This window comes from Nostocoides sp. F2B08 (genome assembly GCF_009184895.1).
In the GTDB taxonomy this organism is placed as follows: Bacteria; Actinomycetota; Actinomycetes; order Actinomycetales; family Dermatophilaceae; genus F2B08.
In genome coordinates, this window is sequence record NZ_WESE01000001.1 from 683845 (window position 1) to 738709 (window position 54865).

The 54865-nt window shown below is 70.8% G+C and carries 59 protein-coding genes, 1 tRNA gene and 1 riboswitch (2 of these 61 running past the window's edge); of the genes, 22 read left to right on the plus strand and 38 right to left on the minus strand.

Annotation, left to right across the window (positions count from 1 at the left end; genetic code table 11):
* Positions 1-104, plus strand: partial view of an arginine deiminase gene (locus GA707_RS03155; RefSeq protein WP_152176919.1) — the 3' end only. It extends 1240 nt beyond the left edge of the window; only the last 104 of its 1344 coding nucleotides appear in the window; its start codon lies beyond the left edge, outside the window; its stop codon occupies positions 102-104.
* 145 nt (positions 105-249) lie between these two features.
* On the opposite strand, the gene GA707_RS03160 is transcribed toward GA707_RS03155, so the two are convergent.
* The 11 genes from GA707_RS03160 to GA707_RS03210 all read right to left on the minus strand — a co-directional run bounded on the left by GA707_RS03160 (position 250) and on the right by GA707_RS03210 (position 12241).
* The gene (locus GA707_RS03160; RefSeq protein ID WP_152176920.1) at positions 250-564 is read right to left on the minus strand and encodes a multidrug efflux SMR transporter; all 315 of its coding nucleotides are present in this window, start codon (positions 562-564) and stop codon (positions 250-252) included.
* A gap of 11 nt (positions 565-575) precedes the next feature.
* Positions 576-641, minus strand: a riboswitch (guanidine-III (ykkC-III) riboswitch).
* A gap of 77 nt (positions 642-718) precedes the next feature.
* Positions 719-795, minus strand: a tRNA-Thr gene (locus GA707_RS03165).
* A 54-nt stretch (positions 796-849) separates the two neighbouring features.
* Positions 850-2445, minus strand: a complete 1596-nt coding sequence (locus tag GA707_RS03170) for an alpha/beta hydrolase (protein WP_152176921.1) — start codon at positions 2443-2445, stop codon at positions 850-852.
* 16 nt (positions 2446-2461) lie between these two features.
* Positions 2462-3601 carry a DNA polymerase III subunit delta' gene (locus GA707_RS03175; RefSeq protein ID WP_152176922.1) on the minus strand — a complete coding sequence of 380 codons (1140 nt, stop codon included), beginning with the start codon at positions 3599-3601 and terminating at the stop codon, positions 2462-2464.
* On the minus strand, positions 3598-4227 hold the full coding sequence (gene tmk / locus GA707_RS03180; RefSeq protein ID WP_152176923.1) for a dTMP kinase: 630 nt from the start codon (positions 4225-4227) through the stop codon (positions 3598-3600). Before tmk ends, GA707_RS03175 begins: the two co-directional genes overlap by 4 nt.
* Positions 4228-4369: 142 nt before the next feature.
* On the minus strand, positions 4370-5164 hold the full coding sequence (locus tag GA707_RS03185; RefSeq protein ID WP_152177071.1) for a MerR family transcriptional regulator: 795 nt from the start codon (positions 5162-5164) through the stop codon (positions 4370-4372).
* Positions 5164-5778, minus strand: a complete 615-nt coding sequence (locus GA707_RS03190) for a HEAT repeat domain-containing protein (protein WP_152176924.1) — start codon at positions 5776-5778, stop codon at positions 5164-5166. The genes GA707_RS03185 and GA707_RS03190 overlap by 1 nt, the downstream gene beginning before the upstream one ends.
* Positions 5779-5872: 94 nt before the next feature.
* A complete protein-coding gene (locus GA707_RS03195) occupies positions 5873-7444 on the minus strand; it encodes an AMP-binding protein (RefSeq protein ID WP_152176925.1) in 1572 nt (523 codons plus the stop codon).
* Entirely contained in the window at positions 7444-10260 is a 2817-nt protein-coding gene (topA, locus tag GA707_RS03200; protein WP_152176926.1) for a type I DNA topoisomerase, read from the minus strand. Before topA ends, GA707_RS03195 begins: the two co-directional genes overlap by 1 nt.
* Positions 10261-10514: 254 nt before the next feature.
* On the minus strand, positions 10515-11327 hold the full coding sequence (locus tag GA707_RS20690) for an ABC transporter permease (RefSeq protein ID WP_193315133.1): 813 nt from the start codon (positions 11325-11327) through the stop codon (positions 10515-10517).
* Positions 11324-12241 carry an ABC transporter ATP-binding protein gene (locus GA707_RS03210; protein WP_152176927.1) on the minus strand — a complete coding sequence of 306 codons (918 nt, stop codon included), beginning with the start codon at positions 12239-12241 and terminating at the stop codon, positions 11324-11326. Before GA707_RS03210 ends, GA707_RS20690 begins: the two co-directional genes overlap by 4 nt.
* Positions 12242-12380: 139 nt before the next feature.
* On the opposite strand from GA707_RS03210, the gene GA707_RS03215 reads away from it, so the two are divergent.
* Genes GA707_RS03215 through GA707_RS03225 form a run of 3 tightly spaced genes read left to right on the plus strand, consistent with a single transcriptional unit; the run spans position 12381 to position 15181 of the window.
* Positions 12381-13613 carry a sensor histidine kinase gene (locus GA707_RS03215; protein WP_152176928.1) on the plus strand — a complete coding sequence of 411 codons (1233 nt, stop codon included), beginning with the start codon at positions 12381-12383 and terminating at the stop codon, positions 13611-13613.
* Positions 13610-14326, plus strand: coding sequence for a response regulator transcription factor (locus tag GA707_RS03220; protein ID WP_152176929.1), 717 nt, complete (start codon positions 13610-13612; stop codon positions 14324-14326). The genes GA707_RS03215 and GA707_RS03220 overlap by 4 nt, the downstream gene beginning before the upstream one ends.
* Positions 14327-14383: 57 nt before the next feature.
* The gene (locus GA707_RS03225; RefSeq protein ID WP_152176930.1) at positions 14384-15181 is read left to right on the plus strand and encodes a dioxygenase; all 798 of its coding nucleotides are present in this window, start codon (positions 14384-14386) and stop codon (positions 15179-15181) included.
* Here the strand turns inward: GA707_RS03225 and GA707_RS03230 are convergent.
* From GA707_RS03230 to GA707_RS03240, 3 genes are all read right to left on the minus strand, one after another.
* A complete protein-coding gene (locus GA707_RS03230; RefSeq protein WP_152176931.1) occupies positions 15174-16676 on the minus strand; it encodes a methyltransferase in 1503 nt (500 codons plus the stop codon). The genes GA707_RS03225 and GA707_RS03230 overlap by 8 nt on opposite strands.
* Before the next feature lie 161 nt (positions 16677-16837).
* The gene (locus GA707_RS03235; RefSeq protein WP_152176932.1) at positions 16838-19195 is read right to left on the minus strand and encodes a sodium-translocating pyrophosphatase; all 2358 of its coding nucleotides are present in this window, start codon (positions 19193-19195) and stop codon (positions 16838-16840) included.
* A 156-nt stretch (positions 19196-19351) separates the two neighbouring features.
* Positions 19352-19696 (minus strand): STAS domain-containing protein, encoded by a 345-nt coding sequence (locus GA707_RS03240; RefSeq protein WP_152176933.1) that lies wholly within the window; start codon positions 19694-19696, stop codon positions 19352-19354.
* Between the two features lie 116 nt (positions 19697-19812).
* Here GA707_RS03240 and GA707_RS03245 point away from each other — a divergent pair, with 116 nt between their 5' ends.
* The 3 genes from GA707_RS03245 to GA707_RS03255 all read left to right on the plus strand — a co-directional run bounded on the left by GA707_RS03245 (position 19813) and on the right by GA707_RS03255 (position 23616).
* A complete protein-coding gene (locus GA707_RS03245) occupies positions 19813-20565 on the plus strand; it encodes an SDR family oxidoreductase (RefSeq protein WP_152176934.1) in 753 nt (250 codons plus the stop codon).
* Positions 20502-22904 carry a DEAD/DEAH box helicase gene (locus GA707_RS03250; protein WP_370459979.1) on the plus strand — a complete coding sequence of 801 codons (2403 nt, stop codon included), beginning with the start codon at positions 20502-20504 and terminating at the stop codon, positions 22902-22904. The genes GA707_RS03245 and GA707_RS03250 overlap by 64 nt, the downstream gene beginning before the upstream one ends.
* A 184-nt stretch (positions 22905-23088) precedes the next feature.
* The gene (locus GA707_RS03255) at positions 23089-23616 is read left to right on the plus strand and encodes a stage II sporulation protein M (protein ID WP_152176935.1); all 528 of its coding nucleotides are present in this window, start codon (positions 23089-23091) and stop codon (positions 23614-23616) included.
* Positions 23617-23712: 96 nt separating this feature from the next.
* On the opposite strand, the gene GA707_RS03260 is transcribed toward GA707_RS03255, so the two are convergent.
* On the minus strand, positions 23713-24204 hold the full coding sequence (locus tag GA707_RS03260) for a hypothetical protein (RefSeq protein WP_152176936.1): 492 nt from the start codon (positions 24202-24204) through the stop codon (positions 23713-23715).
* Between the two features lie 51 nt (positions 24205-24255).
* Here GA707_RS03260 and GA707_RS03265 point away from each other — a divergent pair, with 51 nt between their 5' ends.
* Both GA707_RS03265 and GA707_RS03270 read left to right on the plus strand, forming a co-directional pair.
* Complete coding sequence (locus GA707_RS03265; protein ID WP_152176937.1) at positions 24256-24558, plus strand: hypothetical protein; 303 nt, start codon at positions 24256-24258, stop codon at positions 24556-24558.
* Positions 24555-25085, plus strand: coding sequence for a hypothetical protein (locus GA707_RS03270; protein WP_193315134.1), 531 nt, complete (start codon positions 24555-24557; stop codon positions 25083-25085). Before GA707_RS03265 ends, GA707_RS03270 begins: the two co-directional genes overlap by 4 nt.
* Before the next feature lie 89 nt (positions 25086-25174).
* On the opposite strand, the gene GA707_RS03275 is transcribed toward GA707_RS03270, so the two are convergent.
* The 9 genes from GA707_RS03275 to GA707_RS03315 all read right to left on the minus strand — a co-directional run bounded on the left by GA707_RS03275 (position 25175) and on the right by GA707_RS03315 (position 31441).
* Positions 25175-25672, minus strand: a complete 498-nt coding sequence (locus GA707_RS03275; RefSeq protein ID WP_152176939.1) for an Rv3654c family TadE-like protein — start codon at positions 25670-25672, stop codon at positions 25175-25177.
* Positions 25669-26070: a hypothetical protein gene (locus GA707_RS03280; RefSeq protein ID WP_152176940.1), complete on the minus strand. Its 402-nt coding sequence runs from the start codon at positions 26068-26070 to the stop codon at positions 25669-25671. Before GA707_RS03280 ends, GA707_RS03275 begins: the two co-directional genes overlap by 4 nt.
* Complete coding sequence (locus GA707_RS03285) at positions 26067-26357, minus strand: DUF4244 domain-containing protein (protein ID WP_370459980.1); 291 nt, start codon at positions 26355-26357, stop codon at positions 26067-26069. The genes GA707_RS03280 and GA707_RS03285 overlap by 4 nt, the downstream gene beginning before the upstream one ends.
* 89 nt (positions 26358-26446) lie before the next feature.
* Positions 26447-27022, minus strand: coding sequence for a type II secretion system F family protein (locus GA707_RS03290; protein WP_193315135.1), 576 nt, complete (start codon positions 27020-27022; stop codon positions 26447-26449).
* Complete coding sequence (locus GA707_RS03295) at positions 27019-27639, minus strand: type II secretion system F family protein (RefSeq protein ID WP_152176943.1); 621 nt, start codon at positions 27637-27639, stop codon at positions 27019-27021. Before GA707_RS03295 ends, GA707_RS03290 begins: the two co-directional genes overlap by 4 nt.
* The gene (locus GA707_RS03300) at positions 27636-28571 is read right to left on the minus strand and encodes a TadA family conjugal transfer-associated ATPase (protein WP_152176944.1); all 936 of its coding nucleotides are present in this window, start codon (positions 28569-28571) and stop codon (positions 27636-27638) included. Before GA707_RS03300 ends, GA707_RS03295 begins: the two co-directional genes overlap by 4 nt.
* On the minus strand, positions 28571-29323 hold the full coding sequence (locus tag GA707_RS03305; RefSeq protein WP_152176945.1) for a hypothetical protein: 753 nt from the start codon (positions 29321-29323) through the stop codon (positions 28571-28573). Before GA707_RS03305 ends, GA707_RS03300 begins: the two co-directional genes overlap by 1 nt.
* 598 nt (positions 29324-29921) lie before the next feature.
* Positions 29922-30800, minus strand: coding sequence for a hypothetical protein (locus GA707_RS03310; protein WP_226963491.1), 879 nt, complete (start codon positions 30798-30800; stop codon positions 29922-29924).
* A 104-nt stretch (positions 30801-30904) separates the two neighbouring features.
* Complete coding sequence (locus GA707_RS03315) at positions 30905-31441, minus strand: HdeD family acid-resistance protein (protein ID WP_152176946.1); 537 nt, start codon at positions 31439-31441, stop codon at positions 30905-30907.
* Positions 31442-31636: 195 nt separating this feature from the next.
* Here GA707_RS03315 and GA707_RS03320 point away from each other — a divergent pair, with 195 nt between their 5' ends.
* Genes GA707_RS03320 through GA707_RS03335 form a run of 4 tightly spaced genes read left to right on the plus strand, consistent with a single transcriptional unit; the run spans position 31637 to position 35596 of the window.
* Complete coding sequence (locus GA707_RS03320; protein WP_193315155.1) at positions 31637-32857, plus strand: histidine kinase; 1221 nt, start codon at positions 31637-31639, stop codon at positions 32855-32857.
* Between the two features lie 5 nt (positions 32858-32862).
* Entirely contained in the window at positions 32863-33633 is a 771-nt protein-coding gene (locus GA707_RS03325; protein ID WP_152176947.1) for a LytTR family DNA-binding domain-containing protein, read from the plus strand.
* A 17-nt stretch (positions 33634-33650) separates the two neighbouring features.
* On the plus strand, positions 33651-34043 hold the full coding sequence (locus GA707_RS03330; RefSeq protein ID WP_152176948.1) for a hypothetical protein: 393 nt from the start codon (positions 33651-33653) through the stop codon (positions 34041-34043).
* Complete coding sequence (locus tag GA707_RS03335) at positions 34040-35596, plus strand: cation acetate symporter (protein WP_152176949.1); 1557 nt, start codon at positions 34040-34042, stop codon at positions 35594-35596. The genes GA707_RS03330 and GA707_RS03335 overlap by 4 nt, the downstream gene beginning before the upstream one ends.
* Positions 35597-35618: 22 nt before the next feature.
* On the opposite strand, the gene GA707_RS03340 is transcribed toward GA707_RS03335, so the two are convergent.
* The gene (locus GA707_RS03340) at positions 35619-36020 is read right to left on the minus strand and encodes a universal stress protein (RefSeq protein WP_152176950.1); all 402 of its coding nucleotides are present in this window, start codon (positions 36018-36020) and stop codon (positions 35619-35621) included.
* Between the two features lie 56 nt (positions 36021-36076).
* Positions 36077-36934: a thioesterase family protein gene (locus tag GA707_RS03345; RefSeq protein ID WP_193315136.1), complete on the minus strand. Its 858-nt coding sequence runs from the start codon at positions 36932-36934 to the stop codon at positions 36077-36079.
* Positions 36935-37101: 167 nt separating this feature from the next.
* Here GA707_RS03345 and GA707_RS03350 point away from each other — a divergent pair, with 167 nt between their 5' ends.
* The 4 genes from GA707_RS03350 (at position 37102) to acs (ending at position 41872) form a co-directional block, all read left to right on the plus strand.
* On the plus strand, positions 37102-37443 hold the full coding sequence (locus GA707_RS03350) for a hypothetical protein (protein ID WP_152176952.1): 342 nt from the start codon (positions 37102-37104) through the stop codon (positions 37441-37443).
* Positions 37444-37483: 40 nt separating this feature from the next.
* The gene (locus GA707_RS03355) at positions 37484-39097 is read left to right on the plus strand and encodes a cell wall metabolism sensor histidine kinase WalK (RefSeq protein WP_152176953.1); all 1614 of its coding nucleotides are present in this window, start codon (positions 37484-37486) and stop codon (positions 39095-39097) included.
* A gap of 3 nt (positions 39098-39100) precedes the next feature.
* Positions 39101-39778, plus strand: a complete 678-nt coding sequence (locus tag GA707_RS03360) for a response regulator transcription factor (protein ID WP_152176954.1) — start codon at positions 39101-39103, stop codon at positions 39776-39778.
* Positions 39779-39922: 144 nt separating this feature from the next.
* A complete protein-coding gene (acs, locus tag GA707_RS03365; RefSeq protein WP_152176955.1) occupies positions 39923-41872 on the plus strand; it encodes an acetate--CoA ligase in 1950 nt (649 codons plus the stop codon).
* Between the two features lie 138 nt (positions 41873-42010).
* Here the strand turns inward: acs and GA707_RS03370 are convergent, their stop codons facing one another.
* Genes GA707_RS03370 through GA707_RS03395 form a run of 6 tightly spaced genes read right to left on the minus strand, consistent with a single transcriptional unit; the run spans position 42011 to position 47686 of the window.
* Positions 42011-42361 carry a monovalent cation/H(+) antiporter subunit G gene (locus tag GA707_RS03370; protein WP_152176956.1) on the minus strand — a complete coding sequence of 117 codons (351 nt, stop codon included), beginning with the start codon at positions 42359-42361 and terminating at the stop codon, positions 42011-42013.
* A gap of 1 nt (position 42362) precedes the next feature.
* Entirely contained in the window at positions 42363-42623 is a 261-nt protein-coding gene (locus GA707_RS03375) for a transporter (protein ID WP_152176957.1), read from the minus strand.
* On the minus strand, positions 42620-42976 hold the full coding sequence (locus tag GA707_RS03380) for a Na+/H+ antiporter subunit E (protein ID WP_152176958.1): 357 nt from the start codon (positions 42974-42976) through the stop codon (positions 42620-42622). Before GA707_RS03380 ends, GA707_RS03375 begins: the two co-directional genes overlap by 4 nt.
* On the minus strand, positions 42973-44499 hold the full coding sequence (locus tag GA707_RS03385; protein ID WP_152176959.1) for a proton-conducting transporter membrane subunit: 1527 nt from the start codon (positions 44497-44499) through the stop codon (positions 42973-42975). The genes GA707_RS03380 and GA707_RS03385 overlap by 4 nt, the downstream gene beginning before the upstream one ends.
* Positions 44496-44828, minus strand: coding sequence for a sodium:proton antiporter (locus tag GA707_RS03390; RefSeq protein ID WP_152176960.1), 333 nt, complete (start codon positions 44826-44828; stop codon positions 44496-44498). The genes GA707_RS03385 and GA707_RS03390 overlap by 4 nt, the downstream gene beginning before the upstream one ends.
* Positions 44825-47686: a DUF4040 family protein gene (locus tag GA707_RS03395; protein ID WP_152176961.1), complete on the minus strand. Its 2862-nt coding sequence runs from the start codon at positions 47684-47686 to the stop codon at positions 44825-44827. Before GA707_RS03395 ends, GA707_RS03390 begins: the two co-directional genes overlap by 4 nt.
* Before the next feature lie 110 nt (positions 47687-47796).
* Between GA707_RS03395 and GA707_RS20695 the strand changes: the two genes are divergently transcribed.
* From GA707_RS20695 to GA707_RS03405, 3 genes are read left to right on the plus strand one after another with little or no spacing between them, the layout of a single operon-like run.
* A complete protein-coding gene (locus GA707_RS20695) occupies positions 47797-47946 on the plus strand; it encodes a hypothetical protein (RefSeq protein WP_193315137.1) in 150 nt (49 codons plus the stop codon).
* A gap of 17 nt (positions 47947-47963) precedes the next feature.
* Entirely contained in the window at positions 47964-48371 is a 408-nt protein-coding gene (locus GA707_RS03400) for a phage holin family protein (RefSeq protein WP_152176962.1), read from the plus strand.
* Positions 48368-49315, plus strand: a complete 948-nt coding sequence (locus GA707_RS03405) for an alpha/beta fold hydrolase (RefSeq protein ID WP_226963492.1) — start codon at positions 48368-48370, stop codon at positions 49313-49315. The genes GA707_RS03400 and GA707_RS03405 overlap by 4 nt, the downstream gene beginning before the upstream one ends.
* Before the next feature lie 19 nt (positions 49316-49334).
* Here the strand turns inward: GA707_RS03405 and GA707_RS03410 are convergent, their stop codons facing one another.
* Both GA707_RS03410 and nth read right to left on the minus strand, forming a co-directional pair.
* Complete coding sequence (locus GA707_RS03410) at positions 49335-50012, minus strand: CoA pyrophosphatase (RefSeq protein WP_370459982.1); 678 nt, start codon at positions 50010-50012, stop codon at positions 49335-49337.
* Positions 50005-50682, minus strand: coding sequence for an endonuclease III (gene nth, locus GA707_RS03415; RefSeq protein WP_193315156.1), 678 nt, complete (start codon positions 50680-50682; stop codon positions 50005-50007). Before nth ends, GA707_RS03410 begins: the two co-directional genes overlap by 8 nt.
* A 133-nt stretch (positions 50683-50815) precedes the next feature.
* Between nth and GA707_RS03420 the strand changes: the two genes are divergently transcribed.
* Positions 50816-51493, plus strand: a complete 678-nt coding sequence (locus GA707_RS03420; protein WP_152176964.1) for a Crp/Fnr family transcriptional regulator — start codon at positions 50816-50818, stop codon at positions 51491-51493.
* A 24-nt stretch (positions 51494-51517) separates the two neighbouring features.
* On the opposite strand, the gene GA707_RS03425 is transcribed toward GA707_RS03420, so the two are convergent.
* Genes GA707_RS03425 through GA707_RS03440 form a run of 4 tightly spaced genes read right to left on the minus strand, consistent with a single transcriptional unit; the run spans position 51518 to position 53853 of the window.
* Positions 51518-52330, minus strand: coding sequence for an MBL fold metallo-hydrolase (locus tag GA707_RS03425; protein ID WP_193315138.1), 813 nt, complete (start codon positions 52328-52330; stop codon positions 51518-51520).
* Positions 52327-53208 (minus strand): NUDIX hydrolase, encoded by an 882-nt coding sequence (locus GA707_RS03430; protein ID WP_152176965.1) that lies wholly within the window; start codon positions 53206-53208, stop codon positions 52327-52329. Before GA707_RS03430 ends, GA707_RS03425 begins: the two co-directional genes overlap by 4 nt.
* A gap of 13 nt (positions 53209-53221) precedes the next feature.
* The gene (locus tag GA707_RS03435) at positions 53222-53692 is read right to left on the minus strand and encodes a RidA family protein (RefSeq protein WP_152176966.1); all 471 of its coding nucleotides are present in this window, start codon (positions 53690-53692) and stop codon (positions 53222-53224) included.
* Positions 53689-53853: a DUF4177 domain-containing protein gene (locus tag GA707_RS03440; RefSeq protein ID WP_152176967.1), complete on the minus strand. Its 165-nt coding sequence runs from the start codon at positions 53851-53853 to the stop codon at positions 53689-53691. Before GA707_RS03440 ends, GA707_RS03435 begins: the two co-directional genes overlap by 4 nt.
* A gap of 123 nt (positions 53854-53976) precedes the next feature.
* On the opposite strand from GA707_RS03440, the gene GA707_RS03445 reads away from it, so the two are divergent.
* Positions 53977-54865: the 5' portion of an ArsA-related P-loop ATPase gene (locus GA707_RS03445; protein WP_152176968.1), read on the plus strand. Its footprint extends 134 nt past the window's final position; 889 of the gene's 1023 nt are visible here — the first part of the coding sequence; the start codon lies at positions 53977-53979; its stop codon lies off the right edge, out of view.

Genomic DNA, 54865 nt, shown 5'->3' on the forward strand with positions numbered 1-54865 from the left:
CGGGGATCGACGTCATCGAGATCTCGGCCTCCGAGCTCGGCCGCGGCCGTGGCGGCGGGCGTTGCATGACATGTCCGATCTCGAGGGACGCGCTGTACGACTGACGGCCCTTCGCGCGCACGGCAGAACCTCGCCGGCGAGACGAACCTTCCTCTGCGAGACGGTTCTTCCGTGGATCACGCGCAACTGCGAGCGCGCTCAGGAAGGACCGGCGCACGGCGGATCATCGGTCGCGGGACCCGGCAACGATCAGCTGACGAGCTTGAGCCCGACGATGCCCGAGATGATGAGCAGCAGGAACACGACCCGCGCGAGGGTGACGGGTTCGGTGCCGGAGACCATGGCATACACGACGGTCAGCGACGCCCCGATGCCGACCCAGACCGCATAGGCGGTACCCGTCGGCAACGTGCGCATCGCGTAGGCGAGTCCGCCCATGCTCAGCACGAGCGCCACACTGAACACGATCGTCGGCCCCGGGCGGCTGAACCCCTCGGAGCGCCCGAGCGCGGTGGCCCAGACGGCCTCCAGCACACCGGAGATGACGAGAACGATCCATGCCATGACGGCCCTCCTACGGGCCGTCTTGTCGCTGTCCGGGTACGGCGCCCCTCGTCCGGGGATCGCTGCGGCGATCCTCACCCAAGGGTAGCAACGGCTTCCTCGGCAACGAGACACAGCGATCGTGCCCCCGACGCGAGGCGTCGGGGGCACGTGGTGGAGCCGCCTGTGGGAATCGAACCCACGACCTATTCATTACGAGTGAATCGCTCTGGCCGACTGAGCTAAGGCGGCGCGCCGGACTACTATACGAGGTCCGGTGGAGCAGGACCAATCAGCTTCAGCGGGTCAGCAGCGCAGGCCGTCCTCGGGCACGGTGCCGTCGATGAAGAAGGCGTCCACCGCGTCGTCGACGCACGCGTTGCTCCGGGTGTATGCGGTGTGCCCGTCCCCGTCGAAGCTCACCAGGACCCCGTTCTCGAGCTGATCGGCGAGCCGCTCGGACCACTCGAACGGTGTCGCAGGATCGCGCGTGGTGCCGACCACGACGATCGGCTCGCTGCCGGCTGCAGTGATCTCACGAGGCCCGCCGCCGACGGGTTCGTGCGGCCAGAAGCCGCACGTCATCGTGGACCAGGTGAGGAATCTCCCCCACGTGGGAGCGAGCTCCTCGGCCTGCGCCTCAGCGGACTCGAAGTCGGCGATGTCGTCGGACTCGGGCCGGTCGAGGCAGTTGACGGCATAGATGACCTCGAGGATGTTGCTCGTGTACGCCCCGCTCGGAGTCCGGAACGCGTAGGCGTTGGCCAGCGCCATCAGCTCGGTCGCGTCGTCACGCTCGACGACGTCGCGCAGCGCGTCCGTGAGGAAGGACCACATCCCCTGGTCGTACATCGCCTGGGCGATGCCCACCACGGCCCAGCCCTCGCTCATCGTGTCCAGTCGGGCGTCGCCGGTGATCGGCACGGGGTCGGTGTCGAAGCGCTCCATGAGGTCGCGCATGCCCTCCATGACCTCGTCGACGGTGTCGCCGAGCGGGCAGTCCCCCTCGTCGATGCAGTCCTGGGCCCACGCGGCCGAGGCGCGGTCGAAGCCCTCGGCCTGCCCACGGTTGACCTCCTGCAGGGTGAGGTCGGGCGCGAGCGCACCGTCGAGGACGAAACGTCCGACCCGGTCGGTGAACTGCTCGGCATAGACCGTGCCGAGGTAGGTGCCGTAGGACTTGCCGAGGTAGGTGAGGCGCTCCTCCCCCAATGCGGCTCGAAGGATGTCCATGTCCTTGGCGGCGTCGACGGTGGAGACGTTGGCCAGCAGCGCGCCGGCTGCGGCGTCGCACGCTTGGGCGAAGCCGTCCGACTTCGTGGCGAAGTCCTCGCGCTCGCCGGCGTCGTCGGGCGTCGGGTCCATGCCCAGGAAGTCGTCGAGCTCGGGGTCGGACACGCAGTCGACCGGTGCCGAGCGACCGACACCGCGCGGGTCGAAGCCGACGATGTCGAAGCGCTCGCGCACCTCGGGCCCGACGATGACGTCCGCGGCTGCGGCGTAGTCGACCCCCGACCCACCGGGCCCGCCGGGGTTGACCACGAGCGAGCCGATCCTGTTGCGGCTGCTGCCGGCCGGAACCTTGAGCACGCTGATCTCGATCGTCTCGCCCTCGGGATCGGCATAGCTGAGCGGGACGGTCAGCTCCGCGCACTCCCCGGGTCCGCAGTCCACCCAGTCGAGCTGCTGCTCGTAGAAGGCCGCGAGGTCGTCCTGACCGTCGGGCACTGCGGTCGTCGAGGCGTCGGCGGTCCGGGTCTCCTCCGCCGACTGGCCGGGGAGCCGGTCGGTGATCTCGGTGCACCCGGCGACGAGGGTCGCCGCGAGAGCGGCCGAGATGGTGAGTGCAGCGCGGCGGCGACCGGATCGCGGCCGTCTGCCGGGGTGGGTATGCGCGGGCATGGCCGACAACGCTAGCTCACCTCGGGAGGCGGAGAGAGACCGCCATCGCCTCGAGGGCGAGCAGCGGGGGGACGTTGGCGTCGATGCGCTCGCGGGCCTGGCCGATCGCGTCCATGGCGTGCAGGATCTCCTCTGGGCTGAGAGTCGAACGGAGCTGGTCGACGACGCCGCGGTGGTCGGCGTTGACGAGCTCGACGGGGGCGTGGGCAGCCGAGACGAGCGCGTCGCGGTAGATCGAGAGCAGGTCGATGAGGGCGCGGTCGACCATGTCCCGGGCGAAGCGCTTGGCGCGGACCTTCTGGTCGTCCTCCAGCGCTTTGAGCTGGGAGCGGATGTGCGGCGGCTGGGTGCGGGCGCCGGGGTCGGCCCCGAGCGTCTCGAGCAGTCGGGCCCGTTCGGCCGCGTCGCGCTCCGCGGAGCTGGACTCTCCCTCCTCGTCGGCGATCGAGGCGATCAGAGCCGCCGCGGCGACGGCGTCGCCGACCGTGCGGATGCGACTCGCGAGGGTGAGGATCTCGTGACGCCTCGTTCGGGCCCCGTCATCGCGGGCGAGCCTGCGGGCCAGGCCGATGTGGGACTGGGCGGCCCGGGCGGCATAGAGCGCCATGGAGAGGTCGATACCGTCGCGGCGGTGCAGCAGCGCGGCGACGTCGGCCGCAGCAGGAGTCCGGAGTCGAACGGCCCTGGTCCGCGAGCGGACGGTGACGAGGACGTCCTCCGGGGAGGGCGTGCAGAGCATCCACACCGTGCGAGGAGTCGGCTCCTCCAACGCCTTGAGCAGGGCGTCGGCGGCCTGTTCGGTGAGCCGGTCGGCGTCCTCGATGATGACGACCCGCCACCGACCCAGGGAGGGGCGGCGAGCGGCCTCCTGGACGAGCTCACGCGCCTCCTTGACCTTGATCGACAGGCCCTCGGTAGCCACGATGGTCACGTCGGCGTGGGTGCCGTCCATGGCGGTGCGGCACTCGCGGCATGTGCCGCAGCCGGCCGATGCGCACTGCAGGGCGGCGGCGAAGGCCCGGGCCGCGTTGGACCGACCCGAGCCGGGGGGGCCGGTGAAGAGCCACGCATGGGTCATCGACTCGGGCTCCCGAACGGCTCGGTCGAGCACAGCGACCGCCTGCTCCTGTCCGACGACGTCGTCCCAGACGCTCACGATGCGGCCCCGTCGAGCAGCAGGCGGACCCGCGCCCACACGTCGTCGGCCACCCCGTCCGGGTCGCCCGTGCCGTTCACGACGAGATAGCGGTCGGGAGCGGTTGCTGCGAGGGCGTGGAAGTGGGAGCGGACCGCCTCGTGGAAGCCGTCCGCCTCGGATTCGAGCCGGTCGTGCACCTCGCCACGGCGTCGCCGACCCTCCTCGGCGGTGATGTCGACGATGACGGTCAGGTCGGGCACGAGCCCGTCGACCGCCCACATCTGCAGGCGGTGGACCTCGTCGGCGCCCAGCTCGCGGCCGGCGCCCTGATACGCGACCGAGGAGTCGGTGTAGCGGTCGCTGATGACGACCCGGCCCGCCGTCAGCGCCGGACGCACGACCTCGTCGACGTGCTGGGCCTTGTCGGCGGCGAAGATCAGCGCCTCGGCCCGCGGACTCATCGGGTCGCCGTGCAGGACGAGGTCGCGCAACCGCCGCCCGAGCACCGTGCCGCCCGGCTGGCGCGTCAGCACCGGATCGTGCCCGGAGCCGCGAAGGCGGTCGGCGAGCAGCCGCACTTGGGTCGACTTGCCGGCACCGTCACCGCCCTCGAAGGCGATGAACACCCCGCGATCTCCACTCACCCACCGAAGCCTAGGCGACCGTCCCGACACCGGTGCCGGGACGGTCGCCGAGGGCTGGGGCCGCGTGTCGAAGCCAGCTCAGCCAGCCTGCTGTTCCTGGCGGTCGGCGTTGGCGTGCCCCCGAGCCGACAGGTACGGCGAGTCAGCGGCCGCGAGTTTCCTGGCGGTCGGCGTTGGAATGGATCGCGTCGCGGACGTACTGCGCCATGCCCGGACGGATCTTCTCGTAGCTCGCCGTGAACCGCGGGTCGGCGAGGTACATGTCGCCGAGGTTGCGGTGGAACTGCGGCGAGCAGGCGTAGAACCGCTCGTCGATCTGCCGCCGCGCGGCCTCGGCGGCGTTCATCGCCGCCTCGGACGTAGCCGGCTCACCGGACTCCATGGCGGCGACGAAGGCGGCGTTGATCGCGTCCGTCTCGTCCTTGACCGCCTGCCAGTCGGCCTTCGTGTATGCGCTGGTCCGGGTCTGCGACTGGGCCCACGCGTCACTGTCGCCCCAGCGCTCCTCGGCCTCACGCGCATACGCATCGTCGAATCCCTCGCCGAAGAGCTCTCGCAGCTCGGCGGGGGTCGCTGCCCGCTCACTCATCTCTGCCTCCATCATCGTGTCGATCGCGGCGACGAGACCGGTCATCTCGTCGATCCGCGCGAGCACCGCCGCCCGTTGGCGGCGGAGGTGGTCGACGACCGGCGCACCTCCGTCCAGCAGCTCCCCGATCTCGTCGAGGCCGAGGTCGAGCCGCCGGTACACGACGATCGCGGCGAGGCGCTCGAGGTCCGCCTGCGTGTAGAGGCGGTAGCCGGCGTGGGTGCGCTCGCTCGGCCGGAGCAGCCCGATCTCGTCGTAGTGGTGCAGCGTGCGCACCGTGACGCCGTACTCACGGGCCACCTGCCCGACGGTGAGCGCTGCGTCGATCTCGGCGCGGTCGGTCGTCATCACACCTCCGATGGTGGGGGCTGACGTCGCGTGAGGGTCAAGTCGTTCTCCCGGATGACCTCGAGCACCCATCGCGCGTGATCGCCCACCGCGGGGTCCGGGTGCTCGAGCAGCGGCAGCAGGTGCGGTACCGCATGCGGACCGAAGGATGCGAGATCGCGCGTCAGTTCCGTCCGGCGGTCGTCGCCGCCGCGGCCGAGGTATGCAGTGAGCGCCGGGATCGCCGACGGGTCGCCTAGGCGGGTGAGGACGAAGCGGGCCTTTGCGGCGACGTCGTCGTCTGCGTCGGCGGTGAGCCCGACGACGGCACCCACAGCGGACGGGTCGCCGATCTTGCCGACGAGGTGTGCGGCCGTGTGCCGCACCCGGGGGCGCGGGTCCTCGAGGGCGGCCACCGCATACGGCAGGGCGGCGTCGGGCACCCGGGCGAGCACCCACGTGAGCGTCTCGCGGACGAAGTGGTCCGGCTCCTCCCAGAGGCGGGCGGCGACGCGGCCCGCGACCTCCGGCCGGACCAGAGAGCCGAGCGCGAGCGCCGCGCGCTGACGCACGCTCTCGTGCGGGTGTTTCAGCCCGAGGAGCACCTCGGCGAGTGCCTCACGCTGCGCGGCCAACTGTCATCCTTTTCGTCCTCGGGAAGAAACCGTCAACATCGGGAGACAAGAGATCCTTCCCGAAGCGTCGGTTTCCTTCCCACGGAAGTAAAGCTCACCCATCCAGCAGGTCACGCAGCTCGCGCGCCACGATCTTGCCCGTCGCGTTCCGGGGCAGCTCGTCGACGAAGTGCACCTCGCGCGGGACGGCGTGCCGCGACACGCGCGACCGGCAGTGGTCGAGCACGGCGTCCGTGTCCAGGTCGGAGCCTGCGCGGCGCACGACGAACGCAGCCAGCCGCTGCCCGAAGCGCTCGTCAGAAACCCCGACGACCGCTGACTCGCGCACTCCTTCGAGCCGGTCGAGCACGTGCGCGACCTCGTCGGGATAGACGTTCTCCCCGCCGCTGATGATCATGTCGTCCTCGCGGCCCTCGAGGAAGAGCAGCCCGTCACGGACGTAGCCGAGGTCGCCGGTCGAGATGAGCCCGTCGACGAACTCCTTGGTCTGTCCGGAGGTGTACCCCTCGAAGACGAGCTCGTTGGCGCAGAAGACCCGCCCCACGGCCCCTTCCGGCACCTCGCGGCCGCCGTCGTCGAGGATGCGCACGGTCGTGCCCCGGGGCGGCCGGCCGGCGCTGTCCGGGGCGAGCCGCAGGTCCTGGGGCGTGGCGATGGAGACCCAGGAGGCCTCGGTCGAGCCGTAGAGGTTGTGCAGGACGTCGCCGTACTCGTCCATGTATGCGGTGGCCAGGCCGCCCGGAAGCGCCGAGCCGCTGACGGCCGTGATCCGCAGGGGTCGCCTCGTCCGCGCCGCGGGGTCGCTCGGCAGCTCGAGCATCCGGTGCAGCATCACGGGCACCGCGACGTGCGCGTGCACCTGGAACTCCTCCAGGGCCTCGCGGGCCTCCGCGGGGTCGAACCTGCGCTGGAGCACCACGGTGGCGCGGATTCCGAGCGCGAGCTGGAGCGCCGCATACCCCCACGCGTGGAAGATCGGCGCCGAGATCAGCACCCGCTCGCCGGCGTTGAAGGGGATCCGGTCCAGGATCGTCGCGAGCGGGCCGATGCCCGGGGGCGTGCGCCGGGTCGCGCCCTTCGGCGACCCCGTCGTGCCGGAGGTGAGGACGATCGTCCGCCCACCTCGGGCGGGGCGCACGACGAGCGGCCGGCGGGTATGCGCGACGGCCTCCTCGAGATCGCTCTCACTGATTCGGGTCAGGTCGAGCTCGGCCACCGTGGCTGCGAACTCGTCGTCATGGACGATCATGCTCAGGTCCTGGTCGATCGCCACCTGCGCGAGCTGGTTGGCCGTCAGCCCGGTGTTGAGCAGGACCAGGTCGGCGCCGAGCGCATCGACCGCGGCCATGGCGGCGACCGCCCCGACGTGGTTCCGGGCTAGCAGCCCGACCCGGTCCCGGCCGCGCAGCCCGAAGCCGCGCAGCACCTCGCTCGTGCGCTCGACGCGGGCGAGGAGCTCGTCGTAGGTCAGCTCGCCGGACTCGGCGTCGATGACCGCGAAGCGGTTCGGCGAATGCTTGGCCGCCTGACGCAGCTCCCCGAACAGACCCACGCCATAGGTGAGGAGCGACCCGACCTGACCCGCGGTCCGGTGCGGCAGAGCGGGCGCGATGACCCCCCGCCGGACGAGCGTGAGGACGTCGCCGAGCAGGCCGGGTCCGAGCATCAGGATGCGGCCTTCCTCGCCGTCTTCTTGGCTGCGGTCGTCTTATGGGTCGTCGCCTTCTTGGCGGTCGTCTTCTTCGCGGTGGACTTCTTCGCCGTCGACTTCCGAGTCGCCCGCTTGCGGGTCGTCGGGCCCTTGGCGCGCTTCTCCGCGAGCAGCTCGGCGGCCCGCTCGGCCGTGATGGTCTCCGGCTCATCGCCCTTGCGCAGGGTCGCGTTGACCTCACCGTCGGTGACGTAGGGACCGAAGCGCCCGTCCTTGACCACCATGGGCTTGCCCGTCGCCGGGTCGGCGCCGAGCTCCTTGAGCGGCGCCGCGGCGGCTCGCCCCCGGGTCTTCGGCTGGGCGTAGATCGCGAGCGCCTCCTCGAGCGTGATGTCGAAGAGCTGGGCCTCGGTGGCGAGCGAGCGGGAGTCGGTGCCCTTCTTCAGGTAGGGACCGTAGCGGCCGTTCTGTGCGGTGATCTCGACCTCGACCTGCTTCTCGGCGCCGTCCTCGCCGGTGGCCGTCTCGGTCACGGTGCCGACCACCCGCGGCAGGGACAGCAGTCGCAGGGCGGTGGCCAGGTCGATGGTCGCCAGGTCCATGTCCGTGAACAGGGAGGCGGTGCGGGGCCTGACCTTCGCCTTGCCCTTGGTGGCGCCCTCCTCCGCGTCGGGGAGCACCTCGGTGACGTAGGGGCCGTAACGACCGGCCTTGGCGACGATGTCGCGACCGGTCTCGGGGTCCTGCCCGAGAACACGTCCGTCGTCGGCCGCGGCCGCGAGCACCTCGCGGGCCTTGGCCGGCGTCAGCTCGTCCGGAGCGATGTCGTCGGCGATGGTCCCCCGGCGCGGGCTCGTCTCGGTGGCGGCACCGTCGGTCATCTCGCCGGTGGCGGGGTCCACGCCTCGCGGTGCCACCTCCTCGACGTAGGGGCCGTAGCGGCCGACACGGACGACGATGCCGTCGCCGATGTCGATCGTGCTGATCGCGCGGGCGTCGATGTCACCGAGGTCGTCGACGAGCTCGCGCAGTCCCTCTCCGGTGGTCGCCTCGTCGCCGAAGTAGAAGCGGCGCAGCCACTCGACGCGGTCCTCCTGGCCGGCGGCGATCTCGTCGAGCGCGTCCTCCATCGTCGCGGTGAAGTCGTAGTCGACGAGGTGCTCGAAGTGCACCTCGAGCAGGCGGGTGACGGCGAAGGCCAGCCAGGTCGGCACCAGGGCGTTGCCGCGGGTGCGGACATAGCCGCGGTCCTGGATCGTGCCGATCGTCGAGGCGTACGTCGAGGGCCGGCCGATGCGGCGTTCCTCCATCGCCTTGACGAGGGTCGCCTCGGTGTAGCGCGGCGGCGGGCTCGTCTCGTGGCCGTCCGCCTCGGCGCGCAGCACGGTCAGGGCCACGCCCTCGCTCAGCTTCGGCAGGCGGCGCTCCTGCTCCGCCTCGTCCCTCTTGCGCAGCGTGCGCTTCTCGTCGCGGCCCTCCTCGTAGGCGGCGAGGAAGCCGCGGAAGGTGATCACGGTGCCGCTCGCGGAGTACTCCACGGTATGCGCGGGAGCCTCAGCGTCGAGCGTCGCGCCGAGCTTGACCGTGGCGGTCGACCCGACGGCGTCGGCCATCTGCGAGGCCACGGTGCGCTTCCAGATCAGCTCGTACAGGGCGAACTCGTCGCCGCGGAGCTCACCGGCGACCTGGGCGGGGGTGCGGAAGCTGTCCCCGGCGGGTCGGATCGCCTCGTGCGCCTCCTGGGCGCCCTTGTTCTTCGTGGCGTACCGGCGGGGGGCGTCCGGCACGTAGTCGGCACCGTAGAGGTCGCGGGCCTGCTGACGGGCCGCGGTCAGGGCAGACTCCGACAGCGTCGTGCTGTCGGTCCGCATGTACGTGATGAAGCCGTTCTCGTAGAGCCGCTGGGCCACCCGCATCGCGTTCTTGCTCGACAGGCGCAGCTTGCGGCTGGCCTCCTGCTGCAGCGTCGACGTCGTGAACGGCGCGGCGGGGCTGCGTCGGTACGGCTTCTCCGAGACCGAGGTGACGGAGACGTCGGCGGCGCGCGTCGCATACGCGATCTGCTCGGCGGCCGACCGGTCCAGGTGGGCGACGTCGGCGGTCTTCAGGGTGCCGTCGTCGGCGAAGTCCCGACCGGTGGCGACCTTGCGTCCGTCGACCTGGGTGAGCCGTGCGGTGAAGCGGTTGGACTCGGCGTCGGGGGTGACGTCGGCCGTGACGTCCCAGTAGGACGCCGCGCGGAACGCCATCCGCTCCCGCTCGCGCTCGACGACCAGCCGGGTGGCCACCGACTGGACCCGGCCGGCGGACAGGCCGGCCTTGACCTTGCGCCATAGCACCGGCGAGATCTCGTAGCCGTAGAGCCGGTCGAGGATCCGGCGGGTCTCCTGGGCGTCGACGAGCGCCGTGTCGATGTCACGCGTGGCGCGCACGGCCCGGTTGATGGCCTCCTTGGTCACCTCGTTGAAGACCATCCGCTTGACCGGCACCTTCGGCTGCAGGGTCTCCAGCAGGTGCCATGCGATGGCCTCGCCCTCGCGGTCCTCATCCGTGGCGAGATAGAGCTCGTCGGAGTCCTTGAGCAGCCGCTTGAGCTCGGTGACCTTCTTCTTCTTGTCGGCGTCGACCACGTAGTACGGCTCGAAGTCGGCATCGACGTTCACGCCGAACTTGCCGAACGGGCCCTTCTTGATCTCCGCCGGCATCTCGCTCGGCGTCGGGATGTCCCGGATGTGGCCTACAGAGGCCTCGACGGTGTAGTCCGAGCCCAGGAAGCCGGCGATCTTCTTCGCCTTGGCGGGGGACTCGACGATGACGAGCTTGCGACTCAACGGGGGTACCTCGACTGCATTCTTCGCTCCCCCGTGCAGCGGATTCGTCGCTGTCGGCGGCGAGGGGGCGTCGGACAGAACCTAGCGGACGGTGTCAAGTCCGCCGAAACCCGCTGGTCCGGGAGGTGGGACGCCTCACCTTTCTCTCCCCATGCGGGAAACGGCTCCTTCACCACGGAACATTTCCATAGTGAAGGAGCCCTTTCTCTCCCATGCGGGAAAGGTGACCCGGGCCTTAGAGCCACCCGACCCGGCTACTTGACCTCGCTGCGCAGCACCCGCCACGTGCCGATGGCCAGCGGCAGCCCGATCCACAGCAGCGAGGACGTGGCCAGCTGCCCGGCGGTCGTCCACGTGAGCGTGCCCTCGAGCAGCGGCGCACCGCTGCGGGACAGGTCGACCCACGGGGCGACCTCCGCCATCCGCTCGCTGAACTGCGTCGCCACGGCGATCACGGAGGGCAGGGCGAGAACGGCGACGATCGCCACGGGGGTGTTGAGGAAGAGGAAACCGAAGGCCACGCCCTGGAGCACCGACAGCGCCATGACGACGACGAACCCCGCGAGCTGGGCGGCGCTCATGTCGTAGCCGCTCGGCCGGCCCAGGAGCCCGGTCGCCGCGGTCACGAGGTAGGCCAGGGCGACCGAGACGACGACGACGGCGACCCCCAGGACGAGGCCGGCGACGACCCGGGCCAGCACGATCCGGCCACGGCGTGGTTCGAGGGCGAACGTCACGAGGCCGGCGCGCTGGCTCCACTCGGCGGTGGCGGCCATGATGCCGAGGACGGGCAGCAGGATGCCGAGCGGTCCCCCGGCCGCTCCGAGCGAGGTGCCCACGGTCACCTCAGGAGCCTCGCCGAAGATCGCGAACGCGACCATGAGGACCAGCGCGAGAGCGAGCGTCACGATGACGAGCCAGCGGCCCGCGAGGGTGTCGACCATCTTGCGCACCTCGAGGCCGACCAGCCGGGTGAGCGGGACCGGACCCGGAGGAGGCAGGAACGAGCCGACCTGCGGCCCTCGCGACGCGGTCGGGGATGCGGACGGGGCGGAGATGGTGGTCATGCTGCGGCTCCTGTCGGACGGGCGACCGGACCGGCACGGTCCTGGTCGGTGGTGAGCGTGAGGAACAGCTCCTCGAGGCCGGCCCGCTCGCCGTGGCTCAGGCGGAGCAGGACGATGCCGTGCGCGAGCGCAAGGCGCCCGACGGTCTCCGCGTCCGCCGTGACCGACAGCCCCGCGGGCGTGGTCGTGACCTCGGCGCCGGTCTCGACGAGGGCCGCGGCCAGGGTGCGGTCGTCCAGGGAGCGGACGAACGTCGTCGTCGGCGCCAGCAGGTCGTCCAAGGACCCCTCGGCGATGATCCGCCCGCGACCGATGACGATGAGCTCGTCGGCGATCGCCTCGATCTCGTGGAGCAGGTGGGACGAGAGCAGGACGGTTCCGCCGCGCTCGGCGAAGTCACGCAGCAGCCCCCGCATCCAATGGATGCCCTGCGGGTCCAGGCCGTTGGCGGGCTCGTCGAGGATGAGGACCTGCGGGTCGCCCATGAAGGCCGCCGCGAGCCCCAGCCGCTGCCGCATCCCGAGGGAGTAGCCGCGCACGCGCCGGCTCGCCTCGTCCGCCGTCAGGCCGACGAGCTCGAGCATCTCCTCGACCCGGGACCGCGGCACGCCGAGGTGGATCGCGACGAGCCGGAGCGTCTCGAGCCCGGTCCGGCCCGGATGCTGGGCCGAGGCGTCGAGCATGACCCCGACCAGGCGGCCGGGGTTGGTCAGCTCGGCATACGGACGGCCTGCGATCAGGGCCCGGCCGCTGGTCGGCGGAGTCAGTCCGGTCATCATCCGCATCGCGGTCGACTTGCCGGCGCCGTTCGGCCCGAGGAACCCGACGACCCGGCCGGGCTCGACGGCGAAGGACACGTCGTCGACGGCAGTGACGGGTCCGTAGGTCTTGGTGAGTCGCTCGGTGGTGATCATGTCCCCACCGTCCCGCGCGGCGCATACCCCGCACATCGACCACCGGTCCCGACCGGGTCATCCTTCGGTATCCGCCCTGTGCGGTGAACCGGTCCCCCGGACGGATCCACCCCTCCTTCCGCTCACCTAGATTGCTGGTATGCGGTGGTCCGGTCTGCCTCGAGCGGCGCGCTCCGGGTGGGAGCGGGTCCGCGAGGACCTCGACGCCGGGCCCAAGGCCCCGCCGCTGAACCAGTGGCAGAACACCTGGCGGCTCGTCCTCGTGGTCTTCGTCGGCTACACGTCCTGGGCGGCGACCGGACTGCAGAACGCCTCCACCCACTCGACCGGGCGCTGGGTGCTGCTCGCCGTCGACGCGCTCGTCGGGCTCGTCGCCATCCCCATCGTCCAGCGCCGGCGTGAGCACCCCGTCGCCGTCGCGGTCGTCCTGGCCCTGCTGGGTGGCGTGTTCCTCTCCGTCACCGGCGCAGTGCTGCTCGCGCTCGCCTCCCTCGCCGCACGACGCAACCTGCGCGGCCTGGCCATCGTCATTCCCCTCGTCGTCGCGATGTCGCTCGTGTCGGAGCTGATCTGGCCGCCGGACGATCCGCTGCGGGCCTGGCAGACCGGAGCCGGGTCGGCACTGGCCACCGTCACCTTCGCAGCGGTCGCCTACGCGATCGGCGCCAACCGCGCCCTGGTGCAGTCGCTGCGGGAACGAGCCACCGCCACCGAACGCGAGAAGGCCGCCCGCGAGGCCCAGGGTCGCGCGGCCGAGCGCACCCGCATCGCCCGCGAGATGCACGACGTCCTCGCCCATCGGATCTCACTCGTGGCGATGCACGCCGGGGCGCTGACCTACCGTGAGGACCTCTCCCGGGAGGAGCAGCGGACCGCGGCCGCGACGATCGAGCGCAACGCACGGGAGGCGCTCACCGAGCTCCGCGAGATCCTCGGAGTGCTCCGACAGAACGACGACGACGAGGTCGCCCGTCCAGCACCGGAGGCTCCGCAGCCGACCCTGCGCGACGTGCCCGCTCTCGTGGCGGAGGCGCGCACCCTGGGTGCCACCGTGACGGTGACCGACGACGCCGGCGAGGTTCCCGAACGGGTGGCGCGCACCGCATACCGGATCATCCAGGAGGGGCTGACGAATGCCCGCAAGCATGCCCCGGACATGCCGGTGTCCGTCCGGCTCTCCGGCGGTGGCGAGGACGACCTGGCGATCACCGTCGCCCAGCCGCTGCGTCCGGGGGCGCCAGCGACACCCGGCGCGGGGCTCGGCCTGCTCGGTCTGCGGGAGCGGGTCGTCCTGCACGGAGGGACGTTGGAGAGCGGACCCGGGTCCGACGGCAACTGGGTGCTCAGGGCGCGGATACCGTTGCAGGTATGAGCACCGGGGCGCCGATCCGGGTCGTGGTCGTCGACGACGACCCGATGGTGCGGACGGCGTTGCGGATGTTCCTCGGCGGCGACTCGGGTATCACCGTCGTCGGTGAGGCCGAGGACGGGGAGGCCGGCGTGCGGCTCGTGCGGCGGGAGCGTCCCGACGTGGTGCTCATGGATATCCGGATGCCGGTGCGCGACGGCCTGAGCGCGACCGAGCAGATCCGACGCCTCCAGCCACCGCCCCAGGTCATCGTGCTCACGACCTTCGACGCCGACGAGTACGTCCTGCGCGCTCTGCGCAGCGGCGCCGCCGGGTTCCTCCTCAAGGACACCCCGCCGGCCCGGCTGGTCGAGGCCGTGCGCACGGTCGCGGCGGGCTCGCCGATGCTCTCCCCGAGCGTGACGGCCCAGCTCATCGCCGCTGTCGCCGCCCCACCCGAGCCGGAGGACCCCGAGGTGGCTCGCGCCCGGGCCGCCGTGCAGTCGCTCACCGAGCGCGAGCTCGACGTCGCCCGGGCGGTCGCCCGCGGACTGTCGAACGCGGAGATCGCCGCGGAGCTGTATCTCGGGATCCCTACCGTCAAGACCTACGTCGGCCGGCTCTTTGACAAGCTCGACGTGGAGAACCGAGTGCAGATCGCCCTCCTCGTCCACGACGCCACCCGGGACTCCCCGGACGAGCCGGACAACGCCGGGCCGGACGAACGCAATAGTTGATGCGTCAACCTTTTCTGCTACCGTGGAACGCGACACCACGACCGTCAGGAGTGCCCGATGGCGACCATGCCGATCCTCTATCTCAGCCACGGCGCACCGCCGCTCGCCGATGACGCCCGCTGGACCCGGGAGCTGCGCGGCTGGTCGGCCGCGCTGACGGGGACCCACGGCACGCCCCGCAATGTGCTGATGATCTCCGCGCACTGGGAGGACGAGCCGGTCTCGGTGTCCGCCACCAGGGGCGGGGTGCCCCTCGTCTACGACTTCTGGGGCTTCCCGCAGAAGTACTACGAGGTCACGTACGACGCCCCCGGCGCTCCCGAACTGGCGTCCTCGGTAGAGCGGCTGCTCGGCGCGACCGGCGAGACGGTCCGCCGGGACGAGAGCCGCGGCCTCGACCACGGCGCCTACGTGCCCCTCGTCGAGATGTTCCCGGAGGCCGACGTCCCCGTCCTCCAGCTCTCGCTTCCGACGCTGGATCCGCAGCGGCTCGTTGACCTCGGCCGCCGCCTGGCGCCCCTGCGGGATGAAGGCACCCTCATCGTCGGCTCCGGCTTCACGACCCACAACCTGCGGTGGTTCGACCCGCGGGCCGGTGCCGACGCACCGCCGCCCTCGGCGAGCTCGGAGTTCGACCATTGGGCTGCCGAGACCATGTCGGCGGGCGACCTGGACAGCCTCGTGAACTTCGAGGAGCGGGCGCCGGCCGCCCACGTCGCCCACCCACGCACCGAGCACTGGGCGCCGCTCTATGTCGCCGTCGGCGCGGCCGACGCCGCCGGCTCGATCGAGGCGACGACGACCGTCGAGGGATTCTGGTTCGGCCTCTCGAAGCGGTCGTGGCAGCTCAGCTGACGAGCAGTCCGTTCGCGACGAGGTAGCGGATCGTCGGCACTGTCGCCGAGATGACCTCGGCCGGGTCCTCCTCGATGAGGGAGGCGACCGCGACGAGCGCCTGCCGGGGCGTGAGAGACCCGTCGGCGACCCCGAGGTAGGCCGCTGCTCCGGTGCCGAGGGGCACCCTCAGCCGCAGGCCACCGCCCTGCACGACCGTCACGGCCCGCGGTTCGGAGGACCCCGGCACGAGGTGGTGCTCCAGGGTGACGTCGGGCGCGGCGACCCAGGTCTCGTCGAGCACATCGTCATCACTCATCCCGGCCAGTCGCTCGCGGGCGGCCAGCCCCACCGCGACGGTCGTCCCCATCGCCTCCCCCACCGGACCCCGCACATCCATGAGGTCGACGAACGGCTCCCGGTCCTCGGCAGGTCGGTGCAGCGTGATGATCCCGAACCCGACGGACTCGACGTCGCGCGAGGCGAAGTCGGCCAGCCAGGCGTTGTACATCGACTGGTACTCCGCGGTCCCCGGTCGGTGCCCGCTGTCGTGGGCCCACGTCTCGGCGTACTGCGCGGGGTCCTGGACCTCGCGTTGGACCACCAACGCGTCCAGGCCGCTGTCCGCGACCCAGGCACCCACCCGGTCCCGCCAGTCCGTCCCCCGCCGAATCTCCCAGTTGCCGAGCAGCTGGGCGACACCGCCGGGCGCGAGGTGCTCCCCGAGGCCGCGCACGAGGTCGGCGACCACGGCGTCACCGGCGGCACCGGCGTCCCGGTACTCGAACAGCGGCATCGACCCGTCGCGGGGGGTGATGACGAAGGGCGGGTTGCTGACGATGAGGTCGAAGGTCTCGCCCCGGACCGGCTCGAGCATCGAGCCGCGCCGGATGTCCCAGGTCACCCCGTTGAGAGCTGCGTTGAAGGCGGCGTATGCGAGGGCCCGCTCGGACAGGTCCGTCACCACGACTTCGTCGGCGTCCTGCGACAGATGCAGAGCCTGCACCCCGGACCCGGTCCCGACGTCGAGGGCCCGCCGGACGCGTGTTCTCGGCGTCCACGTCGCCAGCGTCGTGGACGCGCCGCCGATGCCGAGGACGTGGTCCGGTGTCAGGGGGGCGCCGGTCGCGAGCTCGGAACGGTCGGAGGCGACCCACCAGGCGCTGTCGTCCGCCGCATACGGACGCAGGTCGCAGGTGGCGACGAGGCCGTCGCCCTCCTGACGGACCAGGCAAAGAGCGGCGACCCCGTCGATGCCCACGCTGGGGAGCGCCGCCTGGACGTCACGCAGGTCGACGGGAGCGCCCAGGGCGAACAGCCGGATGAGGGCTGCGCAGGGATCGGTCGAGGTCGCGGTCACCTGCTCGGCCGCCAACGGATGTTCCCGGGCCAGGGCCGCGCCCGCCATCGGGCCGAGCACCTCGGCCACGCCGGGGACGGTGTAACGGGCGGCGACGAGGTCCGCCCGCAGCAGGGCGAGGAGGTCGGCGTCGACGACCGGCAGCTGGGTCCGCATAATGCCACGAGCCTAGTGGGTCGTCCCACGGCTCCTTCGCTCTCCGACGCCCGCCCAGGCACGCCCGCCTGCCGACGCCGGACGCACCGCGGCCCGGGAGAGATCGTCTCTCCCGGGCCGCGGTGGGGCGTGCCGGCATCGGCACGCGGATCCGCCTGGCGTCAGTGGATCTGCTCGGGGTGATGCGCCATCCCTATCGCGGCGTCGGGGTCGGCGTCGGTTCCGATGGCCAGGTCCTTACTTTTGGAATAGGCGACGGCCGCCACGATGATGACGAAGGCGACCGCCGCGATGCCGTAGCGGAATGGAGCGCTCTCGTTGGCACCGATCGAGAGTCCCACAATGGCCGGGGCGATGAGCACCGAGACGAGGTTCATGACCTTCAGGAGAGGGTTGATCGCCGGGCCGGCGGTGTCCTTGAACGGGTCGCCGACGGTGTCGCCGATGACCGCGGCCGCATGCGCCTCCGAGCCCTTGCCGCCGTGGTGTCCGTCCTCGACGATCTTCTTCGCGTTGTCCCACGACCCACCGGAGTTGGCCAGGAACACCGCCATCAGGGCTCCGGCGCCGATCGCACCGGCGAGGAAGCCGGCGAGCGGGCCGATGCCGAGGCCGAAGCCGACCGCGATGGGCGAGAGCACCGCGAGCAGACCGGGGGTGGCGAGCTCGCGCAGTGAGTCCTTGGTGCAGATGTCGACGACCTTGGCGTAGTCCGGCTTCTCCGAGTAGTCCATGATCCCGGGGTGCTCCCGGAACTGGCGCCGGACCTCGAACACGATCGCTCCGGCAGCCCGGGTGACCGCGTTGATGGCCAGACCGGAGAACAGGAACACGACCGCCGCTCCCAGGAGCAGGCCGACGAGGATGTTCGGGGTGGTGATGACGCCGAGCGCATCGGAGATGAAAGCCTGGCCCTGCTCCTGCGTCACCCCGCTGGTGTCCGTGTCCCGCACCGCGGACTGCCACGCATCGGTGTACGAGCCGAACAGCGCTGTGGCGGCCAGCACCGCCGTGGCGATGGCGATGCCCTTGGTGATGGCCTTGGTGGTGTTGCCCACCGCGTCGAGGTCGGTGAGGATCTGGGCGCCGTCTCCGTCGACGTCCCCGGACATCTCGGCGATGCCCTGGGCGTTGTCGGAGACGGGGCCGAAGGTGTCCATCGCCACGATGACGCCGACCGTCGTGAGCAGACCGCAGCCGGCGAGCGCCACGAGGAAGAGCGCGAGCGCCGTCGAGCCACCCCCCAGGAGGAAGGCGAGGTAGACGGCGCCACCGATGATCGCGGCGGTGTACACGGCCGACTCGAGGCCGACACCGATGCCGGACAGCACGACCGTGGCCGGGCCGGTGAGCGTGGTGCGGGCGACGTCGAGCGTCGGGCGCTTGTCCGTGCCGGTGAAGTAGCCGGTCAACCAGAGGATGATGCCGGCGAGCACGATGCCGATGACGACCGCCGCGAGCGCGATCAGTCGCGGGTCACCGTCCAGGGCCGACACGGTCTCGTTGGTCGCGCCGAGCTCGGCGAAGGTGGCCGGGAGGTATGTGTAGGCCGCGATGGCGGAGAGCACCGCGGAGATGAGCGCCGAGATGTAGAAGCCCCGGTTGATCGCCTTCAGGGCGTTCTCTCCCGGACGGGTCCTGGTGATGTAGACACCGATCAGGGCCGTGACGGCGCCGATCGCGGGGACGATCAGAGGGAAGACCAGGCCGTAGGTGCCGAAGGCGACCGACCCCAGGATGAGTGCCGCAACGAGCATGACCGCGTAGGACTCGAACAGGTCCGCGGCCATCCCCGCGCAGTCGCCGACGTTGTCCCCCACGTTGTCCGCGATGGTGGCCGCGTTGCGCGGGTCGTCCTCGGGGATCCCCGCCTCGACCTTGCCCACGAGGTCGGCTCCGACGTCGGCAGCCTTGGTGAAGATGCCGCCGCCCACCCGCATGAACATCGCGAGGAGCGCCGCGCCGAATCCGAAGCCTTCGAGCACCTTGGGGGCGTCGCCCTGGTACAGGAGCACGACGATCGAGGCACCGAGCAGACCGAGGCCGACCGTCGCCATCCCGACGACGCCGCCGGTGCGGAACGCGATCCGCATGCCGGCCTCCTGGTCCCCGACGCGCGCGGCGGCGGCGACCCGGACGTTGGCCTTGACCGCGAGGCTCATGCCGAGGTAGCCGATCGACGCCGAGAACAGGGCCCCGACGACGAAGAAGACCGACCGGCCCCACAGCACCCCCGCGCCGTCGGCCGGGAGGGCGAGCAGCAGGAAGAAGACGAGCACGACGAAGCCGCCGAGGGTCTTGAACTGGCGGGCCAGGTACGCCTGCGCGCCCTCCTCCACCGCTCCGGCGATCTCGCGCATGTTGTCGGTCCCCGAGTCGGCGGACAGCACCTGTTGCCGGAAGACGAAGCCCATCACGAGCGCGATGAGCGAAATGGCGCCGACGACGACGACCAGCGTGTAGTTGAGACCGCTCAGCGTGAGATTCGCATCGACGGCCGGCAGCGCGAGGCTGACCATTCCATCCTCCTTGACGGGTACGAGAGAGGGCGACCGCAGCCAGTGTGTGCCGCACGTCGCCGCGAGCGACCCTACCTGTGCCGCCGGTCACACGTCCTGTCGTCGGCCTGTGAAGGCCATCACGTGGACGGGAGAAGGCCCGATCGATCGACCCGATCAGTCGATGAGGGCGGCCACCGCGTCGTCGACTGACTCGTGGATCGGGAACACCTCGTCGAGGCTGGTGATCGCGAGCACCCGCGCGATCCGCGCCGAGCTGCACACCAGGTGCATGTCACCCCCGAGGTCACGCACGGCCTTGAGCCTGCCGACCATCACGCCGAGTCCGGTGGAGTCGAGGAAACGCACCTCACCCAGGTCGAGCACGATGCGGTGGTGTCCGGCAGCGATCACCCGGTCGAGCGCATCGCGCACCGTCACCGCGCTCGCGACGTCGATGTCGCCACCGAGGCCGAGGATGAAGACTCCGTCGTGCTGGGACGTCGTGACCGTGACCTGCACGCGCTCGCTCCTAGGGAAGGGTTCGTCTGCTCGAACGCTTACGGTATCGAGGGAAGCCCCTCCACCCAAAGACGCGGCCCGACGACGGCCGCCGACACCACCGCCCAGGAGCAGCCATGACGACGACCCTCATCACCGGAGCCAGTTCCGGTCTCGGCTCCGAGATGGCCCGCCAGCTCGCCGCACGGGGCGAGGACCTTGGATTGTGCGCGCGCCGGACCGAGCGTCTGGAGGAGCTGCGGACGGAGATCACCACCGCATACCCGGAGCGCACGGTCTCGATCGCCGCCCTCGACGTGACCGACGACGAGGCCGTCTTCCGCGTCTTCCGCGCGTTCCGGGACGAGTTCGGCACGATCGACCGGGTAGTGGTCAACGCCGGACTGGGGAAGGGTGCGCCCATCGGCAAGGGCCGCTACGACGCCAACAAGGCGACGGCGATGACGAACTTCGTCGCCGCCCTCGCGCAGTGCGAGGCCGCGATGGAGATCTTCCGCGAGCAGCGCTACGGCCACCTCGTGATGATCTCGTCGATGTCCGCCTTCCGCGGGATGCCGGGGGCGATGACGACCTACGCGGCGACCAAGGCGGGCGTTGCGGCCCTCACGGAGGGGATCCGTCACGAGATGGTGGGCAAGCCGGACCTCGACATCGACGTCTCGGTCCTCTACCCCGGCTACATTCGCTCCGAGATGAACGAACACGTGAAGAACACGCCGTTCATGGTCGACACGGAGACGGGTGTCGCGGCGATGGTCGCGGCGATCGAGAAGCGCACGGCCCATGCCCGGGTCCCGTCTTGGCCGTGGAAGCCGATGGGCACCGCGATGCGGCACCTGCCCCTCCCTCTCGTCCGGCGGCTGACCTGAACGCGTCTCCCGACCTGAGCGCTGGGCTCGACCTGAGTGCGGGACATGACCCGCAGGCGTGGCTGCGTCTGCTGACCGACCGGCACGGCCCGGAGCGCGTCACCCACGTCGAGCAGCTCCCGGAGCGTCCCGGATCCCTCGCCGAGTGGCCCGAGTGGGTCGCGCCGGAGGTGTATGCGGCGCTCGCCGGAGCGGGACTGCGCACTCTGTGGTCGCACCAGCGGGAGGGGATGGACCTGGCCCACTCGGGGCACGACGTCGTCGTCTCGACCGGCACGGCCTCGGGGAAGAGTCTGGTCTACCTCGTCCCGACCCTCTCGGCCGTGGTCGAGGGGTTCGCGAGCCCGACGGGGCGGGGTGCGACAGCGCTCTACCTCTCCCCGACCAAGGCTCTGGCGGCCGACCAGCTGACACGCCTGACGACCCTTGCGGTGCCGGGGGTCCGGGCCGCGACCTACGACGGCGACACCCCGACGGAGGAGCGGCGGTGGGCCAGGGACCACGCCCACCTCATCCTCTCCAACCCCGACCTGGTCCACCACTCGATGCTGCCGCGCCATCGGCAGTGGTCCCGGTTCCTGCGGGCCCTGCGCTTCGTCGTCGTCGACGAGTGCCACGTCTATCGCGGGGTGTTCGGCTCGCACGTGTCCGCCGTGCTGCGTCGGCTGCGCCGGGTGTGCGCACGCTACGGGGTCGACCCAACCTTCGTGCTGGCGTCGGCGACGGTCGCCGACCCGGCAGAGCACGGTGAGGCTCTCATCGGCCGGCCGATGACGGCCGTGACGACCGACGGCTCGCCCCGGGCGGCCATGACCGCGGTGCTGTGGGAGCCGAAGACCGACGACGAGTCCGGCGCCCGCGTCTCGGCGACGACCGAGGCGGCCGCGCTGATGGCCGACCTCGTCGAGACCGGTGCGCAGACGGTCTCCTTCGCCCGGTCCCGGGCGGGGGTCGAGGCACTGGCCACCTCGACCCGGCGGCGGCTGGCCGGGCGACAGGTCCTGTCTCCCGACGGCACCCCGCCGCCGGTTGCGGCGTACCGCGGTGGTTACCTGCCGCAGGAGCGTCGCGAGCTCGAGCGTGAGGTCCGTTCCGGCCAGATCCGCGGCCTGGCGGCCACCAACGCCCTCGAGCTGGGCGTCGACGTCGCCGGCCTGGACGCGGTGGTCGTCGCCGGTTGGCCCGGTCGGCGGGCCTCGTTGTGGCAGCAGTGGGGTCGCGCGGGCCGTGCAGCGCGGCCCGCCCTCGGGGTGTTCGTGGCCGCCGACGACCCGCTCGACGCCTACCTGATCCGGCACCCCCGCGCGGTGTTCGGGGAGCCCGTCGAGCACACCGTCATGGATCCGGGCAACCCGCGGGTGCTCGCGCCGCACCTCGCTGCGGCCGCTGCCGAGGTCCCGCTGACCGACCCCGACTTCGATCTCTTCGGACCGCATGCACGCGATGTGGTCGACCGGCTGACCCGCGCCGGGATCCTCCGCCGGCGGCCGACCGGCTGGTACTGGGCCCGCGAGGACCGGGCGACCGACCACGTCTCACTGCGCGGCGTGGCCGCCGTCGTCTCGATCGTCGAGCGAGGCACCGGGCGGGTTGTCGGGACGATCGACGAGGCGAGTGCGCATCAGCAGGTCCACACGGGCGCGGTGCACGTCCACCAGGGCGACAGCTATGTCGTGACCGAGCTCGACCTCGACGCCGGCGTGGCGACGGTCGTGCGGGGCGACCCCGGGTGGTCGACGACGGCGCAGGCGCGCAGCGAGTTCCGGATCGTGCGCCGCGACAGGACGATCCGGTATGCCGGGGCCGAGGTGTCGTACGGAGCAGTCCGGGTCACGGGACAGGTGACGTCGTTCGTGCGCCGGTTGCCCAGCGGTGAGGTGATCGGGCAGCACGGCCTGGATCTGCCCGAGCGGGCCCTGGAGACGATGGCGGTCTGGTGGACCCAGAGCGAGGAATCGCTCGCCGCCGTGGGTGTGGTCGCCGAGCACATCCCCGGTGCGGCACACGCGGCCGAACACGCGGCGATCGGCATGCTGCCCCTCATGGCGACCTGCGACCGGTGGGACATCGGCGGCGTCTCGACCGACCTCCACCCCGACACCGGCGCCCCGACGATCATGATCTACGACGGTTACCCGGGTGGCGCCGGGTTCAGCGAGCAGGCCTTCGGGCAGTGGCGGGCATGGCTGACAGCGACGGCGACCCGCGTGCAGGAATGCGCATGCGAGCGAGGCTGTCCCTCGTGCGTTCAGTCGCCCAAGTGCGGCAACGGAAACGAGCCGCTCGACAAGGTCCGCGCGTGTGCCCTGCTGCGGTCCGCCCTCGCCGACGGAGTGTGAGTGGTTCTGCCGGGACGTAGGCAGCCAGGTGGGCCGAGAGCGACACCTGGCGGACCGACGCGGCATGTTCGTGTTGTCCGGCGTGGACTCCACATCGCGGTTAGATTGGGAGGGACCACGCCCTCCGCAACGTCCGTTGACGCTCCGGACGGCTCCGCTCAACCGTCAGGGGGAAGCACCGGCCATGATCATCCTGGGTCTGATCTTGATCGTGCTCGCGCTCGCGGGTGCGTTGTTCCTGTTCGTCGGAACCTCGGCCCTCGATCCGATCCAGCTCGAAGTGCTCAACCAGTCGTACTCGATGTCACCGCTCGCGCTCGTCATCGCCGGCGCGGTCGCGATGACGCTCCTGTGGTGGGGATGGGCCTTGGTCCGGATCGGGACGAGGCGGCGGGTGCGCAAGAGCCGGGAGGCCAAGGAGGCCGCCCGACAGGCCGAGCTCGACCGGGCCGCGCGCGAGAAGGAGAACCAGGCGAAGTGGGAGCGCGAGCTGCGCGAGCGCGAGCGTCAGGTTCGGGAGACCGAGGCCCGGCTCGCCGAGCAGCGGATCTCGACGAGCGAGGCGCGCAAACGAGCGGAGGTCGCCGAGCACAAGGTGGACGAGGGTTCCGCCCCTTCCTCGGCGCCGGGCGCGCCGACCCAGCCGGTCACGTCCCGCCCGGCAGAGTCCGCCCCCCGGCCCACCGACGGTACGGAGCCGCCTCCCCGGTGACCGAGGCCGTCTACCGCACACCTTCGGATGAGACGTCTTCCTTCGCGACACCTTGCGACTCGCGGCTCGCGGCTCGCGAGAGACGACGAGGCACAGTCACGGTCGGACTGTCTCGGTGTACTCGCCTTCGTTGACGTCGACCGTCACCGGCAGGTCTGACGGACCGAGCGGGACCACGAACTGACGAGGGTCGAGGACCTGGGTGCAGGACTGCCCAGCCGACTGCGAGGTAATGGTGACGTCGATCCTCGCATCCTCCTTCTCCACCGCGTAGGCGACCGAATGGCACGGGGTCGGGGTGCTCCCGGCGACGTCCAGGAACAGCTGGACCGGGAAGGACTCGGCCACTCGGACACTGACGCTCTCGAGGTAGAACGGCGCGTCTCCCGTGGTGTCCGACAGAATCGGTGGGGAGGACGGCGAGCTCGACGACCCGTCACCCGCACCGCACCCTGATGCGGTGAGGGCGGCGATCATCACGGTGAGGATCGTCGCGCCGATGGTCATGGTCCGCACGTGGATTAGGACGCCGGCGACCTCCACGAAGTTCCGGGCACCGGAGCGGTGACGCACCGTGGCGGGGTGCACAAACATTAGATTCTCCGCCACTGGCATTCACCACGCCTTCGGGAGACGCCCATGGACCCCATCTTCATCGTCATCGTGGCCAGCCTGTCCATCGCCATCGTGGCGGGGATGTTCGCCAACCGGTTCGTGCGACCGTTCGCCACGACCGAGGTCCAAGGTGTCAAGCTCGAGGCGCTCGTCGGGCCGCTGGTCTCGCTCACCGTGCTCCTGCTGGCCTTCACCCTCGTGACGATCTTCGGGTCGTTCCAGCGCGCCCAGTTCAGCGCCAGCGAGGAGGCGCGCAAGGTCGACCACCAGTTCGAGATGGCCCAGCTCGCGTCAGAGCCCCAACGTCAGCAGCTGATGGCGCCATGACGTGCTACGCGCTCGCCGTGAGCTCGTACGAGTGGGACACGATGGCCGACTCGAGGACGGCGCCGGAGGTGTCGCCGTGGACGGCGAGCATCAGGGGCGGCGTCAGCGACCTGGTCGCCGCCGAGACCGTCCCGACACCTGTCCTGTCCGCCATCCTCACGGCGGACCGCGACCGCGGAGAAGCGCGCTCGAAACGGCTCACGGAGGCCAATCCCGCCATTCCGACGCCCCTGAAGATCCTGCTCGTCGTGACTGCCTCAGCAGGGCTGTTCGCACTCGCCACCTTCACCCTCCCCAACGTCCGCCGGCGCGTCCAGCTCGGAGTGCTGATCACCCTGGGGAGCGTCTTCACTCTGTTCCTCGCCGTCATGGCGGACATGGACCGGCCCTACGACGGCGCGATCGCCCTGCCACCACGAGATATCACCCGCGTATCCGGGGACCTGCTCGAGGATTATCGCGCTGAGTACCCGACGGTTCCGCTGCCGTGCGACGACACCGGGCGCAGCCTCGAAACAGAGTCCTGACACCCTCCCCGAGGAAGGACGCCGACGTGCCCTGCCCCCTCGGTCCGTATGAGCGGCAGACCCGCGACCTCGATCGCCGACTCGACATCTCACTCCGCTCCAGTCTCCCGGCCGGCGACCGCCGCACCGGGCCCATGTCGGTCGTGCGCGCCGCTCGCAGGCTGGGGACCGGCTCGGGCCCGGGCCACGGCCCGACCCGGCCCGGGCGACCAGGACGCCCCGATGGTGGGGATCACGGTCACCTCGACCGTGAGGTTGACGGCCCGGTCGATCTCGCAGCCGGTCAGGGCGCCTCCGTTGTGCTGGGCGACGGCGGCTGCGGCACCGCACGCGCCTTCAGAGCCGACCCTGGGGCGGCCCTCCTCGAGCGCAGCGACCATCGCGCCGGCTCCGGCAACGGCGCTCAGATCCGCCGCGACCTGCGCCCGAGAGGATGCGACGGCAGCGCTGACGGCCAGACTGCCGGCGCACCCGAGAACGATGACGACGAGGCACGCTGCGAGGATCATCGGGGTGGCCGATCCACGCTCCGCTCTCCGCGCCGAGGACAGCGCCCACCATGCCGACATCGCTCGGAGGAGGGTCATGATCGCTCGTCCCGAGCCACTGCCTCGACGGTCACGCGATCCGGCAGGACGTGCCCTGCCAGACCGGCGCGAACCGGAACGCTGACCCGCACGACGACCAGCCCAGACGCGTCCCCGACGCTCATCGATGATCCCGCGGGCAGTCGCGGCTGCACGTCGGCCCAGAGCCGTTCCGCGCCCGCCGCGCCGCTGTGGGCAGCCTCTCTGGCCACCAGCCCTGCGACCGAGGTCGCCCCGGCGCGGTCCATGCCCGCGCGGAGCCCGGCCAGGACGACGGCGAGGACGAGCAGGAGTGAGACGAGGCCGACAGCCAGCTCGGCCGTGGCCATGCCTGTCTCGAGGCGCCGACCACCAGCCTGCGAGGACGACTCCTGGTCCCGCCCGTCCTCGCGAGTCACGACGCCGCCGACAGCGCGGTCGTGATGATCCCGGTGAGCGCCGACGTGACCGCGTCCGAGCGGACGACTCCGAGCAGCGCCACCGCGAAAGCCACCGCCGCCATGGTCCCGACGGCGTACTCCGCCGTCGTCATTCCCACCTCGCCTGCCGAAGCCGGCGCCCCGTCGGGCCTGTTCCGATCGGGCTCGTGGAGGGGTATCCGCCGGCCCCGTCTCAGATGTTTCGTCATGTCCGTCCTTCCGTCGACGACGGGTGCTCCACCCGATGTGGACCGCCGTAGGACCATGCTGCGACCGGTGGCCGGTGGCCGGGAGGTGCGCAGAACGGCGCTGTGGGCGACACCCCCGAGGGACGGGGTCGATGTGCATCCACGGGTCAGCCGGTGAGCTGTCGTCGGGTCATGACCAGAACGAGAGGAAGGACCGTCGTGCACATGAAGGCCGGAAGTAGCACCAGCCCCAGGGGAAGGACGAGGCGGACGCTCACGCGCCCGATGGCCGCCTCGTGCGCCTCACCCTCACGCCGCAGCATGTCTCGTGCCGCCGTTGCCAACAGCGGCCCCGGATGCACGCCGGCCTGCGCCGCGACGGTGAGGGCAGTGCACACCGGTCGCCAGATATCCGGTGCCGAGGCCCACGCGAGCGCCGGCTCATCCGGATTGTGGCCGTAACCTCGCAGGACGCGGTGCAGGTCGGCTGCTACCTGCGGGCCCGAGTGCTCCGCCACTCGTTCGAGGGCGGCCACGACCGGGAGTCCGGTCCGGAGTGCGACGACGAGGAGCTGAGCGGCCAGGGCGACGTCGGTCGCGGCCCCATCACCCTGTCGATGCCGTCGCCAGCTCCGGTGCGAACCCTCCCAGGTCATCCGACCCGCCCTCGGGGCTCGTGCGCCCCCCGGCCATAGGGCGGTGCCGGCAACGAGGAGCATCAGACCGAGGACGAGTCTCGTCATCGCTGACCCGCGTGAGCGGGGTACGGCCGCGGCCGCGTGGCCCGGTCGACCATCGCGCGAGTCCACCACCATCCGGCCAGGGTCAGGACCATCCCGGTCAGGACCGACGCCGCTCCCGGGATCGAGGAGGCGTACATCTCCTGCGGATCGGCGCCGATGACGACGGCAAGGACGGGCCCGGCGAGGGGAAGCGCAGTGAGCAGCCGCCGGGACGTGCGAGGGCCCGCCGCGAGACCCTCGAGCCGCCCCCGCAGGCGGGCCTCCTCCCGCAAGTGCGCGGCGATGCCGTCGACGGCATCGGCCAGCGGCCCGCCGGTGCGCAGGGCGAGGTCCCAGAGCCCGCCGACGGCGCGGTAGGACTCGGCCGCGGCACCGCGATCCTCCGGACGGCACCACGCCTCAACCGTCGGTCTACCAGCGCGCATGCGGTCATGGACTGCGTCGACACGGTCGCCTTCGCCCGCTCCCCACGCTGTGGCGTGCGCCATGAGGTCGAGGGCCCCGCTGGGCGACAGACCTGCGCGCAGCGCCGACCCCACGACCTCCAAGGCGTCGGCGAGCGCCTCACCGGGGTCCTGGGCCGGTGCAAGTCGCCACGACGAGCGAGCGATGCTCATGACCTCCTACCCGGCTCAGTGGGCCCGGCGCGGTCACGGTGCTTGGTCCGCGTCCCGAGCGGCCAGGCCACGATCTCGGACACGCGACGACGTCCGTCGGTCCGCTCGAGGTGGACGACCACGTCGATGGCGGCCACAGCCTGGGTGCGGACGGCTGCGGGCGACAAGCCTGCGAGCGTTCCGAGGGCCTCGAGCCTGGCCATGACGTCAGCGGCCGAGTTGGCATGGACCGTCGCGAACCCGCCCTCGTGCCCGGTGTTCAAGGCGCGGAACAGGTCGATCACCTCGGCCCCCCTGACCTCCCCGACGACGATGCGATCCGGCCGCATGCGCATCGCCTGGCGGACGAGATCGGCCATGGTCACCTCTCCTGCCCCCTCGACGTTGCGGTGACGCGACTGGAGCCGAACCACATGCGGATGCGCCGGAACGAGCTCGGCGACGTCCTCGACGAGCACGATCCGCTCGCGCGGCGCGACACTGTCCAGCAGTGCGCCGAGGAGGGTCGTCTTGCCCGATCCCGTGCCTCCGGTCACGAGGATCGTCCGACGCGATACGACGAGGGACCGCAGACGCGCAGCGTCGGCGCCGGTGATCGAGCCCGCTGCCTCCAGGTCGGCCAGGGTGAACGGTCGTCGACGGGCGACTCGCAGAGAGATGTGCGCACCGTCGCAGGCCACGGGTGCGAGCACCGCGTGCAGCCGGAGGCCGCCGGGCAACTGACCGTCCGCGTAGGGGAGGGAGTCGTCGAGCCGGCGGTCCGCAGCGGCTGCCAGACGCACGGCGAGCCGGCGGACGGCGTCGGGATCGGGCAGACTCTGCGGGGCGCGTTCCAGCCGGGCTCCCCGGTCGACCCAGATCGTGCCGTCGCCGTTGATCAGGACGTCCGTGACGGATGCATCCGCCGTCAGCTCCCGGAGCATGCGGTCCATCAGGCGCGCGCACGGCCCAAGCCGGTGGCGACCACCCGAGGGACCGCCGGAGGTGGCGCCGGCCGAGCGAATGCCAGCACCTCGTCAGCGATGGTGTCCACCGCGCACCGAAGGACACCGGGCGGAACGCCTTCGCGCTCGTGGCGGAGCACGGCGGAATCATCGGGCAGGTGAGCGAGGAACGGCAGACGCAGCTCTGCGCCGAGGGCCGCGCCGTGCCGGTCCCGGCCGGGCGCGCGGGTGACCAGTACCGGAGTGGTCCGGCCGAGAGGAGCGGAGTCGAGAAGCGCGGCGAGGTCGGCCGCACCCCGCGCCGTCGTGCGGGCCAGGACGACGATGAGGTCGACGCGGGCCAGCAGGTGCACCGGCGGGCGCGGACCGCAGTCGACGACCACGACGTCGGCGGCAGCGCCAACGGTCTCGAGGACATCGTCGACGAGTCGCCACTCTGGGGGTCGTGTTCCGGCGCCGCTCAGGACGTGGACGTCATCCGCTCCCGGCAGGGATGCCACCCGCACCGGGCCTGCTGGGACCGGTGGGGACCAGGCTGCGTCCTCGATGTCGGGCCATCGCATCCCACCGAGATGCTCAAGGCACATGGTTGTCTCCAGTCCGCCACGCGGGTCGAGATCGACTCCGACCCTGACGCGGCACGACTGAAGCACCGCGTGTGCCCGCATGGCGAGCGTCGCCACGAGGGTCGAGGCGCCAAGCCCCCCGGATGCTCCGGTCACGCCGATCGTCACTCCCATGGCCTCAACCGTGCCTACAGGGGTGCACCACCGCGAGGATCAACCGCGGCCTTGGGGACGACGCGCCCGGCCAGTGCGAGAGATGTGGATGAAGACCGGGAATGCGACCCGGGAAAGGGGACGGCCCCGGTCGGGGGCGGGCCCACCCGAGCGGGGACGGAACCTACTCCGGGGGAGCGTGCGACCCCGGGAAAGGGGACGGCCCCGGTCGGGGGCGGGCCCACCCGAGCGGGGACGGAACCCACTCCGGGGGAGCGTGCGACCCCGGGAAAGGGGACGGCCCCGGTCGGGGGGACAACCGGGGCCGTCGACGCGCCAGGCCCCGGGGGGGAGAGGCCGGTGCGTCGTTCGCTGCGACCCTTGCGGGGAGCGAGTGGCTCCATCTTGCGGCATAACGACTGGTTGACGCAACACGGAACCCGAGGAAGACGCTGAATACCCGCAGGTACGCGGATTCCGCAGGCTTAGCGAAGTCCGCCCGCCGATTCCTGACCTGCGAGGACGTCTTCCGTGGAATCCGCAGACTCACCACTGGATGGCCGATAGATAACGAATCCTGATGGACGCCAGGTTGTCCTCACGGACCATCAGGAATGCGTCAGAGCCCCGCGGGCGCTCCTGGCAGCCGGCCGGCGAGAACCGCGTCGGCGACCAGCCGACCCTCCTCTGCCGAGCTGACGAGCGCAGCGCAGCAGTGCTCGATCCAGAGCCGAACGCCGTCGCGCGAGCCCGTCGCGTAGGCGGTCAGGGCGCCCACATACGCGGGCAGCCCCTGCCGAAAGTGTCCTAGCTCCGTCACGGCCACGCCGGTGGGGTCCAGGCCGGTCGCCTGCACGAGCGAGCGCTCCAGCGCGCGGGCCACCACGCCGTTGCCGTGCGTGAACGGTCGCAGCGTGGCCACTTCGGCGTGCGCGACCGCCGCGACCAGGGCCCCCGGCACGTCGGCATGGCCCCGGAGGACGTCCGACAGCATGCTGAGGCGATCCCGCACGCCCAGGGCGTCGGCAGGCGGACCCACGTCGACGAGCTCGTCACTACCCTCCCCGGCGAGCCTGGGCCGCCCGACCGCATCGGCTGGGACCCGGCCACCCACGGCCGCGACGTGAAGGCGCGCCAGCGCCTGCGCAGGAGCACCGAGGACCGTCGTGCGCACCTCTTCGGTGGCTGCTGTAGCGGTGACCACCCCACGCATGACCTGTTCGACCGGGTCCGGCTCGGTCGGCCACGCTCTCACGCCCGCCATGAGCTCGCGCACCATGTCCACCGGCAATCGGGCCCCCTCCAGCTCTCCACTGGCCTGGGCGCCACGCACCCGAGACTCGGCGGCGGCCTCGGGAATGCGGCGCCGCAACGCCTGGTGCCAGCGCAAAGCCGTCATGGCCTCGCGCACCTCCCCGATGGCCGTCCTGACCTCGGGCCAGTCGGCCATCCGGCTCAGCGCGGCGGCGGCGGGGGGAACGTCGGAGAGGTCGGACACGTCTCCACGCTATCCCCGACACGATCCTGGCCCGACCGGCTGACGCGGGGCAGGGAACGGAAAAGCCGGTCAGCGGCCGCGCCCACCCGAACTCGTGAACTGCCTCAGGCGGCCTGGGCAGGTCGGAGCCGACCGACGGCGATGAGGGTGATTCCCTCGATGAGCGTCTGGATCGCCACCAGAGCGCCCAGGAGGGTCAGCGTGGCGGTGCCGAGGTTGAACAGCACCCAGAGGCCGAGCGCGACCGAGATCAGCCCCGAGATGATCAGCAGCCAGCGCGACTCCGAGGCCTGGCTCGCAGCGACGACGCGGGTGAGCCCGGAGGCGAAGAACAGCGCACCGGCCATGAGAGTCAGGCTGAGCGCACCGACGGCCGGGTTGCGCAGGAGGAACAGTCCGAGGACGGCGAGGATGGCACCACCGAGCGCCGCGGACCAGAAGCCCCCCGAGCGCAGCCGGAAGAACGCTGCGACGACCAGGACGAGTCCCGCGATGAGCGCCATCCAACCCAGGAAGAGCACCGACACTGCTGTTGCGACGACGACATTGGTGAGCAGGATGATGCCGGCGATGACGACGAGGATGCCGAGGATCACGTCCCAGGCGGTGCGGCGGACGACGAGAGTGGAGTCGGCGGACATGACCATGAGGATGTCCGCGCCGCATTCGGGATCCATCACCCGGTTCGGGTGGCTGCGAGCATCCGCGCCGCCACTCAGGACGGAACGGCCCAGCATGGAACGACTCAGTATCGTGTCGTCATCACCGGCTCCGGCGGAGCGCGTCCGCCCATCGGACCCGGAGCGCCGACCGGACGCGACAGGGCGGAGGGCCACATGGTCTCGGGCGGGCTGCATCCCCCGACGGCGGTCGTCGTCCTCGTCGCGGCAATCCTCATCGCTGCCGGCTGGATGCTTTGGCGGCGTCATCGGGAACGCACGCACGGATTCCTCTCCGACGTCGACCGAGCCACCTACGAGACCCTGCACACGGTGTCCCTCGCCGCCAAGCCGCTGCGTGAGGGACTCACCGAGGATGGCGCCACGCGCGCGGCCCGCCACCTTCTCGACATGCTCCATGCATCAGCCGTCGCGGTGCAGGGTGTGCCCCGAACCCTCGCCTGGGTCGGCGCCGGAGAGCATCACCGCGAGGAGGTCCGAGAGCACACGGCATCGGTCATCCGGGACGGTCAGACCGTTGTCATCCCCACCGGACGCCTGAGCTGTGACGACCTCGAATGCCCGATCAGGTCCGCCGTCGTCGCGCCCCTGGTCGTCGACGACCTCGTCGTGGGTGCCCTTGCCGCATACGCCCCCGAGAGCTCGGCCGGGCTGGCCCGCGCGACCGAGGAGATCGCTGGGTGGGCCTCGTCACAGCTGCAGCTGGCGGAGCTCGGTCGGGAGCGGACGCGGGCCATGGAGGCCGAGTTGCGCGCGCTGCGCGCACAGATCAGTCCGCACTTCGTCTACAACTCCCTGGCGGCGATCGCGTCGTTCGTTCGGACCGACCCCGAACGCGCGCGCGAGCTGCTGCTCGAGTTCGCCGACTTCACCCGGTATGCGCTGCGTACCGGGGGTGCGTTCACGACCCTCTCCGAGGAGCTGCGCAACGTCGAGAGGTACCTCGTCCTCGAGCAGGCGCGCTTCGGCGACCGGCTCTCGGTGTCCCTGCTGATCGCCCCTGAGGTGCTCCCGGTCCAGGTTCCGTACCTCGCCGTTCAACCGCTGGTCGAGAACGCGGTCCGCCACGGTCTCGCCGGCAAGACGACACCGGGCACGTTGACCCTCGAGGCCCGCGACCTGGGCGCCGAGGCGGAGATCGTCATCGAGGACGACGGGGTCGGCGCAGATCCCGAGCGAGTGCGCGCAGCGCTGGACGGAGGGGCCGACGGCGAGAACGTCGGGCTGGGCAACGTCGACGCGCGTCTCCGTCAGGTCTACGGGGACGAGTACGGCCTCGTCATCGAGACCGCACCGGGTGCCGGGACGAAGGTCTCGTTCCGGGTGCCGAAGTTCGCCCCGTCCCTCCACCAGGGCGGCGCAAGCGTCGTAAGGTGAGGCGCATGCCCGCAATCGACGCCGATGGGGGAGGCACGTTCGACCCGCTCACCGCCCTGATCGTCGACGACGAGGCACCGGCTCTCGCGGAGATGCGCTTCCTGCTGGAACGGGACGAGCGGATCGGGCGGATCCTCACGGCCTCGAGCGGGATGGATGCGCTCCGGGCCCTGGAGTCGGAGCGGATCGACGTGGTGCTTTCGGACATCAACATGCCCGGCCTCGACGGTATGGAGCTGGCTCGCGTCATCGCGCGCTTCGCCGAGCGGCCCCAGATCGTCTTCGTGACGGCCTACGACGAGCATGCCGTCGACGCCTTCGCGGTCAATGCCACGGACTACGTCATGAAGCCGGTGCGGGCGGAACGACTGACCGAGGCCATCCGCCGGGTGGTCGGCCAGCTCCGGGGCGGTGATGCGGCCCCGACGCCGGTCGAGGACGAGACCATCCCCGTCGAGCTCGGCGGCGTCACCCGGTTCATCAACCGCAGCGACATCAGATACGCGCTGGCGCAGGGCGACTACGCCCGGCTGCACACGGCGGGCGGATCCCACCTGGTGCGGATCCCTCTCAACACGCTCGAGGAGCGGTGGGAGTCCGCCGGCTTCGTCCGGATCCACCGCTCGACCCTGGTGTCGACGGCGCACATCAGCGAGGTCCGGCTCGAGCGGGGTCGGTTCGTCGTCGTGATCGGGGACACCGAGCTGCAGGTGAGCCGCCGGCACACCCGCGACCTCCGAGAGCGCCTGCTGAAGCCGCGCGTCGCCGAGCGCTGAGCCGAGGTCGATCGGGTATGCGCGAGACGCCCTCCCCGGAGGGGACCCCAGAGCGGGTCCGGGTGACGAGCTCACGCCGGACTTCGCGTGCACCCGCCCGGCGGCCGCTCGAGACCGAGCTCGACGAGCAGACGGTCCTCGGGGAGGTCTACCTCCGTGGGCTGATGCGGGCCCAGTTCCGCCTGGCGGCGACCATCATCGCCTTCGGAGTCGCGGGCCTCGGCGGGCTGCCACTCTTCTTCTGGCTCGTGCCCGACGCCCGGGACCTGCGACTCTTCGGACTGCCCGTCGCGTGGCTGCTGATCGGCGTGCTCGTGTACCCCGTCACCGTCATCGTGGCCGCGTCCTACGTGCGGCGGGCGACCCGGCTGGAGAGCACCTTCACCGACTTCGTCAAGCGGCTGTCATGACGAACGACGACTTCGACGCGTTCTCGGTCGCCGCCATCGTCCTCGTCTGTGTCGTCACCCTGGCGGTCGGCGCGTTCGGACTGCGACTGTCCCGGACCACGAGTGACTTCTACGTCGCTTCGCGACTGGTCAGCCCGACCCGCAACGCGAGCGCGATCAGTGGCGAGTACCTCTCGGCCGCGAGCTTCCTCGGGGTCGCGGGTCTGATCTACGAGCGGGGCTTCGACTCCCTGTGGTTCCCCGTCGGCTACACGTCCGGCTACGTCGTCCTGCTCGTGCTCGTGGCCGCGCCGTTGCGCCGGTCCGGTGCCTACACGATCCCCGACTTCGCGGAGATGCGGATGCAGTCCTCCGCCATCCGGCGGATGGCGGCCCTGCTCGTCGTCGGCATCGGATGGCTGTACCTGCTCCCTCAGTTCCAGGGAGCGGGCCTGGCACTTCGGTCGGTCACCGGATGGCCGACCTGGGTCGGCGCCGCGGTCGTCGTCGTCACCGTCGTCCTCGGTGTCGCAGCGGGTGGGATGAGGTCGATCACCCTGGTCCAGGCGATGCAGTACTGGCTCAAGCTGTGCGCCCTGGCGATCCCCGCCTTCGTGCTGCTCTGGCTCTGGACCTCACAGGGGGCTCCTGGCCCGCTCGAGGTCGCCGGCCCCGACGCCGATCTCAGCGCCTGGTACGAGCCGCTGACCAACTTCCCGGACGATCCGTACCCGCTCTACTCGACGTACAGCACGCTCCTCGCCCTCTGTCTGGGAACGATGGGGCTGCCGCACGTGCTGGTCCGCTTCTACACGAACCCCGACGGTCGCGCGGCCCGACGCACGACTGTCGTCGTCATCGGCCTGATCGGCCTGTTCTATCTCTTTCCGCCGATCTACGGGGTCCTCGGCCGCGTCTACCTGCCACCTCATCTCGCCGAGATCCCCGTGGACCAGATCGTGCTCGAGCTGCCGAAGGCAGCGTTCCCCGGCCTGACCGGCCAGATCCTCGCCGCCATCCTCGCGGGCGGCGCGTTCGCCGCCTTCCTCTCAACCGCATCGGGGCTCGTCATCTCGATCGCCGGAGTGATCGGCCAGGACGTCCTCCGCCCGGCCCTGGCCCGCGTGACCGCCGGCGACAGCGGCGTCATCCAGAGCTTCCGGCTCGCCACCGTGGTCGCAGTCGTCGTGCCCTTCCTCGGATCGGTGCTCACGGCGCCGTTGGGTCTGGCCCGGACCGTCAATCTGGCGTTCGCCATCGCCGCCTCCACGTTCGCGCCCCTGCTCCTACTCGGCGTGTGGTGGCGACGGCTGTCGGTCCCCGGCGCCTTCGCCGGTCTCGTCGTGGGCGGCGGCCTCGCCACGACGGCGACCATCGTGACCGTCGTGCTGCGGCCCGACCCCGGCTGGCTCGCCACGGTGCTCGCCCAGCCCGCAGCATGGTGCATCCCAGCGGCATTCGTCACAGCCGTCGTCGTGTCCCTCCGAACGCCGGACCGCATTCCGGTCGGGACCGCCAAGATCCTGGCCCGGCTGCACACTCCCGAAGGCGTCGAGCTGCAGTCGCTCAGGTGAGCGCCGACGAGCGGCAGCCGGCTCAGCCCTCGACCAGCGCCGGCGGAACCGCCAGCACCGGGATGGGCGCGTCCAGGACGATCTTCTGGGCGATGCTGCCGAGGAGGACCTTGCCCACGGCCGACCGACGTCGCAGGCCGACGACGAGGACGCAGGCCCGGACCCGCTGGGCCTCGTCGAGGACGCCTTCGGCGACGTCGGGGGCGACAGGACGGCGGATGACGAAGTTGACGCCCGTGCCCCGCAGGTAGGCCTCGAGCTCCTCGAGGGTCTCCGGGCCGGCATATCTCGGGGCCTCGTAGTCCTGTTCGGGCGTGGTGTGGATGACGACGAGGGTCATCCGTCGACGCCTGGCCTCCTCGACTGCGAGTCGCACGGCGGCCCGGCTCGACGGTCCTCCCGCATAGGCGACCGCGACTGTCATGTCTCTACCGTGGCACCGATCGGCGCCGGCCGCGCGTCAGTCGGTCGCCGAATCCGTCACGATTTCGGGATCCGGACCGCCGCGAGCTGGCGTGACTGGGCGACCAGACGGCCGGTGGAGTCCCAGATCCTGGCATCCTCCTCGAGCAGGGTGGCCGCGAAGTTGTCGGTCGCGAGCTCGACCTGCAGCCATCCGGGAGCCGGAGCCGCCCGCACGTGCCCACTGAACTCGAGCGTCGGCGCCCAGCCCATGAGTCCCAGATCGAAGGCCACCGGGGGTAGCGCGTCGAGGAAGAAGAGCAGTGACAGCGGATCCGCAGGGCGACCGTCGGCGAACCTGACCCAGCCCCGCATGCGCCCCTGACGGGACGGCTGCCCCACGGCCCACATGGCCGTCGCCGGATCGAGCCTGAGCTCGACGCGGTGCATCAGCGGCGGGAACGGCACCGGGCTCTCGCCGGGGACGTCGTCGAGTCCGACGCACTCGTGCGGTGGGGGCATCCGGGGCGGAGGCGCCTGTCGCCGGACCGGGTCCGACATCGCGGCGAGATCGCCGAACGTCGCGAGGGCGCGAATGCGCTCGACCCGGGCGCCATCGTCCTCCTGCCAGAGCGAGACCTGTCCGGTGGAGATGGTCCGCCCGATTCTCACGACGTCGGGCTCCACCGCATACGGGCCGGGGCGGGCCGCCGACAGGAAGTAGGCGGACAGCGCGAGACAGTCGGGATGGCCCCCGTCCGCATCCAGCAACGGATGCAGTCCGGCCGCCAGCCGCGCCATCGCGAACCCGCCGTTGACGGCATTGCCGATCGTCCACCCTTCGAGCAGCTCGGGCGCGGAGAGCGCCCGGTCGAACTCGCTCCCCTCGTCCCCGGGCTCGAACCTCGGCTCGATCTCGGGTGAGGGCTCACGCATGGGTGTCAGTCTGCCAGCGGCCGGTCCGCGGACGCGCATCGGGTGACCGGGCGCGCGCCACGGCGCGAGGACGACGGATCGGGTGATGAGAGCACTCTCATCGCAGATGAGAGGACTGTCATCGCTGCGAGCGTGATCAACGCCCGACCAAGGGCGAGGATGGATCCATGGTCACGACGGGACGGATGGTCTGGGTCGGCTGGGGCGTGCTCGCCGCAGCCGCCGTGGCACTCCTCGTGGCGCTCGCAGGCGGACGGACCGAGCCTGTGCTGGGCGACCCCGTCGAACTCGAGTCCCCCGCTCCCGCGGTCACCCTGGAGCCGACTCCGGACGGATCGGCTCCCGGTCAGATCACCTCTCCCGCGCCCTCGCCCAGCGAGACCGCGACCGCCCCGGCGACCCCGACCGCGTCCCGAACGACCGCCGTCGTCCCTCAGCAGCCCGTGCTCGTGCCGGATGATGATGATGACGACGACGAGGATGACGACGATGACGACGATGACGACTGAGCACTGGGACTGAGCACAGAGGACGGAACGGCGGACGACGATGACGACGGATGCAGCGGCGATGGCTCCGGGGCCCGCTCGGGCTCCGCGACGCTTCCGGCTGACGCTGCGCCGGCGCATCGTGGGGTCGATCGCCGTCCTGTCGGCGATCGGCCTGCTCACCGCCGGCCTCGCGGCGCTCCTCTTCGAGCGCGAGCGCATTCAGGAGAGCGTGTTCGTCAGTCTGCAACAGGAGATCGGTGAGTTCAGAGAGCTCGCCGACAACGGCGTCGATCCCGAGACCGGCCTCGACTTCGCCGAGCCGGACCGTCTCATCACGGTGGCGATGCAACGCAACATCCCCGATGCCAACGAGATCTCCATGGGGTACGTCCCGGGAGGGACCATCGTCCCTCCCGACACCGCGGGGGCGGTCCACGGCGAGGAGGCGTTCAGGGTGGAGGTCACGCGCCACGTGACGACCGCATACGGCACGTACTCCTCCCCAGCCCACCCGGACGTCCTGTATGCGGTGCTCCCGATCGAGCTGAACGGCGCTCTCTCGCACTACGTGATCGCGCATGACATGCGGGCCGAGTACAGCGAGCTCGACGGCACGATCCGCGTGTATGCGGTGGCCGCGTTCGTGGCCTGGCTAGGCCTGATCCTCGCCGCCTGGATGCTCGCCAGGCGGATCCTTGCCCCCATCGACGAGCTGAGCACCACCGCGGACCTGATCAGCGAGACCGACCTCAACCGGCGGCTGACGGTGACCGGCGGGGACGAGATGGCGGGAATGAGCGCCACCTTCAACCGCATGCTCGACCGGCTCCAGGCCGCCCTCGGCGCCCAGCGACGCATGCTCGACGACGCCGGCCACGAGCTGCGGACCCCGATCACGATCGTGCGTGGGCACCTCGAGCTGATGAACGGCGATGACCCGGCCGACGTCGAGTCGACGCGCGCCCTGGCGATCGACGAGCTCGACCGGATGAACCTCCTGGTCCAGGACCTCATGCTGCTCGCCAAGGCCGAGCGGCCCGACTTCCTCACCCGCGAGCCGGTCGAGCTGCACCTGCTAGTGGAGGAAGCCCGCGACAAGGCGAGCGGTCTGGGCGAGCGGCAGTGGCTCCTCGATCCGTGCGAGCCGATCACCATCGAGGCCGATCCCCGACGGCTCACCCAGGCGCTCCTGCAGCTGGCGAGCAACGCATACCGCGTGACGGCACCCGGCGACGTCATCGCCTTCGGGTGCGCCAGCAGCGCCCAGGGCGTCCAGCTCTGGGTGCGCGACACCGGCCCGGGAGTGCCGATCGCGGACCGGGAGCGGATCTGGAACCGGTTCCAGTCCGGGACGGGGGTCAGCGCCGGTGGGACGGGTCTGGGCCTGGCCATCGTCAGGGCCATCGCCGAGGCCCACGACGGGACCGCGAGCGTGACGACGGCGACCCCCGCCGGCGGCGCGAAGTTCATGATGGAGCTGCCGGCCCGAGCGCGGGTGGGCAGCGGCACACCCGGCATACTGACCGAGGTGATCACGGTAGAGCGGAGCTCCCAGGACGGCGACCTCCCTGCACCGGATCCCGCCAACGACACCCAGCTGCGCGACCGCGCGCACCCACGCACCGAGGACCTGCCCCTCATGGAGCGTCTCCTCGGTCCACGGAAGGAGTGACCGGTGAGCCGGATCCTCGTCGCCGAGGACGAGAGCCGGATCGCCTCGTTCATCGCCAAGGGCCTGACCGCCAGCGGGCTGAGCCCGATGGTCGTCGAGGACGGCCCGACCGCGATGGCCATGGCGCTGACGGGTGAGTTCGACCTGATGATCCTCGACATCGGCCTGCCCGGGATGGACGGATTCGAGGTGCTCAGCCGCATCCGCGACGGCGGTTCGTCGCTGCCCGTCATCATCCTGACGGCACGCGACTCGGTCGCCGACACGATCGCGGGGCTCGAGGGCGGCGCCGACGACTACATGCAGAAGCCGTTCAGCTTCGGTGAGCTCCTGGCCCGCATCCGGCTCCGGCTGCGGACCGCGCAGAACGGGACGACCGCGGCCGATCCTGCGGCGACCGTCATCACGGCGGGCGACATCACCCTCGACATGCGCACCCGACGCGTCACGGTGAGGGGCAAGGAGAGCGATCTCAGCTCGAGGGAGTACGTCCTCCTCGAGACCTTCATGCGCCATCCCGGGCACGTGCTCACGAGAGAACAGCTGCTCAGTCACGTCTGGGGGTACGACTTCGACCCGGGCAGCAACGTCGTCGACGTCTACGTCCGCTACCTCCGCAAGAAGATCGGAAGCGACACCATCGAGACCGTCCGGGGCATGGGATACCGGCTGCGGACCTGACGTTGTCGTCCGGCGCCGGCCGCGACCGCTGAGCGAGGGAGCCGCCCGCCGGTCGGATTCCTCGACGGTCGCTGTTGCCGCGGACGGTGTTGTCTCGTTGGATAGGGGGACGTGCCGACGATGCCACCTTCGTGAGGAGACCCCATGACCGAGAGCAGTCTCGCCCCCACCGCCGAGTTCGCCGCCCAGGCCAACGGCCGACCCGAGCTGTTCGATCAGGCCGACGCCGACTACGAGGCGTTCTGGGCCGAGCGGGCTCGCAGCCGCATCTCCTGGGCGACCGACTTCGAGACCACCCTCGACTGGAGCGAGGCACCCTTCGCCAAGTGGTTCGTCGGGGGAGAGCTGAACGTCGCATACAACTGCGCCGACCGGCACGTCGAGGCCGGCAACGGGGATCGCGTCGCGATCCACTTCGAGGGCGAGGGCGGGGACACCCGCACGATCACGTATGCGGACCTCGCCCAGGAGGTCAAGCGCACCGCCAACGCGCTCGAAGCCCTCGGGGTCTCGACCGGGGATCGGGTCGCCATCTACATGCCGATGATCCCCGAGACGGTGTTCACGATGCTCGCATGCGCCCGGATCGGCGCCCCTCACTCGGTGGTCTTCGGTGGCTTCTCGGCCGATGCGCTGCGATCGCGGATCGAGGACGCCGAGGCCAAGGTCGTCGTCACCACCGACGGCCAGTTCCGCCGGGGCAAGCCGGCGCCGCTCAAGGACGCGGTCGACGCCGCTCTCGACGGCGGGTCGTCGGTCGAGAAGGTTCTCGTCGTGCGCCGCACCGAGGGTGACGTCACCTGGCACGAGGGGCGGGACGTCTGGTGGCACGACGTCGTCCCGGCTGCGTCCGACGAGCACGAGGCGCAGCCGCACGCCTCCGAGCACCCGCTCTTCATCCTCTACACCTCGGGCACGACGGGGAAACCCAAGGGCATCCTGCATACGAGTGGCGGTTACCTCACCCAGGCTGCGTACACGAACTCCGTCGTCCACGACGTCCACCCCGAGAGCGACGTGTACTGGTGCACGGCGGACGTCGGCTGGGTGACGGGCCACAGCTATATCGTCTACGGCCCCTTGGCCAACGGCGCCACCCAGGTGATGTACGAGGGAACCCCCGACACTCCGCACCAGGGCCGTTGGTGGGAGATCGTCGAGAAGTACGGCGTGACGATCCTGTACACCGCGCCCACCGCGATCCGGACCTTCATGAAGTGGGGCGACTCGATCCCCGCGAAGTTCGACCTATCCTCGATCCGCCTGCTCGGATCGGTGGGCGAGCCGATCAACCCCGAGGCGTGGAACTGGTACCGCAAGCACATCGGGCACGGGGAGGCCCCCATCGTCGACACGTGGTGGCAGACGGAGACCGGCGGCATCATGATCAGCCCGCTCCCGGGGGTCACCGAGCTCGAGCCGGGCTCGGCCCAGCGTCCGATCCCGGGGATCAGCGCCGAGATCCTCGACGACGAGGGGCAGCCGACGCACGAGCCGGAGAAGGTGGGGTACCTCGTCCTGACCAAGCCCTGGCCGGGCATGCTGCGTGGTATCTGGGGAGACCCGGATCGGTACAAGGACACGTACTGGAGCCGGTTCGGTCCCGAGTACTACTTCGCCGGTGACGGCGCGAAGTACGACGAGAAGGGCAACATCTGGCTCCTCGGTCGCGTCGACGACGTCATGAACGTGTCGGGCCACCGGCTCTCGACGGCGGAGATCGAGTCGTCCCTCGTGGCGCACCCGAAGGTCGCCGAGGCCGCCGTCGTCGGTGCGACGGACGACACCACCGGGCAGGCGGTCTGTGCCTTCGTCATCCTGCGCGAGGAGGCGGTCGAGGAGGCCGACGAGGTCGGCGAGGGTGGTGACCTCGTCCAGGAGCTGCGCAACCACGTCGCCAAGGACATCGGCCCGATCGCCAAGCCGCGGACGATCATGATCGTCCCCGAGCTGCCCAAGACGCGCTCGGGCAAGATCATGCGGCGCCTGCTTCGTGATGTCGCCGAGCACCGCGAGGTCGGCGACGTCACGACTCTCGCCGACTCCAGTGTCATGAACCTCATCAAGGAGGGCATGGCCACGCCGGCCGACTGACGGCAGGCGGGCGGCCTTCGTTCCTGACATCGCGGCGGACGGTTCAGCGGTGGCTATCCGGGGTGGTAGCCACCGCTGCACCGTCCGTGGCGGGCTGAGCCGGTGCCCGCTCGAGCGCGTCGATCGGACCGGACCCGGTCAGCGGCGGCCGGCGAGCTCGTTGGGTCGGGTCTTGGGATCCAACGACGCTCCGGACCGATACGCAGCCCGACCAAGGGTGTTGCTCGCTACCGAGGACACGATGACCGAGCCGGCGATGGCGAGCAGGACCTTGACCAGGTCGACCCAGACCCAACCTGACAGGAGGCTCTGCTGGATGAGAGCCGCCGTCAGGATCAGTGGCATGCCCACCGCCGTCGCAGGCCCCAGGGAGTTCACTCGGCTGACCGCATCGCGCACGCGGAGAATGGCGACCGCACTCACGAGGAACCCGAGAGCGCCGAGGATGGCCAACGCTCCAGCCACGACGGCAAGGACGGACTCGGTCATCTCAGCGCCTTCCTCTCGTGAGCATCTGGCCCAGCGCGAGAGTCGCGAGGATGCCGAGCAGGCTGGCGATCACCGCGACGTCGAAGACCACGGCCGAGTTCGCGATCGCGGCTACGAGGATGAACACCGCAATCGCGGAGAAGAACAACAAATCGCCGATGACGGCACGACTGGCATCCGAGTTCGCCCGGACGGTGGCGATGACGCCCAGAACTGCTGAGACGCCGATGATGGCGATGGCGATGCCGAATGCGACGGTCATGAGCGGTCCCACTCCCTGCCCCGGGTGGCCTTGAGCAGCCGCTCCTCCATCGCCTGGAGCTCCGCGACAGCGCCCTCGTGGGTGTGTGCATACAGGAAGTGCACGAACAGCGACTTCGGGGTCCCGTCGGCCGGATCGTAGACACCCAGCGTCAGCGTCCCCGGCGTGATGGTGATGGAGCTCTCGATCGACGCGACCTCGAGCCGGCTCGACGCTCGCAAGGGGAACTCGATGATCGACGGCGAGATCTCGAGACCGGGCGTGAGCACGTCACGTCCGAGCCGGACCGACTGACGCAGCACCTCGAGAGCGAGCCACACGACGTATCGCAGTGTGTACCAGAGCCTGATCACGGGAACACCGCCTCGATGTAGGCGGTCGGGTCGAGGATGCCGGCGATCGCCTCACCCGCGATGTCGAACAGCGGCCCGGCCGCGAGGAACATCGCCAGCGACAGGCCCAGCATGGTGGCCGCCGGGACGAGGTCGCCGCGTGGGATGCGCACCCACTCCGGCAGGTGCACGGGACGATTGGGATCACCTTCGTGGATGAGGGGGTCGGCTGGCCGGTAGAGCTCCATCGGCGGTCCCCAGAACACCTCGCGCCAGAGATGCTGGAGCGCGAGAAGGGAGATGATGCTCGCGCCGATGATGACGGCGATGACGACCGTGGCGACCACCGCGTCGGACTGGGTGGCCGCCATCACCAGCGAGACCTTGCCCCAGAACCCGGACGAGGGCGGGAACCCGACGAGGGAGAGCAGGGCCAGGCCGAAGATCCATGCCAGGCCCCGCTCCCGGCGGAGCAGGTTCGCCAGCCGGGTCAGGTTGCCCGAACCGTAGGTCCGCTCGATCGCGCCCGAGGCGAGGATGAGCGCACCCACCGTCAGGATGTGATGGACCATGTAGAAAAGCCCCGCTGCGAGAGCGGCCGCCGTCGAGAGGGCGACGCCGAGCAGGATGTAGCCGACACCGGCCACCATCTGGAAGGCGAGCACCCGCCGGATGGTGTCGCCACCGAAGGAGGCCCACGACCCCACCAGGATGCTTGCGAGCGCAATGGTGAGCAGGATCGGCAGGTAGGTCGACGTGGCGTCATAGACGACCGTGTAGATGCGGTAGATCGCGTACAGCGCGACCTTGGAGTGCAGCCCCGCGAAGAGGGCCATGATCGCCGCCGAGGTGCCCGGGTAGGCGCGGGGAAGCCACCCGTGCACCGGCACTGCAGCCGCTTTGATGAGCAGCGCGAGGAGGATGACGCTCGCCCCGAGCGCGACGCGCGGGTCCTCCCCCGCGACCCCCGCCAGGGCGGCTGTGTTGACCGCCCCGGCCGCCGCATACAGCAGGCCGATCCCGATCAGGAAGATCGCCGATGTCACGAGGTTGACGGTCAGGAAGAGGCGACCGACCCCGAGGCGGCGCCACGTCCCGGTCATGGCGAGCAGCGCATACGACGGGAGAAGCATGACCTCGACGAAGACGAAGAGGTTGAACAGGTCACCGGTCAGCAGGGCGCCGTTCACGCCGCCGGTGAGGATCAGGGCCAACGGGGTGAAGTATGGAAGCGAGCTCTCCCCGGTGCGCATCGCGAAGGTCAGGACGACGGCGGTCGTCAGCCCGGTGACTGTGAGCATGACGGCCGTCAGGGTGTCCGAGACGAACGGGATCGCGATCCCGGGCACGAAGCCACCGACCTGTGCCACGGCGACGGGCATGTCGGTCAGGTGAAGGCTCAGCAGCCAGACGCCTCCAATACCGGTCAGCACGGGGCCCAGGAGCAGCAGGCTACGGTGCAGGAGCCGCCCCGGGACGAGCGACGCAACCCCCGCCGCGACGAGCGGCAGGGCGACGAAGAGCGGGAGGTAGGGAGCGTTCACCGGTCGTGCTCCTCCCCCGTCTCGGGAATGCGATGGGTGTTGTCGTTGCGCCCGATGACCGCCATCGCGAGGAGGAACACCGTCAGCGCCAGGGTGATGACGATGGCCGTCAGGACGAAGGCCTGCGGCAGGGGGTCGGCGGCGATCGAGGCGGTCATCTCGTCGCCGATCGGCTCGTCCCGGTAGACGGGCACCCCCGCGGTGAGGATGAACAGGTTGACCGCATGGCTGAGCACGCCGACGCCGAACGCGATCCGGATCAGGCTCCGGTGCATGAGCAGATAGGTCCCGCCGGCAACGAGGACACCGATGGTGAGCGCGATGATCATCGGCGCGCCACCTCCTCGTCGGTCGCCGCCGCGGAGTCCGGCTCCTGCCCCTCGTCGCTCGGGGTGCCGAGGACGTTGAACGCAACCATGACGAGTCCGAGGACGGCCGTGTAGACACCGACGTCGAAGAGCATCGAGCTGTAGAGGCCGATCGGGCCGAGGTAGCCGTACAGGGGCTCGAGGAACTGCCCCGAGGTGTACCCGAGGAAGCCTGCGGCCAGGGCGGTGAGCACGCCGCCGGCGATGAGGAAGACAGGGGTGCGCGGACGTGAGACGGGTGCGTCGGCGGTCTTGGCCATGTAGACGTAGGCGACGGCGCAGGCCGCCACGAGCGCGGCGATGAAGCCACCACCCGGCGCGTTGTGGCCCCGCCAGAACAGGACGGCCGAGATGCCGATCAGGACGGGGACGAGCGGCTTCTGGAGCAGGCGCAGTGCCTCGGTGTTGGCGCGGGTGTCCTCGAGAGCCTGGTATGCGCGGGTGCCCTTCGCATCGAGCTCCACCACGGGCGGTGGCACGTAGGTGGCCGGGGACTCCGGGGACGGGTCGGGTCTCGGGTCGAGGAACCTGCGGGGGATGGTCGCCAGCACGGCCATGATCGCTATGCCGGCCATCCCGAGCACGACGAGCTCGCCGAAGGTGTCGAGCGCCCGGAACTCGACGAGGATCACGTTGACGATGTTGTCGCCGCCGGTCACCTCTGGGGCGTTCTCCACGTAGTAGTCCGCCACCGCGGAGCGCTCGCGGCGGCCGATCAGGGTGAACGACGCGAGCGCGGCGGCGACCCCGGCTCCCACCGCGATCACGGCGTTGCGGCGGTTCTTCGGGTGGATGCCGTCGCTGAACTCGAGCGGCAGCTTGCGCAGGACGAGCATGATGACGATGACCGTGAGGACCTCGACGAGGAGCTGGGTGAGACCCACGTCGGCGGCTCCGAGGGTGAAGATCTGAACCGTCATGGCGATGCCGATCCCACCGAGAAGAACAGCCCCGCCGATGCGGGAGCGCGTGCGGCACAGGGCGAGGGTGCCGACGACGGCGATGACGAGGATGCCGAGATCCACCGGCCGGTTCAGTCCGGACTGCAGTGGGGCGACCTCGTCGACGAGCCAGAGGCCCAGCGATCCGACGCCGATGAGGACGGCGAGCGAGACCAGCATGGGTCCGAGATGACGGGACGGGTAGTCCGCGCGGACCAGGTCCACCAGCCGCATACCCTGCCGGTCCAGCCAGCGGTTGACGGTCGCAAGGACCGCGGCTCCGTCCTTGGGGAAGGTGGGGTGCTCGACGATCGGGCGGAGGCGGGCCCGGCGCAGGATGATCGCCGTTCCCGCGACGAACACACCGAGGGTGACGACGAGCTCGACGGTCACCCCGTGCCAGAGATAGAAGGAGACCGAGCCCTCGTAGTCTGGCCACACGGCTCGCACCGCGGCCAGCACCGGACCTTCGAACACCGATACCACGAAGGCCAGCGGGAGTCCGATGACGATCGGGAGGGCGGCGGGGGCGATGGTCAGCCACGACCCTTCCTGGACGGAGGGTGCCGGCTCGTCGCCGTCGATGAAGGCGCCGAAGAGGATCTTGCCGCTGTAGGCGAATGTGAGCACCGCTCCGAAGGCCGCGACGCCCAGAGCGAGCCCCGGCACGAACGTCGGGCCGGGAGTCTCGAGGAACGCCGCGAACATCTTCTCCTTGGAGATGAACCCGAGCATCGGCGGGATACCCGCCATCGATGCCAGTCCGATGGCGGTCGCGGCGAAGGTCCAGGGCATCGCATGCCGCAACGCCGGCAAGCGGTCGATCATGCGGGTTCCGGCCTGGTGGTCGACGATGCCCATGAGCATGAAGAGGCCCGACTTGAAACCCGCGTGGGCGATCGTGTGGATCACCGCGGCCGCCATGGCGAACTCGGTGCCGACGCCGATGGTGGCCGTGATCAGGCCGAGCTGGCTCACCGTGGAGTAGGCCATCAGCTTCTTCAGGTCCGTCTGCTGAAGGGCGAACCACGCGCCGAGACAGGTCGTGAACAGACCGACTCCCACGAGCAGGATCGTCCAGATCGGCACCCCGTGGAAGATCGCGGTGAACCGCATGAGGAGGTAGATGCCCGCCTTGACCACGGCGGCCGCGTGCAGGTACGCACTCACGGGGGTGGACGCCGCCATGGCGTCCGGCAGCCAAATGTGGAACGGGAACTGGGCTGCCTTGGAGAACCCGGCGACCGCGACCAGCACCGCGACGACCGCGGTGAACGCCGGATCGCTCTGCCACACGTCCGAGGCCATCGCCGAGGAGAAGTCGGTCGTGCCCGTCCGTGCGATGGTCAACCCGACCGCGGCGAGCAGGGTCAGGCCGCCGACGAAGGTCATGAGCATCGTGCGCATGGAGGCCGGCTCACCGGCCTGACCGCTGCGCGCGATCAGGAGGAACGACGCCAGGGAGGTGAGCTCCCACGTGAGGAACATCAGCACGAGGTCGTCGCTCAGGACGAACGCCACCATGCTGAAGGTGAACCCCGACATGATCAGGTAGAAGCCGCGCTGGGTGCCGCTCTGGAAGTACGTCGGCGAGTACAGGAAGACGAGCGCCCCGATCACGAGCGCCAGCGCGATGAACACGAGGGACAGCCCGTCGAGCCGCAGGCCGAGCTCGAGGCCGAGGCTCGGCACCCATGGCGCGGAGAACGTGACAGGCGTCCCGCCGACGACGTCACGAGCGGTCGGGACCAACGCGGCGGCGATCAGCAGGAAGACGACACCGAGCGGATAGCCGGTCCGGCGCCCGATCCGACCCGTCAGGGGCAGGCTGATCAGCGGCACGAGCGCGAGCGCGGCCAGCAGCCAGACGAGTATCACGAGTCGGTGTTCGCTTCCGAGGTCGGGTACGCGGGCGGTCGGTCTGCGCGCACCCGGGAGCGGGCGCAGTGTCGGTGGACGTGTCGGTGGAGCTGTCGGTGGACCGGTCGATGGGTGGCACAGTCTACCGATCGCGCGAGGACCCCTTCGACCTGCCCGATCGGCATCCGCCGTTCATCGCGTGGCACACGCAGCCGGACCGGACCCGCGATAAGGTCGACGAGTCCGACGGCCGGGGCGCGCAACCGGCCAACGTCTGAAGATCTGCGAGGAATCGATGAGCCGCCACGAGGACCTGCGGGAGAACGAGCGGACGATCGGCCAGCTCGTCGCTGACGCCAGCCACGACATCCAGGGCATCATCAAGTCCGAGGTCGCCCTCGCCAAGGCCGAGGTCTCCGAGGGCGCCAAGGTCATGGGCAAGGGCGTCGGTCTGCTCGTCGGCGCCGGTGTGCTCGCGGTGTTCGGACTCACCTTCCTGTTCCACACGCTGGCCCGCGTGATCGGAGTGTGGCTCCCGGTGTGGGCCGGCTACCTCATCGTCACCGTCATCCTCTTCATCGTCGCGGCCGCGCTCGCCATGCTCGGTAGGAACGCCCTGAACACCGCGAAGCCGAGGCCCGAGAAGGCGATCGCCCAGGCGCAGCTGACCGTCGATGCGGTCAAGGACGCCACCGGTTCGTGACGGCTGAGCCTGCTCTGAGCACGTCACCGGAGGGCCTCGAGGACATCCTCGTCCGCGGCCCGTGGACCCATCGCTTCGTCGCCGCGCACGGCTCGCGGTTCCACCTCGCCGAACAGGGTGAGGGACCCCTGGTGCTGTTCCTGCACGGGTTCCCCCAGTTCTGGTGGATGTGGCGGCACCAGCTCGAGACGATCGGCGCCGCCGGCTACCGCGTCGCGGCGTTGGACCTGCGCGGCTTCGGCGCCTCCGACAAGCCGCCGAAGGGACACGACACGTGGACCGCGAGCGCCGACACCGCCGCTGTCGTGCGATCGCTCGGCGAGGAGTCCGCCGTGATCGTCGGGCACGGTCTGGGCGGCTGGATCGCCTGGGCCACCGCATACCTCCATCCGCGCGTCTGCCGCGCTCTGGCGACGATCTCGATGCCGCACCCACGGGTCATGCGCCGCGCCCTGCTGAGCAACCCGCAGCAGGTGGTCGCCGGCCGCTTCCTCGCGGGTATGCAGACCCCGGTCGTCCCCGAGCGCGGCATGGTCCGCGGCGGCTATGTCGAGGAGCGGCTGCGCTCGGGTTCCGGCTCGGGGGCGGCTCGTCCGGAGCCGTTCCCATCCGAGGAGGAGGTCCGTCGGTACACCGTCGCGCTCGCTCAGCCGTTCGTCGCCGACTGCGCGGCCGAGCACTACCGCTGGCTGGTCCGGGCCCAGCTGCGCGCCAGCGGCCGCCGGCTCGCGGCGGCGATGGCCACCCCGCTCCCCCTCGACGTCCTCGCGATCCACGGGGGCGAGGACCCGGTCGTGCTGCCCGCCCTCATGCCGCGCAGCGCCCGGTACGTCGGGGGCACGTTCTCGGCGCACACCCTCGCGGGCGTCGGCCACTTCGTACCGGAGGAGGCTCCGGACGCGACCTCGCGCCTCCTGCTGGCCTGGCTCGACGCCCTCGGGTGACGCACCGGGTCGCGAACGGTCAGGTCTGACCGCGCATCCACGCACTGATGATGTGCTCGGGCAGCTCGCGCTCGGCAGTCTCGTCCCACGGCATCGTGAGGTCGGCGAGGTCGAACAGGACCGTCAGGAGCATCGCGGTGAAGCCCCATACGAACAGGCCGTGCGTCTCGAAGGCCGGTCCCCGGTAGCCGCTGGGATGGACCGCGTGGAACCGGTTGGCCGGGTCGAGCAGCTCGCTCACCGGCACCCGGACGACACGGGCGACCTCGGTCTCGTCGACGACGCCGATGGGGCCGGGTGTGGGCCACCATGCCAGAACAGGAGTGACCGCGTGGCCGCTCGGTCCGAGGAACAGCGGGGGCAAGGACCCGGCGATGTCCACGGAGGCGGGCTCGACGCCCACCTCCTCCTCGGCCTCACGCAGGGCGGCGTCGACGGGACCGTCGTCGCCGTCCTCGAGCCCTCCGCCGGGAAAGGACACCTGGGCCGCGTGCGAGCGGAGGGTATGCGCGCGCTCGGTCAGCACGACATCCGCACCCCCGCGGGGGTCGGGACCGAAGAGCATCAGAACCGCTGACCGGCGCGGCGGGTCGGGCGGCGGCCGGAACATCTGGAAATAGTGCGGCGGGTCCTCGTCGACGCGCGTCAGCACCCGGGCCATCCACTCGGGCCGGTGTGGGTGGAACGCGTCAGCCACGGGAGACCTCGACGACCGGCGCCAGCTCGTACTTGAGGAGCCGCTCGGCCTTGGCCGGGTCGGTCTCGCCCGTGCCGTAGGCGGGACACAGGCGTGCCACCGGGCACGCCCCGCACGCGGGGCGCCGGGCGTGGCAGGTGCGCCGGCCGTGGAAGATCAGCACGTGCGAGAGCATCGTCCAGTCTCGCCGGGGGAACAGCGCACCGACGGCGTGCTCGATGGCGACCGGGTCCGTCTCGTCGGTCCAGCCGAACCGCTGGACCAGGCGCGCGAAGTGCGTGTCCACCGTGATGCCCGGAACGCCGAAGGCGTTGCCGAGGACGACGTTGGCGGTCTTGCGACCCACCCCGGGAAGGGTCACGAGATCCTTCAGACGGCCGGGGACCTCGCCGTCGAAGCGCTCGACGAGAGCCGCCCCGAGCTTGATGAGGGACTCGGTCTTCGCACGGAAGAACCCCGTCGGCTTGATGATCGTCTCCATCTCGGCCCGGTCGGCGGAGGCGTAGTCGGCGGCGGTGGGGTACCGGGCGAACAGCACCGGGGTGACCTTGTTGACTCCGGTGTCCGTCGTCTGCGCCGAGAGGATCGTCGCGACCAGCAGCTGCAGTGGCGTCTCGAAGTCGAGTTCGCAGTGCGCATAGGGGTATCGGTCGTGGAGCAGCCGGTACATGCGACGCGCGCGGCGGGTGCGGGCCAGCGGGGTCTCGTCGATCGTCGGCACGGGGCCACAGTAGCCCCGTCGCGACACGAGGACCGTACGAGGCACCCGCCCGGAGCACCTCCGCTCATGGCAGACTGGCCGCGTGGATCTCGATGTGGTGAGGCGGTCACCGTTGTTCGCCGCCCTGGACGACGAGGCGGCACGGACCCTGATGGGGAGCATGGTCCGGTCCCGGATGGAGCGCGGCGACGTGCTCTTCCACGAGGGGGACCAGGGAGACAAGCTCTATGTCATCGCCGAGGGCAAGATCAAGCTCGGCCGCACCTCGGCCGACGGTCGTGAGAACCTGCTGGCCATCCTCGGACCGGGCGAGATGTTCGGCGAGCTGTCGCTGTTCGATCCCGGCCCTCGCACCGCGACGGCCACAGCGATCGCGGAGACGCAGATCCTCGGCCTCTCCAACGAGCAGCTGCAGCAGTTCATCTCGGGTCGTCCCCACGTGGCCGGCACGCTCCTCGCCGCGTTGGCGCGACGGCTGCGCCGCACCAACGAGAGCATCGCCGACCTCGTGTTCACCGATGTGCCGGGCCGGGTGGCGAAGGCGCTGCTCGACCTGTCGCGTCGCTTCGGTCGCCCGGTGGACAACGGAGTCATGGTCGCCCACGACCTGACCCAGGAGGAGCTGGCCCAGCTCGTCGGCGCCTCGCGCGAGACGGTAAACAAGGCCCTCGCGGACTTCGCCTCTCGCGGCTGGCTCAAGTTGGAGGCCCGCGCGGTCCTGCTCCAGGACGTCGAGCGCCTGCAGCGCCGCGCGCGCTGACGGCGGACCCCGCCGCCCAGGTCGTCAGCGGGCCAGGTAGTCCAGCTGCGCCCGGATACTGAGCCGCGCCGCCGGCCACACCGCCTCGGGCACCTCGGCATAGACCCGTCGCAGGACTCCTTCGACGGGGTCGTCCTCGTCGGCCGCCCCGTCCGCGAGGGCCGCGCGGACCTGCTCGAGCCGCTCCGCCCGGTGGACCCGGTAGTAGTCGACCATGGCGCTCGCGTCCGGAACCACCGGACCATGTCCGGGGAGGATCGTGGCCACCTCTCCACCACCCGTGAGGGTGCGGATCCGCTCGAGCGAGGCGAGGTATGCGGCCAGCTCCCCATCGGGGTGGGCCACCACTGTGGTGCCCCGACCCAGCACCATGTCGCCGGTGAGCAGGGCATGGTCGGCCGCGAGGGCGAACGAGACCGAGTCCGAGGTGTGCCCGGGCGTCGCGACGACCCGCAGCTCGACTCCGTCGGTGCGGACCACCGAGCCGTCGGCGAGGTCGTCGTGACCTCGCCCCACGGCCCGCAGCCGGGAGCCGGTGAGCTCGGCGAACCGAGGGCCGGCCTCGCTGTGGTCGAGGTGGCCGTGGGTGAGGATCGTCTCGGCGACCCTGGCGCCACGCTCCGTGACCAGCCCGTGCACCCGCGCGAGGTGGTCCTCGTCGAGCGGTCCGGGGTCGATGACGATCGCCTCGGTCGCCCCCTCCCCGAGGACCACCCACGTGTTCGTCCCGTCCAGCGTCATCGGCCCGGGGTTGGGTGCCAGCACGCAGTACGCGTGGGTCGTGACCTGCCCACCCGCCCAGTCGGCGGTGGTCGAGACGGGAGGAAGGGCGCTCACCGGTCCCCCGAGCGGTCCCCGGTGGGCTCGCCGGAGGGCGCCGGCAGCGGGGTGCGGAGCACGAGGCCGTCGGGTAGCGGGACGAGTTCGGGCATCACTCGGATGACGTCCGCGGCGTCGGTGACCACCTCGGTGACGGACCCCGCGACCGCGAGATCCTCGAGCGCGACCCGCGTGGGGGGCAGCATCATCACCTCGCCCCGGTCCAGCGCCGCCACCGTGGCCGCCGGGTCGGCCCAGTCGGCGTGGTCCGCCTCACTCGTCTGCGCATCCGGCACCTGCCCCTCCGGCACCGCCGCCGCGAAGAACCGCGTGTCGTAGCGCCGCGGCTCGAAGACGGGGGTCACCCAGTGGGCGCGGTACGCGAGGAGGTCGCTGCGCAGGACGAGGTCCTCGTCGCTGAGCACCTCGGCGAGCGAGATCTCGTGCCGCGTCAACGCCATCCGCCTCTCGTGCCACACCGCCGAGCTGACGTCGGCGACGACCGAGTGCTCGTCCGGCCCGGCAAGCAGGACGCCGCACTCCTCGAAGAGCTCCCGCACGGCCGCCGTCACGAGCTCACGTGCCTCGTCCTCACCGACACCGAGGATCTCGGCCCACTGCCGCGGCGAGCGCCCGGCCCACCGCACGTCGGTTCGCGCGTCGCGCGGGTCGACGCGCCCACCCGGGAAGACGAGCATCGACGGCGCGAACTCCATCGAGGCCACCCGCCGTTGGAGGAACACCTCGAGCGCGGACGACTCCCCTCCTCGCGCATCGGCGCGCACGAGCATCACGGTCGAGGCGAGTGCCACCGCGGCCGGCTCGAGCTCACCGCGCTCCCACCGCGCCGCCTGCTCGGTCAGCCACCTGCTGCCCGAGACGGGGAAGTCACGCACCGATCCGGCCCTGTCAGCGGACTGCGACCGTGATCTCGACCTCGACCGGGGCGTCGAGAGGCAGTGATGCGACGCCCACCGCCGACCGAGCGTGCACCCCGGCGTCGCCGAAGGCCGCACCGAGGAGCTCCGACGCGCCGTTGACGACCCCTGGCTGTCCCGTGAAGGCGGGGTCGCTCGCAACGAACCCGACGACCTTGACGACGCGCGAGACCGAGTCGAGGTCGCCGATGACGGACTTGACCGCGGCGACGGCGTTGAGCGCACAGATCGCCGCGAGCTCCTTTGCCTGCTCGGGCGTCACCAACCCATCGCCGTCCCCGACCTTGCCGGTCGCGACGAGCGAGCCCTGGACCATCGGCAGCTGCCCGGAGGTGAACACGAGATCGCCGTCGCGCACCGCGGGCACGTAGGCGGCGACCGGCGCCGCGACGTCGGGAACGCTCAGCCCGAGCTCGGCGAGACGGTCCTCCACCGCGCTCATGCGAGCGGCCTCTTCAGGTAGGCGACGAGGCCGCCGCTGTCCGGGTTGACGAGCACCTGCACGAGCTCCCAGCCGTCCTCGCCCCACTGGTCGAGGATCTGCTTGGTCGCGTGGACGATGAGCGGCACCGTGGCGTACTCCCACTTCGTTGTCTCAGCCATGGCGCTCACCCTATCCCCGGCCCTGCGGCCGGACCTCGCGAGAAGAGCCTCCGACGTGGGATCGGCCACGTTCGCCGCCCGGGGTGCGAGAGGCGCCCGCGCGCAGTGCATACATTGACAGGCATGGCTGATCCAGGATCCGCGGGGCGTTTCGCCTCGACCCGGCTGCACATCGTCAGCGGCAAGGGCGGCACGGGCAAGACCACGGTCGCGGCCGCGCTCGCCGTCGCCCTCGCACGCCAGGGCAAGCGCGTGCTCATCGCCGAGGTCGAGGGCCGCCAGGGCATCTCCCAGACCTTCAACGTGCCGCCGCTGTCCGGCGCCGAGGAGCGCATCTTCGCGGACCGTAGCGGAGGAGAGGTCTACGGCCTGTCCGTCGATGCCAAGAAGTCACTCCTGGAGTACCTCCAGATGTTCTACAAGCTCGGCCGGGCCGGGTCGATCCTCGAGAAGGCCGGCGCGATCGACTTCGCGACGACCATCGCGCCCGGGGTCCGCGACGTGCTGCTCATCGGCAAGATCTACGAGGCGGCCGGACGGCGCACCAAGGGCCGGCGCTCTGGGGACCTCGTCTACGACGCGATCGTCCTCGACGCACCCCCGACGGGTCGGATCGTCCGCTTCCTCGGAGTCAACCACGAGGTCGCGGGGGTCGCCCGCGTGGGCCCCATCAAGAACCAGGCCGAGTCGGTCAACCGGATGGTCCGCCACCACACGACCGCCGTGCACCTCGTCACCCTGCTGGAGGAGATGCCGGTGCAGGAGACCATCGACGCGATCGCCGACCTGCGGACCGCGGAGCTCACCGTTGGCGCCATCATCGTCAACCAGGTGCGCGATCCCCTCCTGACCGACGAAGAACTGGCCGCCATCTCCGCGGACACGGTCGCCGGGCGCGCGGAGGCCGTCGAAGCGGTGCGCACCGACCTGACCGGCGCGGGCGTCAAGGCCACCAAGGTCATGGTGCGCGGACTGTTCGCTCAGGCGCACGACCTCGCCGACCGCGTCGCCC

What these genes read in the sequence shown, in the direction of transcription:
- GA707_RS03230 (WP_152176931.1), bottom strand. Translation starts at nt 16,676, where the DNA reads ATGCGGACCCAGCTGCCGGTCGTCGACGCCGACCTCCTCGCCCTGCTG.
- GA707_RS03350 (WP_152176952.1), top strand. Translation starts at nt 37,102, where the DNA reads ATGGTCACGACGGGACGGATGGTCTGGGTCGGCTGGGGCGTGCTCGCC.
- GA707_RS03220 (WP_152176929.1), top strand. Translation starts at nt 13,610, where the DNA reads ATGAGCACCGGGGCGCCGATCCGGGTCGTGGTCGTCGACGACGACCCG.
- GA707_RS03345 (WP_193315136.1), bottom strand. Translation starts at nt 36,934, where the DNA reads ATGCGTGAGCCCTCACCCGAGATCGAGCCGAGGTTCGAGCCCGGGGAC.
- GA707_RS03295 (WP_152176943.1), bottom strand. Translation starts at nt 27,639, where the DNA reads ATGAGCATCGCTCGCTCGTCGTGGCGACTTGCACCGGCCCAGGACCCC.
- GA707_RS03265 (WP_152176937.1), top strand. Translation starts at nt 24,256, where the DNA reads ATGGACCCCATCTTCATCGTCATCGTGGCCAGCCTGTCCATCGCCATC.
- GA707_RS03215 (WP_152176928.1), top strand. Translation starts at nt 12,381, where the DNA reads ATGCGGTGGTCCGGTCTGCCTCGAGCGGCGCGCTCCGGGTGGGAGCGG.
- GA707_RS03435 (WP_152176966.1), bottom strand. Translation starts at nt 53,692, where the DNA reads ATGAGCGCGGTGGAGGACCGTCTCGCCGAGCTCGGGCTGAGCGTTCCC.
- GA707_RS03370 (WP_152176956.1), bottom strand. Translation starts at nt 42,361, where the DNA reads ATGACCGAGTCCGTCCTTGCCGTCGTGGCTGGAGCGTTGGCCATCCTC.
- GA707_RS03320 (WP_193315155.1), top strand. Translation starts at nt 31,637, where the DNA reads ATGGTCTCGGGCGGGCTGCATCCCCCGACGGCGGTCGTCGTCCTCGTC.
- GA707_RS20695 (WP_193315137.1), top strand. Translation starts at nt 47,797, where the DNA reads ATGGGTGGCACAGTCTACCGATCGCGCGAGGACCCCTTCGACCTGCCC.
- GA707_RS03170 (WP_152176921.1), bottom strand. Translation starts at nt 2,445, where the DNA reads ATGCCCGCGCATACCCACCCCGGCAGACGGCCGCGATCCGGTCGCCGC.
- GA707_RS03270 (WP_193315134.1), top strand. Translation starts at nt 24,555, where the DNA reads ATGACGTGCTACGCGCTCGCCGTGAGCTCGTACGAGTGGGACACGATG.
- nth (WP_193315156.1), bottom strand. Translation starts at nt 50,682, where the DNA reads ATGTACCGGCTGCTCCACGACCGATACCCCTATGCGCACTGCGAACTC.
- GA707_RS03335 (WP_152176949.1), top strand. Translation starts at nt 34,040, where the DNA reads ATGACGAACGACGACTTCGACGCGTTCTCGGTCGCCGCCATCGTCCTC.
- GA707_RS03275 (WP_152176939.1), bottom strand. Translation starts at nt 25,672, where the DNA reads ATGACCCTCCTCCGAGCGATGTCGGCATGGTGGGCGCTGTCCTCGGCG.
- GA707_RS03375 (WP_152176957.1), bottom strand. Translation starts at nt 42,623, where the DNA reads ATGACCGTCGCATTCGGCATCGCCATCGCCATCATCGGCGTCTCAGCA.
- GA707_RS03235 (WP_152176932.1), bottom strand. Translation starts at nt 19,195, where the DNA reads ATGGTCAGCCTCGCGCTGCCGGCCGTCGATGCGAATCTCACGCTGAGC.
- GA707_RS03290 (WP_193315135.1), bottom strand. Translation starts at nt 27,022, where the DNA reads ATGACGAGACTCGTCCTCGGTCTGATGCTCCTCGTTGCCGGCACCGCC.
- GA707_RS03330 (WP_152176948.1), top strand. Translation starts at nt 33,651, where the DNA reads ATGCGCGAGACGCCCTCCCCGGAGGGGACCCCAGAGCGGGTCCGGGTG.
- acs (WP_152176955.1), top strand. Translation starts at nt 39,923, where the DNA reads ATGACCGAGAGCAGTCTCGCCCCCACCGCCGAGTTCGCCGCCCAGGCC.
- GA707_RS03355 (WP_152176953.1), top strand. Translation starts at nt 37,484, where the DNA reads ATGACGACGGATGCAGCGGCGATGGCTCCGGGGCCCGCTCGGGCTCCG.
- GA707_RS03400 (WP_152176962.1), top strand. Translation starts at nt 47,964, where the DNA reads ATGAGCCGCCACGAGGACCTGCGGGAGAACGAGCGGACGATCGGCCAG.
- GA707_RS03225 (WP_152176930.1), top strand. Translation starts at nt 14,384, where the DNA reads ATGGCGACCATGCCGATCCTCTATCTCAGCCACGGCGCACCGCCGCTC.
- GA707_RS03315 (WP_152176946.1), bottom strand. Translation starts at nt 31,441, where the DNA reads ATGTCCGCCGACTCCACTCTCGTCGTCCGCCGCACCGCCTGGGACGTG.
- GA707_RS03255 (WP_152176935.1), top strand. Translation starts at nt 23,089, where the DNA reads ATGATCATCCTGGGTCTGATCTTGATCGTGCTCGCGCTCGCGGGTGCG.
- GA707_RS03185 (WP_152177071.1), bottom strand. Translation starts at nt 5,164, where the DNA reads ATGACGACCGACCGCGCCGAGATCGACGCAGCGCTCACCGTCGGGCAG.
- GA707_RS03160 (WP_152176920.1), bottom strand. Translation starts at nt 564, where the DNA reads ATGGCATGGATCGTTCTCGTCATCTCCGGTGTGCTGGAGGCCGTCTGG.
- GA707_RS03340 (WP_152176950.1), bottom strand. Translation starts at nt 36,020, where the DNA reads ATGACAGTCGCGGTCGCCTATGCGGGAGGACCGTCGAGCCGGGCCGCC.
- GA707_RS03440 (WP_152176967.1), bottom strand. Translation starts at nt 53,853, where the DNA reads ATGGCTGAGACAACGAAGTGGGAGTACGCCACGGTGCCGCTCATCGTC.
- GA707_RS03325 (WP_152176947.1), top strand. Translation starts at nt 32,863, where the DNA reads ATGCCCGCAATCGACGCCGATGGGGGAGGCACGTTCGACCCGCTCACC.
- GA707_RS03300 (WP_152176944.1), bottom strand. Translation starts at nt 28,571, where the DNA reads ATGGACCGCATGCTCCGGGAGCTGACGGCGGATGCATCCGTCACGGAC.
- GA707_RS03245 (WP_152176934.1), top strand. Translation starts at nt 19,813, where the DNA reads ATGACGACGACCCTCATCACCGGAGCCAGTTCCGGTCTCGGCTCCGAG.
- GA707_RS03305 (WP_152176945.1), bottom strand. Translation starts at nt 29,323, where the DNA reads ATGGGAGTGACGATCGGCGTGACCGGAGCATCCGGGGGGCTTGGCGCC.
- GA707_RS03210 (WP_152176927.1), bottom strand. Translation starts at nt 12,241, where the DNA reads ATGATCACCACCGAGCGACTCACCAAGACCTACGGACCCGTCACTGCC.
- GA707_RS20690 (WP_193315133.1), bottom strand. Translation starts at nt 11,327, where the DNA reads ATGACCACCATCTCCGCCCCGTCCGCATCCCCGACCGCGTCGCGAGGG.
- GA707_RS03390 (WP_152176960.1), bottom strand. Translation starts at nt 44,828, where the DNA reads ATGATCATCGCGCTCACCATCGGTGTCCTCGTTGCCGGCGGGACCTAT.
- GA707_RS03195 (WP_152176925.1), bottom strand. Translation starts at nt 7,444, where the DNA reads ATGCTCGGACCCGGCCTGCTCGGCGACGTCCTCACGCTCGTCCGGCGG.
- GA707_RS03285 (WP_370459980.1), bottom strand. Translation starts at nt 26,357, where the DNA reads ATGGTCCTACGGCGGTCCACATCGGGTGGAGCACCCGTCGTCGACGGA.